Consider the following 43,526-nt stretch of genomic DNA (forward strand, 5'->3'; position numbering starts at 1 on the left):
GCCTACTGATGATTTGTCAAGTGCTTGAAGAGTAGCGATCGCGGTAGCGTTGCGTAGCAATATCGCTCCGGGCAATTATTTTTCTTCCTCCTCTATTATACACAAACGATGCTACCGGACATGATATGATACTATGTGCGGATGATTGATAGTCCTGCATGGTAATGGTAGGATACATATTTTTTAATTTATCCCACACTCCTCATCTCCCCATCTCCCACACTCCCCATCCCCCCATCCCCCCAAACTCCCGGTGCTTCCTTTACCATTACTATGCACCACCACCGATGATTAAGTACAATAAAAATATTTGACTGAAGCGATATTGAATGAATATCCCAAATTTTTGCTCCGTTTCCACTGTTCCTTATTGAATTTACACCTACGACCTACCATCTAAGAACTTTATTATGACTAATTAAGCGTACATTATATTACAGGTACTTGTGGATAGAGATATTTAAGTTTCATTGAATACTTTACTTTTTTTGTAAAGATTTTATAGATGTAGAAAAAAAATTTATAGTATGTTAGGAAATCCCTAAATTAACTAAACTTGTGATGGCAATTAGAGTATAATATCTAGGCTTAAATAAGTGAACAATTTTAATTGCCTGATTTCAGGCTGAGGTTTTATGGTAAAGTTTATTATTAATAATAGTATATATTTATTGAATTTGCTATGTTTGCTCCTAAACTAACTTTGAATATGGTGGAAGGGTCTATATCTTTTGATTTTAGTCCTGAAGCTGCAAAGAATTTACAAAGTGTGATCGTTCAATTAATGCAACAATTAAAAACTGCTGCTGGTAGTCCAGGAAAATTAACTCCACAGAAACCTATGGAATATCAGTATACAGGAGATGTCTTTTTAGAAATATTTTGCAATCCTAATATTTGGCCTAGTCCTTTTGCCGCTAAAGTTTTGATTACTTTACGAGATGAGCGAATTCGGATTACTACTGAAGCTGAACTTACTAGGCTTAATGAGGATATTAGTCAATATTTAGAGCAAGTAGGCTGAAAATGTTCAACTTTAGAAAATATACCAAATATCTAGCAAATAAATAATATTATGTTCCCTTGAGTAGTTATGATTGAGATAGTAGAAGAGTAGGTACAATAGTAGAGATGTAGCCTTGAAGTTAGAAGATACGTTTTTTCATCAGGCGCTGATCCGGACATGATATAAGTATTTTGTCAAACTTTTGTAGAGACTTTCCATGGAAAGTCCCTGCACTATCTTTTGAAGATATATAGCAGGAAACAGGGAATAGGCAACAGCGGTGCGACCCCGCGGGGTGCTACAGACAGCAAGAGGTAGAGGGATGGCGTTTGCGTTAGCGTTTGCGCAGCATGACCATAGCAAAGCTCCTCTGAAAGAGGCAGCGACTCTATCAAGAGCGGGTCTCCTTGCCATATCCATGAGACCAAGATAGGGAATGCGCACTCCTGCGAGGCAAAAGTGGGAAAAGCATTTCCCTATCTAAGGTTCATCATCAGTATATATTCTAACTAACTCATTCCTTGCTATACATAATAGACTTGTCGCGAAATAAGAAAAATCTAACTTCATCTTTTGTTCAAATTACAGTTTTCTTCTAGTCTTAATATTAAGATTAATTATCACATTAATCCAGATAGGTCAAAAATGGAGTTAATCACAAATAGCAATGTGCATTGTCAGTATCAACTTTCAAAATTTGATAGCAAAATGGGAATTTGGCCATATTATGGTGTAATAAATTGGTATAAGCATCAAGTAGATTCTCATAGATTAAAAATAGCAATTCAACAAATAGTAGATAGTGTGCCAATTTTAGGAGGGAGATTGGTAAAAAAATTGTTTTCTCCATTAAAAGTTGTATGTAACCCACAAAAATCTGGCATAGGTTTTATCTATATTGATATAGACGAACAGGAAATAAATATTGATAATTTATTAGATGCAAAAACTTATGTAAAAAATGAATTCAATATTCCCAAAAATTCTTCAGATGCTATTAATAAAGATACTCCATTAGTGTATGTGATTTTGAATAATAATCAAGATTATTGTGGCATAACTCTGCTTATAAATCATCTCATAGCAGATGGTGGAACATATTTTAAATTATTAGAATATCTTTCTCAAGCTTATGAAGACCCAGAATATGTTCCTAAATCTGAACCATTATTTACAATAGACTTTAATCAAATAGATGATTTTATTGCTGCAAGTTTTAAAAAGTTATCATGGAAAGAAAAACTTTTAAGTTCAACATCTTTTATTGTTTTTATCTTGAACAGTTTTCTTCAAAATAAGAATAATTGGAGTTATCTTGAATGTATCTTAACAAAAGAAAAGTTAGACCTAATTAAGAGGAGAAATCAAAATCTGTCAAACGAAGAAAGTGCTTATAGTACAAACGATGCTTTATTTGAATTTTTATCAGTTGTTCCTATTAAACGATTTATTTTTCCTTGCAACCTAAGATATAGAAATGTTGGTATACCTGAAAATTATTTAGGAAATGCTGAAGCTTTCGTCTCAGATTTAACTAAACTAGAAAACAATTATATGTTAAAACATACTGATGTGAGAAAATCAGTCAATCAACTTCCAGGAATATACAGTTTTTTACCCACTTTTAATGGCAAGTACATGGGTCATAATTCATGGGTTAAATTACAAAACTATTTACCTGGTTTTGGTGGTAAGTTAATTATGCAAAAGCTGTTTGAATTTGATGACCTACCAAAAGATATATTATCATTTGCTTGTAAAGGTTCAGCAATATACAGATTGACAAAAAATGAATATTTATTGATATATATCAATTTAAAAAATGTTGTTTCCCAAGTTGAAAAGAAGTTAATAAATTTGGGTGTAGAAGAGATTATTATTAAAACATCATAATTAAGTAGATAATAATCACAAATTGAAGCTATATCAATTAGGTTTTAAATCCAAATTACAAGTGATCAGAATAAAAATATCTAGACTCGCCCATCTAGAAAATATCATCAAACAACTTTCCACTTGCTTCTAGCTTAGTTATATTACCAATATACCAATATAAGTTTGTTTCTCATCTGCAGCGATCGAGAAATGTCCATTTCATGCTCAATTAACTTACCATTATGAATCCGGATAATCTGACTCAACTACTACAAAAAGGATTTCGTGTCACCTTGGGGGCTACATCCTTTTTTATAGAAACTGTGCAAGACTCTAGTAAGCGAGATGAAAATTTGAATAAATTAAGTACTGATTTCAATCAACTTACTGAGGAATGGGCTGATAGAGGAGAGATGACTGAACAAGAAGCCAGGAACTTTGTTGATACAATTTTGAATCAACAAAATAGTCAGGTCAATACTGATAGTACAACGGCTTCTTCAAGTCCTACTTCTACTTCTGGTTTTGTGTCATCAGACGTACAAGAAGATTTGCTGGAGCTAACTCAAGAAATCGCCGGTCTACGAGCTGATTTACAGAAACTTCAGGAGTCAAACTCTCAAAACTGATAATACATCACATACCTCTATTTGGATGAATCTTATCCATTTATCTAGGGATTAAAAAGTCTTTATAAATTAGGATAAATTACAAAACCTAACCCAGCTAATAGTCCAATTTAGCTGAGTTAGTTTTTTTTAGTCGTTTTCCCATTTTTCGTTGCCTATTAGGTCAGCAATTCGGTCTCTAAGTAGAAAGTTACATTTTTCCAATTCACCTTCTACACAAGCCCATTCTCTGACAGGAATGTATTGGCAGAGAGTATAAATAGGTTGCTGACGTCCAAGAACTCCTTTTTGTACAAGTTCTTTTGCTTCATCCCTGATGATGTCTAAAGAATATTGAACTGTGGTGTAAGTCATAGTCACCCTTTTTTTTAGCGTAGTTTGAGTAATTTTTGGCGCTATTAATAATATAGAACAAAAATCCGGATTATGAATGTTAATTTTTTCAGTATACAGAGTTACAATTTGTTATGTTCTTTTGATAAGAATTCTAAAAGTCATAGAACCAAAACATTTCTTTTACTGTTGGTCTAAATTGCAACTATGTACTATGAAATACGATCTACAAAGTCACTAATTGAGGATTTCTCTACCCTCCTGACCTCAAACAATCGTCTCCGAATATCATTTTAATGTTTTTTTGTCAATAGTCAGGCGAGTTTTATTAGATTTTAGAGAAATACTTGTAAATTTGTAAATCTTTGAAATAAAAGCTTTAAAGCGATCGCTTGGGCTTGTGGCATTTGTCCATAGCAAAATACATAAGGTATATCTGATGACAGTTCAGGTAAAAACTGTTTCAATGTATACTGACTACCGTATATGATCAGACCCTGTAATTCACCATTTATTAATAATTTCTTAATTAAATCTTGGGATGCTTGTGTTAGACTAGCTATTTTACTAAACGCACTACCACGAATAAATAGTTGTAGTAAAGTCAAATGATTGGGGGTAAGAGCTTCTGGGATTTCTGAATTAATGTCAATAATTTGTAGTTGGTAACCAAATTGTCTGGGGAGAGCTACTGCTGGAGTATAATTCCCTAAAAAAGCACTGTTGAGTATATCATCTACAAAAACTAAATTGCGTAAATGCTTGACATTTGGTTTTGGTGGGAGATAACTTCCTCCTACTTGCAGAGAATCATGCAAAATCTTAGTTACAGTTTCTTGTGCCAGTGATTGAGATAATTTCTCAACTAAATAGTATGTAGAGGCTGAGAAATCTTCTGACCTTTCCTCATTTCCTGGTTGCCAGGTTGGATAAACTTTAGTTTTAACTTGCCAAATTCTTTGCAAAGATTCATCAATTCGTGATTCAGAAATACGACCTTGGCTAACTGCATTACAAACAGCATTAATAGTAACCTCTGGATCTAAAGGCATTAGTAAAATATCTGCACCAGCTTCTACAGCTAAAACCGAAGCCTCTGCCAAACCATAACGATTAGCGATCGCCCCCATAACCAAAGCATCGGTCACCACTAATCCATTAAAACCCAATTTTTGGCGCAACTGACCTGTGACAATTTTATGGGACAGAGTTGCAGGTAGTTCCGAGTCCCAAGCAGGAATCAACAAATGGGCACTCATAACAGAATCCACTCCAGCAGCGATCGCCTCTACAAAGGGAAGCAATTCAATTTCTGCCAGTCTACTTTCTGAGTGGGGTAAAACAGGCAATTCAAAATGAGAATCAACCGTAGTATCCCCATGACCAGGAAAATGTTTAGCAGTAGTCAAAACTGGATATTGTTGAGTCCCTCGAATAAAAGCTGTTGCCAGTTGACCCACTAATTCGGTCGTTTCTCCAAAAGCACGAATATTAATCACTGGGTTGCCAGGATTATTATTCACGTCCACCACTGGAGCTAAAATCCAATTTAAACCAATTGCCACAGATTCTTGAGCCGTAATAGTCCCCATAGTTTCAGCATACTCTATAGCTTTTTTGGGGTTTGTTTGAGCAATAGCAGCGATCGCCATTGGTGGAGGAAACCAAGTTGCTCCGGCGAACCTTTGACCTACTCCTTCCTCAATATCAGCAGCCAAAAGTAGGGGAATTTTTGCCCAAGACTGAAGCTGTTGGATGCGAGTTGCCAAGTCTATAGCACTCCCATCCACAAAAATTACTCCTCCAACACCCAAGTCTTGCAGCCAATATTTGAGCTTATTGGTGGGAGGTTCCCAGTCTGGATAACGAATTTGATTGTCAAATAGGTTGCCGGAAGCTCTAACTACAACCATCTGAGCAACTTTTTCTGCTAAATTCATAGTTTAGTGATCGGGATTTTAGGAATGGGTAATTAACAGCCTTCTCCTGACGCAGACGTTGTGCGAAAAGCTGGAAGTCAGTCATCAGGAGGACCGAGTCAGTAGAATGTTTTGGCTTTTCTCCGATAACCTGGCTCCTGATACCGAAGCTTTATGGGGTATAAATTCCCATCCAATTGATTCTGTCTCCTGTCTTCTGTCTCCTGACTCCTTCTTCAATCTATTCCGTCTGAAGTAAGTTTTTCTATATTCTGAGAATCTGATTCTGTAGGATTTTCCGTTGCCTGTTGTTGACGTTCTTCAGAAAGCTGGTTTAAAAGTGATATAATTTGAGTCCCACGTTCTAGAGAGCGGTCTTCGACAAAGATAACTTCTGGAGTCCGACGCAGACGTATCCTATGACCCAATTCGCTGCGAACATAGCCAGTAGCAGATTTTAGACCTTCCATAGTTTGGAATCTTACTTCCTCAGAACCATAGATACTAACAAATATTTTAGCGTGTTGTAAATCTCCAGAAATATCTACATCTGTGATGCTGACCATACCAATACCTACACGGTCATCTTTGATACCATGGAGCAACATCTGGCTGACTTCCCGCTTGATTAATGAAGCAACCCGGGAAATGCGGCGATCTGTAGCCATGATAATTACCCCCTACAATTTGATACTTAACTATACTATTCTAATACTTCCGATAAATTTATGTAAACTTATGGCAGCTTTGTAGAATGAAGTTGGTTAATACCCAGGCTGTAATTTTTTGATTTTGAACTTTTTTTTCATAACTAAGTGTTAGAGTAGTCATTAGTGAGGACATTGCATCCAATATTTCTACAAGGCAAAGGAAGTAGGATTATTTGTCAAATTTGATCTTAATTCTCAATATGTTAGAAATTAGGCAAAACGTTACATATACTTAAGTTTTAACTATAGTGGCACACTATGTATAAGGTTAATGTGTAATATCATGTCCGGATAATAGCGTGATAAAAAACCTTTTCCCTTCTAACCTTTTCTTTCCTTCTGCCTCCTGCCTCCTGCCTTCTGCCTTACCTCCTCCAAAGTGTTAAGTATTCAACCGGACATGATATAACTACACCGATAGAATAGAACTGTTTTATGGGTTTTTAATTACTACTAATTTAGAACCTCTTTGTATCTTGATGGTGTAAATTTTTATCATACACTTATCTGCAAACCACTATATTTATTTGGGGGTATTTAGAAATGGAGAAAGAATTTTCTATTGGTCAGAAAGTAAGGTTAGCTATTCAACCACCATACATCAAAACTGCTGAATCAATGCCGATATTACGTCCCCCTGATATTGTACGTTTGGGTGAAGTAGGAACTGTTTTGAGTCACAAACCAGGAAATTATTGGGCTGTTCGTTTTGAGAAAGGAGCATTTCTCATAGATAGTCAATATATAGAAGCTGCGACAGTTGATGCTGAAACTGCCCAGCCACATCATAATCATCATATTGAAGAAGATACTGCTAAAATAAGTCCACCTTCAGAATCGTAGACTTATCTGAGAAGTTCTTCAAGATTACCAATAGTTCCCTTTACTTTGTCTACGATTTCATTGATTTTACCTACGTCTATGTGCATTTCTTCGGTAGGATATTTTTCTAGAACTTCCAGGACTGATATTCGATTGTCATCTGCTGCTGCTAAGATTATGGAAGAACGTAAGGCTTTGTCGCTTTCGTAATTGTGTCTGGTCTGAACTACTTCCGCAATACCTTTGGTTACATTTTGGCCAAGGTTACTATAAAGCACTTTGGCTAAGTTACTAACATTAGCTCCCACTTCTAATGTCATTAAGCCACGAACTGTATTAGGATTAATTTTCGATATTCCGAGAGCTTGGGAAATTGTTTTGGTAGTTTTGCCTGTTTCTGCAAATACTCGCAGATCCTTGACTTTGATTGATGCTGTTATTGGGCCAACCAGCTTGATTACTATTTTTTGTGTGGCGATCGCGCTTTGACTGGAGAATATAACTCCAGCGATCGCTCCTAAGATAATTAATGGACTACGAGATAGCATATTTGGTAATTGCATATTTAGTTTTCAATTATATTTGAATCTAAGCAATTGAATACACATTTATGAATAATTTGTCAATCTATAGTATGATTTTTAATTCTCATATCCGCTCTTTGTTTTAATTAAGATATTTTTATAGGTTTCATATTAATAATCATTGATTCTATCGGGGGATAGTTGTCTTTTTCTGGGATGAATTTTGACGATTTTTTACTTGGCAAAAGTCTTGACTTGATTTTGAATAAAATTCAATTTATTATAGCTGTATTTAATTATTGCTCTGCTGATTAAATCTAAAAGTCTTTATAGATAAAGGTAAGTGCCTTTTTAAGTATCAAAAAGTTCGAGGTTTTAAGTGGTAATTGTTCAATTAGGAGCGAATTTTGGTCAAGATTTGGGCAGAAAAATTAAGGGACAAAACTTAGCTCCTACCTCCTCGCTCATTCCCATTTCTCCCCTCCTGGGAGGGGTTAGGGGTGGGTTGTCTCCTGTCTCCTACCTCTACTAAAATACTTTCCATACGCAAACCCTAATTATTGCTCTGCTGATTAAATATCAAAGCATTGACTGATATTGGTTTGCTGCCTTTTTTTGCCTTTAAAAAGTGCAAGCTTTTCGGTCTAAAGAGCTGCATAAAGCTAGTATTTTGGGATGATTATGGCAGAAAAATCACTCTGACAATTTTTACGACTACCTCCTCTATAATTTCCATTTCTCCTATCTCCTGTCTCCTGTCTCCTGTCTCCTGTCTCCTAGCTTTACTAAAAGACTTTCCATACGCAAACCCTAATTAAGCGATCGCTTCTACTTAACTTTTAATGAGAATATTTTTTGATAATCACTACATATAATTTTCATTAAAACCCAAATAAAGGCCTAGCAGAAAAATTTGGCAATTTTTTATTCTGATAATGTGTGTTTGTTACCGCTATAGTGTAGAATACCGAATCAGTTCCTCACAGTCATTTTGGCTTAATAAATTGAACTTAAGCTATGACTATATTACTAAGTTATTTGTGACTGGGCTGAACTTAATCAATATATATACCTATTTTTGATTTAAGTAATTAATTAAATTACTAACAACCATTCATGTGTTGAAAAAATCAGAAGCGGTCTCTGGCACTAACCAATATGGGAGAGAGTCACCACACTTTCAAATTTATGGAAATAGATTGGGTGGTAGTAGTGGAATTTAAGTATTTTTTTTGAGAAAGTTTTAATAATTATGAATAATAAATCAATATTCAAGTTGAGTAGTCAAATTTTGGGAGCTTCACTATTTTGTCTGGCCACATTTGTACCTAGTGCTTACTCTCAAACCAGTGTAGAAAACTCAGCTTATTATACAAAACCCAGTGAAGTAGATTCACAACAATTTCCATCATTAGTATCTAATATTGCCCAACAAGTCACTGTGAGAATTTTTACAGACAACAGTGCTGGTTCTGGAGTAATTATTAAACGACAAGGTAATACCTACACCGTTGTTACTAATCATCATGTAATTGAGAATAACTCTCATAAACTTTACCCAATTATGAGTGGAGATGGGATGACTCATCAAGCCACCCTAATTTCATCTCCTCAAATGGGTAATTTGGACGTAGCATTATTGCAATTTACTAGTGATCGCCCTTATCAAGTTGTAGAAATTGCCAACAGTAATGTACTTTCAGTAGGAGAAACTGTTATTGCAGCAGGTTTTCCCAATTGGCATCAACCAGACTCCTTAGAAATGAGTAGTACCCGTGCTTGGGGTAGTCGTGCTTTTCAGTTAACTTTAGGAGCTGTAGAAATGTTACCCAGTCGCACCCTCAGCCAAGGATATCAATTAGGTTATACCAATGATATTAAAAGTGGCATGAGTGGTGGACCGATTTTAAACAATAAAGGTCAGTTAATTGGTATTAACGGGCGCTCAAAATATCCCATCGCTGGAATTGGAGCATTTAATTTTGTAGATGGCTCTCAACCATCTGTCGAGCAGTTCAAAAAAATGGAATCTCTAAGTTGGGGTATTCCAGTTTATAGAATTATCAATTAATTAGGGCCGGATGGCAGAAATAACTAACCAGTTACAAAATCCTAAAAGCCTTACTAATCAATACTTTTAACTTTTGACTTTTGACTTCCGCATAGTGGCACTAAAAGCTCAAACTCCTAAAAGTCTACAGACAAAGAATCCCACTTTTCATCAAACCATTGTTTCTCACTTTTCCATTTCGGGTCTCTACTTTTATGCATTTGGAGGTTAATGCTATTCGTGACATCATCTAGTGTACTTCTAGATAATCCATGTCTACCTCTAGTAGTAGATTCTTGAGTTAAACTCGTACTTCTATCCTTGGGCAAACTATTAGCACTGGTACTCAACAATTGTTCTGAGGAACCTGTAACATTTATGACTGACTTTTCTTGAGCTTTTGTGGGAGTAGCACTTAAGCTAACAGCACAAAACATTGTTAATGTTGCAGTAAATAAAGTCTTAGTAGTTGTAACTTTCATTTTTTTTCCTCTTGACAATTGATTGAGATACTTTAGGTAAACAAATTAACGCTAATGCGCTCTTTTATTATCCCATAATTAACTACTTTTTTAGAGGCTACTTAATTTTAGAAAGTATAATTTTGAGAATGAAATTAGAAATTAGTTAATAAAGTAGTTAAAACAGACACAAACTTAGAGAAAACTAAGCCATTAGTGCCTGAGAATATCGTCTACAGATTTTGATTGGATATTTCCTATTTATTATAGTTTTAATTTAGAAGAGAAACTTATTTTCAACTAGCCTTTTCTCAACATTATCCAATCTAAATAGTTCAGCAACTAGATAGTTCAGAAATAAGGAATGAAGAGGGAAAATTTATTTGCTTACTTATCCCCTCAACATCTCTACTAAAACCATTTACTTATTCGTAGATAGGTTCGTCACTAGCAGTACCTTGTCCGAAATCCTTAAATTGAGTGATAATCTCTTCTGATTTCTCACGATTTCCTGGCTTTAATGTGAATACTACATTATCGAAGCTAGGCTCTTCTTCTGGAGAAACATAAACTACTTGCTCATAGTTTACAACTCCAATGTTGCTGATATCTGCAAAAGTTTCCATTCCCAGGGCATAAGCAAGGTTAGTTAGACGAGTGCTAACAGATTGACAACGACGGTCAGGAGTATAAGCACCTTTGGGATGGTCGGAAGAGAGAGTTGCAGTCCACACAATCATTGGTTTAGAGGAGACTTGAATAACTTCTCGTTTGACTAGGGGATATCCGCCTAAAAGTCCAGGCTCACTTGTATCCCGTGTTTCACGAACTATTTGAGGAACAGTAGCATATTGATTTTCTGCAGCGTTAACTGAAACACAAGTAAATACTACTTTGTCAGTAGTTTCTAATTGTTCTGCTTTGGCTTCTGATTGAGGTATGAAACCCCAGAGACCAACGGTTGCTAAGATACCTACTAGGGAAACTTTTAATTGGTTGTTCACAATCTTGACCTCTGAAACTTAATATCTACATTTGGTAGAGAAGTTATTTGTTTTTTCTCCATACTTTTACATTAGAGGAACTGCTTATTCTTGTCAGTAAGAATAAAGTAATCTTTCAAAACATACTTTTTAGGTAAGAAGTGATAAAAAAGTAATATTATTAGCTTTTTGTCTATTATTTTACTGATTTTATGTATCGGTTTTGCTAGATAGAATTGATTGGTTTATGAGTTCCATATTAACTCAAATTTCAGTTTTTGCAACCCTTAATATCTAAATTTAGATCGTAATTTAAACTAGGTAAAGATTTGAAGTAGAAAATTATATAGATTAAATGTACTTTAAGTTAAGGGAACAGGGAATAGGGAATAGGGAACAGGGAAAGATGATAAATATCTTTTCTCAAAAGGAATTGGTATAATAAGATTTTCATCTTGGTGGGTTACATCTGTGGCGGGTAAGATGCCCGCACTACAAAGACTTTATCATTAATATATGTACCTCATATACCTGCAATCTGCTGTAAATGCTGAAAAACTGTTCTTCCTTTTTCCTTCTTCCTTCTTTTTTCTTCCTTCTTCCTTGTTTCTAATCACTATTTACAAACTGCAAGTAAGAATTACTCAGTTCCTTTAGTGCCAACTCATAAAACTGCTTACCATGTTCAGGTGTAGCTAATGCAGGGTTTGAACCCATCCGACCATCTGGATATCGGTAACGAAAATTAGCAGCACCATATATTGGATAACCACTAGCTACATCCTCTGAAAGTGGTGCTACTTTAATAGCTTCTGGATAAACATATTGAGTTAAAGCTACTTCACTAGGTGTAGCGTGAGAACCTTCTCCATCGCCGTATAATTCTTTAGCTAATTTATAAACTGAGCTACACATAAACCAATTTCCTACCTTGCACTTGACCAACCCCCCATTAGCAATATTTAGATCGGCCAAATGAGCATAAGTTTCTGAGAAAGCAGCTTTCAGAGTCGCAATATTGCCTCCATGGCCATTGATAAAGAAAAATTTGGTAAACCCAGACCTAGTTAAACAAACTATATAGTCACGAATTACTTGAATCATCGTACTAGGTCGCAGACTGATTGTACCTGGGAAACCTGTATGATGTAATGCCATACCTACATTAATCGTCGGTCCGACTAATGCTCCAACTGATTCTCCCACACCTTTAGATATAACTTCTGCACAAATAGCATCTGTGCCAATCAACCCTGTTGGTCCATGTTGCTCCGTAGAACCTATTGGCAGAATAATACCTTGAGATTGACTCAAATAAGTTTCGACTTCAGACCAAGTACTTAATTGTAGTAGCATTTTTTAATTATTTATACTTTTGATATTAAATATAAGTAACAAAATTAATCTGACTTTAAATATAAATTAACCTGTTAAATATACCCTAAATTCCTCAACCTTTGACATTTCAATGGTTAAAAACTGTTCCGAAACACAAAGGGGATGTTTTATTCATACATTCCTCAACCTTTGACATTTCAATGGTTAAAAACTGTTCCGGAACACAAAGGGGATGTTTTATTCATACATTCCTCAACCTTTGACATTTCAATGGTTAAAAACTGTTCCGGAACATAAAGGGGATGTTTTATCCATAAATTTCTCAATCTTGACATTTCAATGGTTAAAAACTGTTCCGGAACATAAAGGGGATGTTTTATCCATAAATTTCTCAATCTTGACTTGACATTTCAATGGTTAAAAACTGTTCCGGAACACAAAGGGGATGTTTTATCCATAAATTTCTCAATCTTGACATTTCAATGGTTAAAAACTGTTCCGGAACACAAAAGGGATGTTTTACCCAAGTTTTTCGGTCCGGACTGCTCCGCAAACAGGTGCCTAATTAGGGCTTGCCAAATAACTCTCAAAGTATTTACTGATATTGGCTTTAGCATTTTTGGGTTGAAAAAAGTACCAGCTTTTCAGTGGCAAGAGCTGCAAAAAGCTAGTATTTTGGGATGGTTATGGCAGAAAAATTGAGGGACAATTTTTCCGACTACCTCCTCTATAATTCCCATTTCTCCTGTCTCCTACCCTCACTCATAAGACTTTTTCAGCAAACCCTAAATTATACGTACAAATTTTTCGGCTGATAGCTGATAGCTAATAGCTAATAGCTCGTTAATCTCATTAAAAAATAATTTAACCTTTTGATAACCTTAAGTTAACTTTTGTTTAACTTACTAGACATAACATAAGGACATCAAAGTTTTGTATCCAGCACAACAATGCAATATGGAAGTGGGCAATGCTTACTAACTTGATACCTATCCCAAGAAACGAACAATGGCCTGACTACAGAGCAGGCTCCGCTATTCCTACTATTAGTATAGCAATAGCAATATTTCAAAGTCAGAATGCGTTGTATAAATGGATAAAAAAACCAGTGCTTTTAGCTGTTGGATGGTTGAACATTAATTTAAGCTAATTAGCTACAAAATTAGCGATCGCCTAAATTTTCACCTCAGGCAATATTAATGATTTACTGTCAAATACACAAAAGCGATATTTATGTTTTCCCCCGATATAAGCGAAAGTCTTTTAAAGTCTGGCGTGAGAATAACTAGCAAAGTTTTGCTATTAGAATCTGAAGAGCTATTTCGGGATATGTTAGCCTTAGCTCTAGAAGAACAAAGTTGTGAAGTAGTTATTGCTCCAGACGGACGTAGTGTAATTCCTACGGTTCAGAATTATTCATCAATTCAAAGTGAACCTTCTTTCAATCTTCTAATTCTTGATTCAATTAATGGTCTAGACTTATGTCGGATGTTAAGACATCAAGGCAATTCAATACCAATTATGATTTTAGGAGCAAGAGGCAGTGCAAATAATTGTGCTTTCTATTTAGAAGCTGGAGCAGATGATTATTTAACTAAACCTTTTGGGATGCGGGAATTTATGGCTCGTTGTCGGTCTCTGATGCGTCGCCAACGTCTAGGTCAACTGCCTCAACCAATTATGCTTCAGTATAAGGATATAGTTCTTTATCCAGAAGAGTGTCGAGTAACTGTTAGAGGTCAAGAAGTGAAAATTTCTCCCAAACAATTTCGCTTACTTGAGCTATTTATGAGTTATCCACGCAGAGTTTGGTCTCGCGAGCAATTATTAGAACAAGTTTGGGGACCTGATTTTATTGGGGATAGTAAAACTGTTGATGTTCATATTCGTTGGTTACGGGAAAAATTAGAGTTAAATCCTAGTAAACCAGAGTATGTTGTTACAGTTAGAGGTTTTGGATATCGATTTGGGTGACATACTCCCGACTTTGAGACAAGCTACAAAGCGGGCTTCTCAGCGACTCTACTATGTAGACATAAACTGAGCTAACAAGGAATGCCCGGCCTCTCCAATTGATTTAGAATAGGCTCAATTGAGTACCTTTATATGATTCAAATTTGATTGGTGGTAGCAAGTCTTTAATCAATACTTTGGCCTTATTTTTAATATTAATTGCAGCATTTAAGTCTCTACCAATTGATAAATTACAGTTAGGACATTGATGCTGTCTTTGAGCCAAAGTTTTCTTGACTTTATGCCCACAATTACTACATTCATTTGACGTTCCATGAGGTTTAACTTCTACAATTAACTGACCAGCTTTTTCTGCTTTGTTAGTTAATATAGTCTTGAAGTTTCCCCAACCTGCATCATGTACAGACTTAGCTAATCTAGATTTAACCATGGCTTTGATGTTTAGCTTTTCTACTGCAATAATGTCATATTTAGATAATAAATTATTAGCAGTTTTAAAGTGAAAATCTTTTCTAGTATCAGCTACTTTTCTATGTTTCTTGGCTAATTGTTTAATTGCTTTTTGTCTACGTTTAGAACCTTTCTTTCTTCTGGACACTTTCCTTTGTGCTGACTTGAGTTTTCCTTCAGACTTTCTCAGGTATTTAGGAGCTGCAATTGATTCATTATCAGAAGTAACAAAGAAATCTATAAGACCTACATCTATACCTACCATTTCACCTCGTTTAATATCTGGTTTAATTTCAGGTACAGACTTGTCTTCTAAGCTGAAAGTGACAAAAAAACCATTAGATTTCCTAGTGACTGATACTGTTTTGATAGTAAATCCGTCTGGGATAGGTCTATGCACAATCACTTTAACATCACCAATTTTAGATAATTTGACTTTGTTATTAACAAAATGATGTTGTTTAAATTGAGGATAAGTAAATGTTTTATACTGACCTTTTCCTTTGAATCTTGGTTTACCTAATCGTTTACCATTAACATCGCCTTTTAACCATCTATCAAAAGCTAATTCAACTCTTTTTGACACTTCTTGTAAAACTTGGGAATGAATCTCTTTGTACCAAGGTCTATCTACCTTTAATTGAGTTAATGACTCAAACATTAGGTTTAAGACAATTAGAGCGGTCAAGAAATTTTCTGGATGCTCTAGAGGAAGATATTGCGTCTGCTTCTCCAGTAATGAGTACTCGAGAAATTGAAGAAATAGTTGATCAGATGCAACTCGAAATGAGAAGACAGATCTGTCAACTAGAAGTTAAAGCAGTAGATGTTGTCAGAATAGAAGAATCTCTCAGTGAAGTTTTTGAGACCGCACGACAAGGTAATTTTGAGCGTCTAGTACCGTATTGTCGAGAAAAAATTAGTCAACTTTATGAAGTTCGTTCCCGAGAAGATCGGGGATTAGTTGAAAACATTCCTTGGTGGAAAGCTGTAGCAATTGCTGCTGTAGTTGGTTTTGCTATTTTTTGGGTTATTTTACGATGTGTAAGAAGACCTAATAATTGCTGGAACACTTTTGCTACTACTGCTCAGGGGGCTGTCAAAATTGGTCAACTTATAATCGCATTCTGTTGAACACTTTAAGTTAACTCTCACAAAACAATCAATCAGTATTTACACAGATAACTCAATTAACATTTTCCGTAATGTGAAAATCTCCTTACCTATAAAGCTGCTGTGTAAGTTCTATCAGTATTTGATATAATATTTGTTTGAATACTTACACTTCAGAGGAAGGAAGGCAGAAGGCAGAGGGGAAGAAAAGGTTCAAAAGGGTAAGGTTTTTTTATCACTGATTATCCGGACATGAAATAAGTCCTACTACTCCCTGCTCCCTAAATAGACTTAACTGACTCTCTGAATTTTCTGCCGACAAATCTACTCCATCTGATAATAATTTAGCAGCAGCTTCTAACATTTCTTCCTGAATATCTTGAATATCTTCCCGACTCTCTAAATAAGTTTTTAATGCTTTTAACGGATCGATACTATTGCCTTTTGCCAATTCTGGTAAACGGGGTCTTGCTAACTGACTGACTAATTCTGGTTGAATAGTATAAGTATGTGCCTCACTTAAAGCTTGATGTAATACTCCATTTTCAATCAAATCTAACTGCTCGGAACGTAACTGATAAATCAACCGCACTACAGCATCTTTTATCTGAGTTTTACTAATAGCTTTTAACAATTCAGCTTGTGGAATTTTTGCTTCGGAAACATTAACTTTAATCGTCTGAAAATTTCGCACAGGCAAAGCACAAAATTCCCATTTAACTACACCTTTTTCTAATTCAAGCAAAACAAAACCTTTCTCTTCTTTCTCCTCACTAAAATCTACTCTTTCAATACTACCCGGATAAATAATTGGTGGATTATTAGACTTATTCAAATTTTGATGTTTATGAACATGACCCAAAGCTACATAATCAAAACAATCACGATTTAACAAAGAAACAGGAATATTAAAACCTTTACCCACAGCTAAAAAACGTTCTGCACCTAAACTCGCCCTATCTGCCATTAAATGAGCTAAAAGTACCGTTGGAATTTCTGGGTTTAATTGGCGAATTTCTGATTCTAATACTAACTTCAATTTTTCAATTAATAACTCATTAACTTTACCCATCGATAAACTTTCAGTCTCAGATTTTGTCATTAAACTAGAAGCGGTTAACCAAGGCAAAGTAATAATCTGAATAGCACCATTCTTAGTTTGAATATTGTGAGTTTCTAAGCGATCGCCTACCACAACTCCAGGCACTCCTAATGTACTATAAATACCTAAACTTGCCCCTCCTTGACCCTGGGAATGTTGGTCGTGATTTCCTACTAATAATACTGTGGGAATTTCAGCATCTACTAAACGGCGTAATTCACGAGAAAAAGCTTGTTTTATGTATGGCGCGGGAGTAGCATCTGGAAAAGCATCTCCACCAAAAATAACTAAATCAACTGGTTCAGAAATTGCTCTATCTATACAAAGTTTTAGACTAGAAATAAAGTCTTCGAGGCGAGTGTTTAAACCTGTTTCTGGGTTGATACGACCGTGGGAAAAACCACTACCAATATGAATGTCGGAAAGATGGATAATTTTAATCATTTTGTTTTATTTAGGGAGTAGGAAGTAGGGAGTAGGGAGTAGTAATTCGGGAAATAGGAAAGGCAAAACACGGATTTTTGACACGGATTCACGGATGATTAGATGGAACATTATTTATAGAACTTCTAAAGGTGTTGTTTTTCTTGATATTCTTTTCTACAATATTTTTGATTGCACTTAAAACTATACTATTGGGACTTAAACATTTTTTGGTAGGAAAAATTCGTCAAAGTCAGTCTAGACAAGGGAATTACGTCAAAGCCTTAAAAATGGCTAGAACCCTTGATAATTCAGGATTTTTGCCTTTTTGACGTGAAAGCCCCTGCCTATCTATATTTGAGCCTATTTTCTGCCTTTATTTTGTGTAAGTCCCACTATTTGTATCGTTGAATAAAAAATCATATTTATGGACGAACGACTGCATTTAAGCTTTAGAATATCACAATTTTTGTAAAAATGGTAGTGAAAATCTTTTGACCCGCTGATTTTTTAGGAGCTTTTGAGAATGAAGATAATGAAGATGCTGATGGTTTTCTAGCAAGTATCAATGGAGGTAAAGCTTTTTACCTTTAGAAGCTTCACAAGATTAAAAGATTTTTGGTATTGTTCCTGAAACAACTTTGTGTGTGAATGTATAAACAAACTTAGTTGAATAAAAAGTCATGCGTGTAGGCGAACAACTCCATCTAAGCTTTAGAATATCACAATTTTTGTAAAAATGGTAGTGAAAATCTTTTGACCCGCTGATTTTTTAGGAGCTTTTGAGAATGAAGATATTCATAATTCTGTATTGCCTAAGTTTTTAGAGATACCTTCAGAGGTTCTATATAGCCTTTCTCACGACTTGGAAGTACACCTATTTCTATTTCTATTCTATTGCCTATTCCCAGTTAAGTGTTTCCTAAAATCTAGAATTTTGTACCTTACGCTTTTTGGGAATTACTATATAAAAATTATAAATATATTTTAGTATTTTGTCTTAAAGGTTTGCTATCCAAAACCAAGAGAAAATGGGATTTGAAAATCAAACCCCTACAGTCTTTTTTTCACGAATCATTTCATCTTGCTATATAGAATTTTTCACTATTCATTGAGATACAGAATTCTAAATTTTAGGCAATACAGATTTACACCATTTGATGGCATATTCTATTAATCTTGGCGTAAGCATTCAGCCGTCAGCTATCAGCTATGAGTTATTAGCTCATTATCAGCTCAAAAGAGGAATTAGTCTCCAAAGTAGAATTAAAACTTATAAAAAAATGTCTTCAGCTAACCTTAGTAATTTCTTGAATATGTTCAAAAGCTGATAGCTGAATGCTGATAGCTGATCTTACATCTTGGCTGTCTTGTTATGAAATCAATACTAATTGGAATTCCTTCTTTGACTTGCTTAACTGTTTGATTAGCAAAAGGTGAAATATCGGTAATTTTTAATATTCCGTTTAAAGTACACTCTTTTTTATTTTGAAAGTCTAGGTCGCTACTGGCACAATCAAATAAGTAATCAACAACAATATGAATAGTTAATGCATTGATTAAATTTTGTTTGGCTTCAGAATTTGGTAGTGATCAAATTAACTTTTTAGCCTTGTTCAATTCTTTTTGATATTCAGGATAGTTGTTGAAGGTCGAAGCATTTTCTGTGTAATATAATAGTTTGGCAGCTAGATTTTCTGATGTCTCTTTTTGAACCAGTATATGAGGTATTATAGATACAGTAAAGGCACTGGGAATAATGGAATTATTTAGTATGAGAATAGTTCAGAAATTAACAATCACCATACACTGAATAACTATGACAAAGAATGACACCAACCAACTCAATTAGTCTTTTAGAATTCGGACAAATTACCGTGGGTCTCTGTGGAGGACTCGCATTCTTCTTATTTGGACTTGAACAAATGACCGAGTCCTTAAAGCAAGTGGCGGGCAAATCTATGAAGCGAATGCTCGCGAAACTGACCTCGAATCGTTGGAATGGTTTAGTGGTTGGAGCATTTATCACAGCAGTGCTTCAATCCTCCTCAGTGACGACGGTTTTGGTGGTGGGTTTTATTTCTGCCGGATTAATGACCATGCCTCAATCAATTGGGGTAATTATGGGGGCCAATATTGGCTCGACCATTACTGCTCAGATTATTGCCTTTAAAATTACTCGCTCGGCTCTATTGCTTTTTGCCATTGGCTTTGTCTTGCAACTAATTTCCCAGCGAAGATACTCTCGCCAGTATGGTTTGCTGTTGATGGGATTGGGTCTGATGTTTTATGGCATGGAGTTAATGAAGATTGCCACCAGTCCCCTACAAACCTATCCACCTTTTATTAGCTTGATGCAGCAGGTAGAAAATCCTTTACTGGGGATTACCATTGCCACGGTGTTTACTGCTTTAGTACAAAGTTCTGCTGTTACCACAGGCTTGGTGATTGTTTTGGCAAGTCAAGGCTTATTGAATCTCGAAGCTGGAATTGCCCTGGTGTTTGGTGCAAATATTGGTACTTGCATTACGGCAATGTTGGCGACGATCGGCAAACCTTCAGAAGCGGTTCAGGCAGCGATCGCTCATGTTTTATTTAATATCTTGGGTGTTCTGCTTTGGGTTGGGTTGATTAATCAGTTAGCGGATACAGTACGTTGGCTGACACCTGTTTCATCTTCCCTCGAAGGTATGTCCAAGCTAGCAATGGAAACCCCACGCCAAATTGCTAATGCTCATACTTTATTTAATGTGGCCAATGCTTTCATTTTTATTGGGTTTGCTCCCCTGTTGGCCAAGTTGGTGCAACAGTTGGTGCCCGCTAAATATCCGGCAGTTTGGCCAAGGCAACCCAAATTTCTCGATCAGATGTTGCTGACTACTCCCACCTTGGCCTTAGATCGGGTTCGTTTAGAGTTAGGGCAAGTAGGAGACATTGCTCTGAAGATGGTGCGCGGTTGTCTGCCAGTGGTGGAGGGTGGCACCAGTGATGAGGTGGCAGCACTACGAGCAATGGATGATGAGGTCGATCGACTTTATGGGGCAATTGTAACTTACCTTGGTCAGTTGAGTCTGGAAACCTTAGTGACCCAACAATCTGAACTTTTGTCTATGTACCTGAAGATTGCCAACTATATTGAAAATATCGGGGATACTATTGAGACTAATATGATTGAAATTGGCAATCATCGGCTACACCATGAGCTTCAGTTTAGTGATGCTACCCAAACGGTTTTAAAGTCTCTGCATGAGGAAGTTTGTTTTGCTGTAGACCAGGCGCTCAAATCAGTAGTTTCCTCTGATCCGCAGTTAGCTGCCCAGGTGGTGGCAATGAAACCCCAAATTAACGAGTTGGCTAGCCAAGCACATACTCATCTAGCTATGCGTTTAACTGCTGACCAACCGAATCGGTTGGTTGCGTTTGGCCTTGAATCAGATTTTATTGAGTATTTGAAACGAGTATATTATTTTGCCAAACGGATTGCCAAACTTATGAGAGAAATTGATCTGGAAATGCAGGGAGATACAATCAAAAATGTGATTGATAATTCTACCAAAGAGGGGTTAAATTTTTAATATTTCACTTCCTGAAAATTACTCTATCCTCACCAAACAAAATCATACTTTCCCCGACCCTGACCTCAGAATCTAAACCACTACCCGAAATCTCAACCTCCGGAGCAATACCATTTTGCACAATCATCACTTAATTTTTGTCTAGAAAATTCTGCAATTCCTACAGTTAGTAAACATATAGTTGATAGAATAATAATTTTTTTTCGTTTCATTGTTAATTATTGGCAATATTTGAGTAAATCTATAACCCGTTTAAATCATTTGTAAAATAACTTTCCTTGCATCAAAGGCGTTGCAGCTCTATTGATTTTGAAGAAGCTATATTATCTTAATTTAGCAATCTTGCTGTTGTAATAACCGTTAACGAAGTCAGAAGTCAGAAGTCAGAAGTTAACCCACCCCTAACCCCTCCCAGGAGGGGAGGGGAAGTAGGGGATTTGAGCAACTCTCCAAAAATATTTCGCCTTAAAAGGCGGGGTTGCACGACCCATATTATTTTGATAAAAAAAAGATTTTTACAGTCTATTATAGGGAGTTAGACCGTACAGCTATAGGTTTGGTAAAATCACATAAACTAACTCTATTAGTTTGACCTCAGACTCACCATCGAGTGCTTCAGGGAATGAAATGACTATTGCGGTATTCACAACAGAGAGCAGAAATTAGTTTGACCTCAGATTTACCATGAGTGCTTCAGGGGATGAATCAACTATTGTGATATTCAATTCCTTATTTCTGATTACTTTTTCCCTCCTTCATTGAATTATTTCAACAAAATTGAAAATAGGTAGCTATCTATCAAAAATCAAGTTGAAAATTCCCTTTGAAATTTAAGCTTTTCTGACTTCTGACTTGTGGCTTCTAACTTCTGACTGAAAATTGAAAATAGATAGCTATCTATCAAAAATCAAGTTGAAAATTCCCTTTGAAATTTAAGCTCTTCTGACTTCTGACTTCCTCCTTCTACTCACAAAGACTCAGGTTCCTGACCAGAAACAACTGGCGCAGTAGTATTCAAATTTAACTCTGGATGCTCAGATTCTACCTGTTGACAATTCCACTCATTTTTGAACAACAAAACAGGTCGTCCCCAGCTATCTTTTACCGCCACAGTGTTAAATAACCTACCAACTTTTTTGAGTACATCCCAACCAGAATTAACCCAACGTGCCACAGTAAAAGGCAACATTTCCAAATTAGTTTCAACTCCATATTCATTTTGCATTCGGAACTGAACAACCTCTAATTGAAGTTGCCCAACAGCAGCCAAAATAGGGTCTCTTTTTGCCTCATCTGCAGAGTACATAATTTGTACAGCACCTTCCTCTCGTAACTCATTAACTCCTTTCCGAAATTGCTTAAACTTAGAAGGATTAGGATTTCTTAAATAAGCAAATATTTCTGGTGAAAAACAAGGGATACCTTCATACTCTAATTTTTTGCCATTATAAATAGTATCTCCAATAGCAAATACCCCTGGATTATTTAAACCAATTATATCTCCTGGATAAGCAATTTCAATAGAGTCTCTATCTTGAGCAAATAACTTTTGCGGGCGAGACAATCGAACTGTTTTACCTGTTCTAGCATGACTAACAGTCATATCTTTTTCAAATCTTCCCGTGCAAACCCGAATAAAAGCCACCCTATCTCGGTGTTTATGGTCCATATTAGCCTGCAATTTAAACACAAATCCAGTGAAATTTGGATAAGTAGGAGAAACTTCACCTACCGTACTTTTATGAATACCCGGTTTTAGAGCATATTCCAAAAAAGCATCTAAGAATAATTGCACCCCAAAATTAGTCATAGCACTGCCAAAAAATACAGGAGTCATTTCACCTTTATGTATCTCTTCTAAATCTAAATCTGAACCTAATTCTTCCAGCAATTCTATATCTTCTTTAAGTTGATAATAAAGGTCTTGCTCCAGTAATTCTTCGATGCGAGGATCGCCCAAATTTACTACCGTATTTCTTGCAGCTTTACTACCATGAACGCTACGCTCAAACAAATGAATTTGTTCCTTTCTCCTATCAAAAACTCCCTTGAAGCGATCGCCCATACCTATAGGCCAATTTACAGGATATGTTTTTAAACCTAATTCCTTTTCTATTTCATCCAAGAGTTCTAAAGGTTCTCGCCCTGGTCTATCCATCTTATTAAAAAATGTAAAAATGGGAAGCTTTCGCATTTTACATACTTCAAATAATTTACGAGTTTGAGGTTCTAAACCTTTAGCAGAATCTTCTAACATTACAGCGTTGTCTGCTGCAGCTAAAGTTCTATATGTATCTTCGCTGAAATCTTGGTGACCGGGAGTATCTAACAGATTAATTTGACAGTTTTGATATTCAAATTGTAAAACTGTTGAGGTAATAGAAATACCCCGTTGTTGTTCCATTTCCATCCAGTCAGAGGTAGCATGACGCTGCGCTCTTTTAGCCTTTACTGCACCAGCTTCGTGAATAGCACCTCCATACAACAAAAGTTTTTCTGTAAGAGTAGTTTTACCCGCATCAGGATGGGAAATAATCGCAAAGTTACGCCGTTTATCCACGGCTGTTTGCAATTCTGTTTCAATTTCAATGGACATTATTTAGTTTAACTCCTAAAATAGGCAACAATTAATCATATTATATATTTATCTATACTATAGCAATCAGAAATCATTTGTAAAAAATATACAGGATATATCAAAACTCTGAAACTTTTACTTCTATTCCTTGTTGCCTGTGCCCTAAATTAAAAGATCTTTTTCACAACTGAAATAGGATTGCTATATAATATTTTATCTATTTATAATTATCATATAATCCGCACTAAAACTACTATATATATCACTTTAAAATCAAAAACAAATAAATAGAATAAAGCTAATATTAAACAAGTTAAAACTCAATAATTAAATAATTTATGAAGAGAGGCAAGTTATATGGAATTCTTATCAAATATTTGGAGTACATGAAACTATATTCCTCACGGACATTATTATCTTTGGCAATCAGGATTAGTATGACTATCAGATTTATTCATTATCTTAGCTTACTTTTCAATCCCTATTTCTTTAATTTATTTCATTCAGAAGTGACAGAATGTGCCTTATCCAAAAATATTTGTTTTGTTTAGTGCATTTATTGTTCCCTATGGAATGACCTACTGAATGGCAATTTGGACTCTCTGACATCTCACCTATTGGCTATCGGGTATATTTAAAGCAATAACTGCGGGAATATCAGTATTCACAGCAGGAACTTTAATACCATTAATATCCAAGTTATTAGAACTTTCTAGCCCTAAAAAACTAAAGGCAATTAACAATAAGTTCAGGACTTATGCAAAGACACTACATATAGCGCATGGTAAACAGAACGATTGCTGACGCAAAGCTCCGCTAACGCTTAAAAATCAAGCGCGATCGCCTCAAGACAATTAACATAGTTAAAACAAAGGTAAAAAACACCTATCAAATAAAAATAGCCCTGAATTTTATTGTAGGCTGCTTCAGCTCTTCGAGCAAATAATCAGCAGAGCAATTCATGTTTGATTTTATAAATAGTTTTTCCTATTTTTACTGCTAATCTTTTAAAAAAATTCCAGACTAACATCCTACAAGCAATATGATTTATTTGAAGAAAGTCTCAGACGACATTGACAGGAGGATAGATATAGTCGTTTAACTTAAGGATGAGAAAAAAATCGGGTAAAATACTCAAATAGAATTGAGGATAGTTTAAAGAATGAGTGATAGTTTAGACTTAAGACAAAAAGTGATAGATTACGTAGAAAGCGGTGGTAAAATCACCAAAGCAGCGAAACTCTTTGGAATCGGAAGAGCATCCATATTATAGATGATTAGATCGGGAAGAGCTTGAAGCCGCAAAAGTAAGGAATCGTCACAGAAAACTAGATAGAAAAGAATTAGAAAAAGATATAAAAGAAAATCCACAAGCAAAACTTAAACTCATAGCAGAAAAATTTGGAGTCAGTACAACAGCAATTTGGGGTGCCCTGAAAAAAATTAAAATAACTAGAAAAAAAAAGAACTGCGTGATAGACAAAGCAATAGAAAAGAAAGAATAAAATATGATAGCTCCTGGAGAGAATTAATCAAAATATATGGAAGTCAAAGTAAGGGTATATATTGATGAATCAGGATTTGAGGAGGAAAGCAGTTGTATTGATGCTTGGTCAAAAACAGGTAAGAAAATTGATGGAGACAGACAAGGAAAGGGAGGAAAAAGAGAACACCTAGTAGGGGGGAGAAGAAAAAGAAATGCATGACTTAATAGCCCCAATGATATTCACAGGAAGTAAAAATGCAGAAGGCTTTGAAGGCTGGGTATCAAAATATTTATGAGCCTCATGAGAAATTCCTTGAGTATTAATTATGGATCATCCTCCAATCCATGGCCAAAATCTAATTAGAGAAATAGTAGAAGAAACAGAACATCAAGTAATATTCCTCCCCAAATATTCTGCTGATTTAAATAACATTGAACATGATTTTAGTGCATTAAAGAGAGCCAGAATGTATGGCGATTCACATAAATCTTTAGATGAAATTAAATTTACCGTAAGTATTCAGCTATTAGCAGTCAACTCTCAGCAATAAGACACTCCTTTTCAGGACGGAGTTTAAATGAATATAGACTTTAAGGTCTTTTGTAGTAAGATTTAATTCTGGCTCAATTAATACAGCTTTGAACGCTTACTAAAAACAATAGCTGATAGCTAATAGCTGACGGCTGAATGCTTACAATTTACCAGCTATTAAAATTAGTGCAAAAGCTATATATTCTCAATAAGTAGCAATTATTATTTCGGATAATGGTATAGGTATGACAGAAATAGTTTTTCAGAAAATATTTGACCCATTTTTTACTACGAAACCTATAGGCAGTGGTACTGGTCTAGGATTATCCGTATGTCAACAAGTTATTATTGAAAAACATCAAGACAAACTAAATTGTACTTCTACACCAAAACAAGGAACAGAATTTTTAATTGAAATTCCTATCCGCCAGAAAACAAAACAAACAACAGAGCTATAATTAGACTTAAGTCAATTTAATAACCACTAAATTACTGGTCTCTGCCTATTATTTTTTGGTTTGAAAAAACAAATATAGGAATATACAGGTAGGTTAGGACATAGACTGATAATGATCCTAATAAGGGGAAATATTTTTCCCACTGTTCCCTGTTCTCTGTTCCCTGCTATATCTAATTTGAATCAGGAGAAATATTTAATGGATGCTGACAAAAGAAAAATTCTATCAGCTTTATGTCATGGAGCAATTTTCTTGAGTACAACTATTGTATCTGTAGGGATACCAATAGCTATTTTACTCTTAACTAATGATTCGGTTGTAAAAAGTAATGCTAAAGAATCTTTGAATTTTCATATTAACATTTATATTTACGCTATTATATTCGGTATATTGATCTGGTTGCTTATTGGTATTCCTTTATTAGTTTTGTTAGCAATTATTAGTTTTGTCATGCCAATTATTGCCATTCTTAATGTGATAAATAATCCTAATAAACCTTATTGTTATCCATTTATTTTTCGTCTATTCTAGTCATAATTTTCGACATTCCCAGCCTAGCTTGTGTAATAGAAAAAATAGTATGATAAAAAGGAGGATAATTAAGTATTTATATTAGGTATATCCTAAAAATTGGGAATAAATGATTACGGCGTTGCTGAATCAAGGTATGATATCATGTCTGGTAGCATTGGAGCGTATATAGAACCCCTGAGTGGTATATATGTGATCGTCAACCTCTTAAGCATCAGTCGAATAAAGCACAAATTAATCTTAGCTGTAGCGTTGTTAAGAGTCCTTTTCCTGCGGAATGCTGCGCAAACAAAGTTTTTGGTCAAGCTTTTACATCTTTCCATCCATGAGTTGGTTCTTTCTATGACCCCGGAATGCTTTAACTGGCACAAATCCTTTTTTTCCAAGATTCTCTTTCTCTAACTTTGATGGCTTTGGTGATAGCTTAAGCCGAATCTTGGTCATACATAATTGCCGGATAAATTTTCTTTAACTCCTCTATTATCTTTTCGGGGTGGTATCCATTATCAAGTAATATAGTAGTTTTAGGAATGTTGACTGGTTTGGATTTAAACTAGTCGATGTTGTCTGATCACATTTCTATTCATCCCACATCATCAGAAACTGACGATGCATGTACAATGGGTAAAAAAGGGAAAGTCCAGACTATCAACCGCTAAATGGCTCTTATTTCCGTTAGTGCCCTTGTCAAAACAGAATCCTTTGAACTCTACACTAGCATTGCAAGTATTTTTCACCGCTTGTGAATCAATGATGATTAAAGTTGTCCATTTGGCTTTTTTTTTACTTGTTGACGTACTTGAGGCTGTAAAACATCTCTAATCTTCTCAATTACTCCTTGAGAGCGCCACTGAATGTAGCTGCCAAAAAACTGTGGAATAAAGAGGTAAATCTTTGAGTAAATCAGACCAATTACAACCATTTTTAAGTTGATAGAATACACCATCCAATATTTGTCTTTTGCTCCCCGATCATGGGACAAGTTTTCTTTTTTTTTTTGGCAACAATGGTTCAATCAGAACCCATTCTTGATCTGTGAAACTACTTGAAGGCTGGCATTTACTCAGCTGTTGGTTATGATAATTGGCCATCGCTACTCATGATCACCAATTCCTAAAAAGATACCACTCAGGGGTTCTACAGAATTAAGTTTCAATTGAAAGAAACCCTTAAGCATAGCTGCCCTCTGCCTTCCTTTAACCAAAGTATAAGTTATTCAAGCGGACATGATATTTTTGATTTAAAGGCAAATAAAATCAAATAAAAGCAAATAAAGATAAGTACTCAAAAAAAATTTTTACCTACTCCGATTCTATGTAATTCTTATAGAACCCCTGAGCGTATCTTTGGACGCGGTATGCGCTTTTGGCTTCCGTCCTCAGCCTGAGGAAGTTGTGGAAATTCAGGAACGAGAATGGGGAAAAAGCGGATGAGACCCCGCGTCGTCCAATAGCAAACCTGGTAGCTTCCCTTGCAGGTAGAAAAATACTCTCATCTCCCCATCTCCCCATCTCCTTCTCTATTTTTAATATAGATCTCAAATGGGTTCTATCACCATAAATTAAGTTTTGCAAAATTTGTAATTAATTTTGCGTACTTTTTACCCTAAATCTCTGTTACCAGCTCCGATTTTTACTAAAACATAATCTTTGTATACTTTGAAATAAAGTGCCGAATGTTGGTTTCTAATTAACGGGACTTTAGTGAAAAAAAGGTAAAAAAAAGGTGATAATATATACCTGACAAGTATTTGACGTTAATTACTCCCTGGGGAAAGTCCGATGAAAGAAACAACTTCAGTGGCCATGCCCCCTTGTTTGCATCGATGGTGCGTTCGCGGTAGCGTTGCGTAAGCAAATCGCTTTAACAATGTATTTAAGACAAAAGCTCAAAAAATCGGGTAACCGAGAGTATATAGGAGGATGATTAGGAGAAAGCCACAGAAAAAACTTGTCTCAAATTGCCAACATGGTCTGTAGGTCACACCTACCACAAATTACGGCATTTTTTAGTTCGAGCAAATTGGTCCGTAGATGCTGTGAATCAGCTTTGTCTTCAAGTGATGTGGGAATGTCGTCAAACAAAACCTTCTGGTTTATTTGCTTTAATTATAGACGATTCAGGCCACAGAAAAAGCGCACCGCCTGCACCGAGGTTTCCTCGGCGTAAAGACGGAGCAAGAAGTGGTAATTTAACTGCAGGAGTAGGGTGACAATATATTAGGAGAAATAGGAAAAACAGATAATGGTGTAGTCGTAGTTACAACTAATCTTGATGATCGAGTTAAAAGTCTGCCTTGAGATATAGCTTTGTATCAGAAAGCTGATTCTTTTCCCAAAGGAAAAAAAGACCCAGAATTTGTCAAGAAACCAGACTTAACAATGTCTCTAATAGATCAATGTTTGTCTAGAGGAGACCAACCAGAAATTGTGTGAATTGATGGAGACTATGTTCAACAATTAATAATTAATTATTAATTATTACCTCTCCTTGAAAACAAGAGGATTGACTAATCATGAAAATTTTTATTTATTATCCCCTGAAAAGGGGAAGCGCATACCCACAATTTCTCAGTAAGTAGCTCTACTCTGTGTGTTGAACTTCAAAAATTCAACTTGACGCGAAAAAAAACTTTTCGCACAGCTCAAGCAGGAACCACAAAAAATCTGGAAAAAAGGCTTGATTATTGGGAAAACGTTCTAGATATCCAGGCAAAAAACCTAGTTTTTTTAGATGAAACTGCTATAAATTTAGCCATGACTAGAACCTATGGCCGTTCTGCCAAAGGAAATAAAGTTGATGATACTCGTCCCGATGAAAGAGGAACAAACTTAACATTAATTGGTGCAATTTCTTTGTCTGGTTTTTCTGGGATTATGACCATTGATAGTGGTACAATTCAAGAATTAATAATTAATAATTACCTCTCCTTGAAAACAAGAGGATTGACTAATCATGAAAAATTTTTTCTTTTTTCCCCTGAAAAGGGGAGGCGCATACCCACAATTTCTCGGTGAAAATGTTTTTCAAGTTTTTATTGAACAAGTTTTATTACCTAATTTATGGCCAGGTGCATATTTGGTAATGGACAATTTACCAGCTCATCAAGTTGAGGAAATCAGAAATATAATTGAAGAAGCTCCGAATAAAAGTGCTATATCTTTCTCCATATTCTCCTGAATTTAACCCAATTGAAAATTGTTGGTCAAAAATTAAAGAATATTTGCGAGGGGTTGCGGCTCGTACTAGAGATGATGCTCGAAATAGCATTAATGGAAGCAATTTAGCAAGTAACTTTAACTGATATGAGAAATTGGTTCACTCATTCCTGTTACCGTACCTCACCATCCTCAAAAGTGCTGTAAGTATAAGCGATGTTGGTTTTATTTAGACAAAACCAATTTACTGAATATTTTGGTGAACTAACGAAACTCGGCTACTTTAGTAGTAGCTATACTATTTTCTCTGGCATTAATTTTTTGATTTAGTTCACGAATACGACGAGACAACAGACGAATAATATTAATAGCAATATCTGGTGTTTCATCAATTGCATCATAAAGTTGCATTTGAGTTAACATCAAACATTCACAAATTTCTAAAGTAGTTACAGAAGCAGAACGAGGTTCAGCATCAAACAAAGACATTTCACCAAAACAAGCTCCTTGTTCTAACCTTGCTAACTCCCTGTCTGCCAAATGAACTCTAACTTTACCAGATACCACAATATAAAGAGACCTTCCCTCTTGCCCTTCAGTAAAAATGCTATAACTACTAGGGAAAGATAGCTCATCCATAACAGAAGCTAAACGTACTAAGAAATCATCTCTTAATTCTCTAAAAATTGGGACAGCTCTAATAAATAAAAGACGCTCTACACTTGTCAGCATAACATTTACACCCTTCCCTTTGGTGAATAAACAAATTTAATAATCACGTTTTATTGAGCAAATTTTAATGGTTAATAATGTTCAGATAACATTTGATAGATGACCTTGCATTTCTTTAGTTTACACTATCCCATAATTAAAATTAATCATATCAATAGACTTTTTGTACAAGTCACCTAAAAGGTAAACAGAAGTATTTGAAAAAAAAGGGAAAAGAGATTTAATTTTTATACTTGCTGCAAGTTATCAGAAGTATCTGGTATATATACAAAATTGGTGTTGCATATTATGGAATGATATTGCCAAAAAATAGTTTAGACTTTGACTAAAAAAAACCTAACATTAATCATTACAGGAATTGATTAATCCAAAATCCTGTTCATCAAAAATCTCAAATCATACCAAATCTACCCTAGTAAGAGGGTATAAAAAAAATGGTAGTTTTATACGATACATAGGATTGAGAGATAAGACAAGCCTTTTTTTATACCCGGATTTGGTATTATTCGTCACTGTACAACGCCACAAAATTAATTTACAGCGCTTTTCATTTAAGTAGACTACAAAATTATTTTTGCTTAGGGGATAGAGAAAATGGAGTAGCGGCGCGACCCCACGGGGTGCGACAGACGCAAGCGGTTGGAATCCGGCGAGGTCTCCTCGCCATGAGAATGTCAACCAAGAGAGGGAATGCGCACCAACAGAGGCAGTAGAAAAATGCTTTGGCCACTGTAGTCTATCTATGTGAAAACCCTTATAATACCAAATTGATAAATATTTGCTACAAATAAATAGGTTATTTCTTAGGAGTCAACCCACCCCTCGCCCCTCCCCCTCCCAGGAGGGGAAGTCAGGAGTCAGGTAGGGGAGCTGTCAGATTGGCGACTTACAGAATAAATAGCTTTGATACCATTTATTAGGTCAGAATTGATATTTTTACTTCAAGGGACATCTCCTATAAAGTCATTTAATTGCCCTGATTATTCGTAACATTCTTTTTCCAAATTGGTATAATTCATAACCGAAGTAGGCAAAATCGGCACAGAAAATGTATCTCTAGTTATTAGTAGATTATAGGCTAATTACCTCAATAACCAAATCTACTTTAGGGAGAGACTTTGATTTTTTTGAAAATTATTTTAGTCAAGTAGATTGAGTATTCTTATAGTAGATATACAAACAAATTTGCCTATCTACTTATCCAAATTACGATAACTACCCTGCTATTGTTAACCAATACCAAATTCAACAATCATTTGTTCTACTTGAGCAGCTACCAGAGGATCTGGGTCACTTCTCAAATTAGGTAATAATTCAACCAAAGCACGTTGAGATGCCATCCGTAAATAAGCTAAAGCCGCCTCCCGCACAAAACCTGTAGGATGACGCAAACAAACTAAAGTTTGCTCTGCAGTTAAACCCCAACGAGCTGCACGAGCCATCTGCAAACAACAAGCCAAAGCCCAATCAGAAAGAAAATGACGTAAATTTAACAGATGCCGTAAACGTTCGCTAGGAGCCATTAGTTTATAAACCACCATCTCAGACAAACTACTTAACTTTTCCTCATAACTGTTTTGATCCAAAATATCAATCAGCGATCGCTTACAGGAAATATCTACAGTATTATCTAAAATCTCTAAACCACGGGCTAAATTTGAACGTGAGTCAGACTTAATATTAAAAGCTGCTGCCTGAATAGCTCCCAATGGATAGAGAAACTTCATTAATAAGAAACACCGTTCTATAGCATCTAACTCCAGCAATTTTAATGCCCGAAGTAACATTTGCGTATAATCAGTACTCAGTTTTCCATTAACCTCCTCTACGATAGGAGATAAAGTAGTAGTAGAAGTCATATCCACCCTAGACAAATCTACTATACCTGCATAAACTTGCCCCATAAACATCAACTCTTGCTCAATTAAAATTTCTACACCGCTACGACCTACCCGTTCAAGTACCCCCTCAATTCCAACTTCCCCTGGCATTGTCAACAATCTTCGCAGAATATTACGGCGTGTTATACCCCAGGTAGTCATCATTCTGTTTACCAGAGCATCCAGCGCTTCAATTGTACCAATTTCACCAATAGCATTCCAAGCCTGTAATCTGACCAAATCTGACTTATGAGAATCATCTGCCAACTTTACCAACATCGGAATCCCATCATTACCTAACCTCACCAATGCTTGTAATGCAGCTTCCCGAGTAGATTTGTAAGACAAACCTCGCAATAAAGAGGGGTAGTAGCTTTCCAAACGAGTAGAAGCAATTACATCCATGCAATACTTTCGCACTCGTAACGATTCATCCTGTAATAAACTAGGAACATACAATCGTAACCCTTGCAAATAATCTGCTTCCCCCAAAGCACGAACACCCATCACTCTTTCTTTTTCTAGTTTGGAAGTAATCATCCTGCGTAAAACATTAGTAGCTTCAGCTTTTTGTCCTCGATCACCTCGACGCATAATTAAAGCTGCGGCAGTACCTCTTACCACAGGATCTACTGAAGGTTGTAAATAAGGTCGTATTTGATTAATTTCTGGCCCTGATTCTGTCAACCAAATATACCGTAAAGCCAAAGCCAATACTTCTGGTGGTACAGATGTCTGAGCTAGGGAACGTACTTGTTCGAGATAAGTTGGGTTAGGATGATTCAACATTACTTCTAGACTTTGACGTTGTAATTCAGATGACATAATCGGCAAAAGTGGAGCCAGTATTTCCCCTACATTTTTTTTATCTATTTGACTGAGTAACTCTATGCAGGAACGTTTATCTTCTTCTGCTCTACCCTTTTCCAAAGTTTCTACTACCGAGCGCTTCAATGCCCGCATATCTACATCCAAAACACCAAGTCTTCCTTTACCAGCGCTTCTTACTAGCAAACCTATATATTGACTTCTAATGAACCATATTACTCCCAACCATACGAAACCAGATATCAGAATTGCTATTACAAATATCAGACCCTGCTGGTCTTGAAACCCACTGTGACTAGGATTTAATATTAATCTACATAACCAGAGAATTGCTAGTATTATTAATCCACTCAAGCCTGTAGAAAATGGTTCTGCCACCCCATTTACCATTGTTTGAACATCACTGCGAATATTTTCAGGCAGAGGTTGGAATAAAACAGGTCCAGTAGTTTCAATCAATGTATAGTGTAGTAACTCATCTAAAAATCTCAGAATTACTAATCCGATAAATACTGAAAATAATCCTGTTATTGCGCCTGTAAAAGAAAATAAGCCTAAAGCTATTGCTCCTATTGGTAGTATCATCGCTGTACCAAAAACTCCGATTCTTTCTACTAGACGACTAGAGGCAAACCATTGAGTTGCTACTTGGCAGGTACTCAAAACTCCCTCAAATAAACCTAAGAAAGTTGCTATTTGACTTGCTCCATCAGTTGTTGGGTTTTGCAGTTCTAGTTGATAAAAGAATTGAAAGTCTATTAATACATAGAGAACTTCTGCTATTACAAAAAATATGATTAATGGGAGTATATAACCTTGTAGAGGTCCTTGAATGTTCCTTGTAGAAAATTCTTGTTCGTCTTCTTCCGGTATCCAACGGCTAGAGTCAGGAAAAGATTGTTGATATTTTTCTGACAAAAATAACAGTATTCCTGACCCACATACTATCATTAATCCAGATATTATTGTAACATTACTCAGTCCAACAAAGTATAGTATTAAAGGTAGAGAAAATCCACTAATTACTCCTGCTACTAAAAAACCACTACTAATTATTGGATATGTTCGCTTAATTTCTCTGATGTTAAATAACTGATTAGCTGTGATTGAGGTATTCAGATCGTTGAGCAAATAACAAGCTTCTACCCACAACCACATCATAAAGGTAGTCAGAAAAGCTAAACTCAGACCAGTTATCTGTACATTTTCGATACCAATACCAAACCGAAATAAAAACAAAGGTGCTGCCATTAGTAATAGAATAACTATTATTACTCGACGCAGAGGCATGATTTTTTGTAGCCAAGAATAGACAAAACCCAGACCTGAACCTATAACAGCACTGGCAATATATATCCATGGTAGTTTGTCAGCACCATACTGGTCTAAAAATAAACTAACTGTACTTAGTTCTAACCAAATTAATCCGACAGAAGTAAGAGTATATACCGCAAACATTAGCAAGGTTCGCTCTACTTCCTCAGAACGGAGATTGAGGGATATTAGCAGTTTATCTCCTAATCCTGTGTAATTTTTCAAACTTCTCTGTTCCATGAATTTGCTGAATTTGAACTTAAATCTATACTTAAGAAAGTATACTTCTTGCCCAATAGTTTAAATCCTCTCCTGAAAATTATCAGAAGAGGAATGTACTTAATAAATCAAGTAGAACGGAGAGCTAGCTTCACCCACTCAAACTTAATTAGTATTATCCTAAACTGTGAAGTTCTCTCTCGTTAAATATAGCAATGAGCGCTGGTATGTTTACATACTACATAAAACTGCAAAAGCAATACAAGTGCTGCTAAATGACCGATATTTTTTATTTGCGATCGCAGAATGGATGCGATCGCCGACACTACCCCTCTCGCGATTGCGCCTTGGAACTTGATTTAACAGATAATTAAAAAATCACATTCTTGTCTCAAAGCGATCGTCTCAAAGAGCAACTACATCAATTATTCGTATAGCATATCTTTCACCACTACGTTGTAATTTTGGTAGTAAACAATTTTCCCACCAGCTCTCATGCCATACACGATTACAACTTCCTATAAATGTTAAAGGAGCAAACTTTTTTTCTTGATTTATAGCTGCAATCCAACTTACTCTCTCAGTTCTTTTTCCTGATTTCATACCTGGTACTCTTTTTCCTTTAACTCCATAACCATAAGGATAATCTTCCCTATTATCTATTCCAGCTTCATCTACATCAACAATATCTTTCTTGTCCATTTGATTTAGTTTAAAGATAAATTCTTCTGTTTCTAGTTCGTCTGTTTCTTGATCACCATATGTTTTTTTTTACGAGTAAAACCAAGTTTTTTTTAACCTCTACTAATAGTAAAACGACTACAGTTTCCCCATGTTGCAGCCATTTGTTTTTGAGTTTGTTCGTGAAATGCCTGAACAAATTTTTCAAATTCTTCCCAGTCTTTAATTTTAGATATCTGAGGAGGAGGTACACTGACTTTAGCTGCTGTTGAACCTGTGCTTAAATATCGATCTCGCCATTGATGAAGAGTAGGCCGACTTATATTTAATAAACGACTCACATGACTAATAGACATACCATTAATCATGAGATTAAGAGCCCGTTGACGCAAATCTTGACTGTAAGGATGTACCATAACACTCAAACTTTATTTGAAGATAGAAGTTTCTTAAATTATAAACTGTAAATTTTCAATACCTAAACACACATCCTGAAAATTTTAATGTTTGGCGATCGCCTAATTTATGTATGAAAAATGCAGGTCATGCAGCAACTACAATACTACATAAATTCTTTATGTAGTATGTAAAGATGCCAGCACTCATTGCTATAGATGAAGAAAAATTGGTGGATTTTGTACCTGATGAAGTGAAAATTCATGTATAGCAATGAGCGCTCAGGTATTTACAACTTAGTAGCTCAAAGTGCAGTAAGGGAAAAGGTTTACAAAAAATAATGTGTAAATATGCCAGAGCACATTGCTATAGATTTGGGTTTCCAGGGGTTACAGAAGGAATTTGTCAACATCAAGTCGACCCACGAAAAAACCTCGATCTAAGGAATTAACTGACCAACAAAAACATCTCAATCAAGAAAAAAGTAGCGATAGCGTCAAATGTGAACATACAATATCTGGGGTAAACAGATATAATGCAGCTAGAGGATGATATCGAAATCACATCAAAGATGCGCGACGCTCACTTCATGTTCACTGCAGCTGGACTCTGGAATTTCTACTTAATGGCAGCATAATTTAATGATTGAAAGGTAGAAATTTTCCATTTAACTTTAAGGTTTTATTTCGCGACAAGTCTACTGATGAGCGGATGATTAACTCTACTAAAACAGAATGACTTTAATTTCCCTGATTTTTTGAATCTTGGTCGCCCTCCACGTTTACCAGTTTGATCAGGTATTAACCAACGTTTCTAAGCTTGATCTAGTCTTTGTAAGTTAATTTGTTGAACTTCCTATGGAGATTTCCTTGTAGTCGGGAAATAAGTTTTTTGTCTGTAAGAGTGATGATTCCTCAAAAGAATAATCTGGCAACTCTTGAATCTCACCCATAGGACATGACACTATCGAACAACGGTTATTTGACACCTGGTTTGGTTCAACCAGTCCAAGGGTTGACCAAGAGCATAATTCCAATGCCTTTGTAATAGTTATAGCCAATAATCAATGTTGACTGACTGTTCACAAGTGGGCTTAATTTTGTAGCAATCAGTAATTATTATAATTTTCCTACTACTCTTTAGTGCTATATTTGAACAGCAATTGACACCTGTTTAATTTACCAGAGGCTATTAACCTCCCGTTATAATCTAATCTGCGATTTAACGGGAGACCCCTTGGCAAATCAAGTTGGAGTTATCAATGTCATGACTATCCCACTTTACTTTTTAGGAGATAACAACATCATCATACTGCGTCCCTCTCTCTTGGGAGCTTGTTGAACCTCTGCTAAATCTTTTAGATCTTCTTTCATCCGCATCAATAATGCTTCTGCAAGATTACTGTGCTGTATTTCCCGGCCTCGGAACATAATAGTGGCCTTAACCTTATCACCTGATTCGAGAAAACGCTTTGCATGAGATAAGCGAACATTATAGTCATGCTCCTCAATTTTATAGCGCATTTTCACTTCCTTAACTTCTGCGTTATGTTGCTTCTTTTTTGCCTCTTGTGCTTTCTTTTTCTGCTCAAACACATACTTCCCATGGTCCATGATCCTACAAACCGGTGGGTCAGCTTTATCACTGACCATAACCAGGTCTAGTTCCTTTTCTCTGGCCATTTGCAACGCTTCTTCTGTATCCATAATTCCCAACTGAGAGCCATCTGCGTCAATGGCTCTGATTTTAGGAACTCGAATATTGTTGTTAACTTGAGGGAGATTACGATTATTTCTTTTTTCGATTGGCATTAATTGGAATATTTAAAACGATTGTTTAGAGGGACATTTATACTAAATCAGGCTACACTTTTTAGATAGATCCTTTTTTTGATGCTATCCCTAGTTGAAGCGCCGGAGATTTTTATGATCAAGGGTTTTTACGCTTCCCAGCTATTTTCGGTAAAGCATCAAGACTTAGTATTCTACATTTTGCCTGTTTCTAACCTCATATAGATTTGAGGATTTGATGTTACATACTAGTTTATAGAGAACAGAATATTTGCTAATTTAGCAATATCTATCTAAATTGAATTTTAATTTTGGAATGTTGTTTTTAACATAAATAGTCTAGCTTATAAACAATAATAATATCACGAATGAAGGCTTTTATGCAAGTTTATTAGTTTGACAATGATACTGGGCACTCAACTCTCTAACGATCGTAGATAGATAATTAATAATGCTGGTGCTAAAGTAATGTGTCTGGCACTTTGCAAATCTTAATATTTAGGAATTCTTGAAGTATATGGTGGGCAATACTACTAGGAACTGGCAAAAAAAAATAGGTAGTCAAAGAGACTGGGTATGGCGAGGGTGGCAAATTCGTTATACCTATGTTAGATGCCAAAATAACCACGAAACTTTAGAAGGCCATAACTTAGAAAACCCCCCTATTTTACTGCTACATGGTTTTGGAGCATCAATAGGCCATTGGCAACATAATATAAATGTACTCAGCCAAAAACATACAGTTTATGCACTAGATTTAGTAGGTTTTGGTGCTTCTGAAAAAGCGATCGCCAACTACGATGTTAGTTTTTGGGTAGAGCAGGTGTATGAATTTTGGCAGACTTTCATTCAAGTACCTGTAATATTAGTTGGTAATTCTATTGGTTCATTAGTTTCTCTAGTAGCGACTGCGACCTATCCAGATATAGTTGCATTGCTGATAATGATTAGTTTACCCGATCCGGCAGCTCAGGCCGAAGCAATTCCAGCTTGGTTATTACCTACTGTTGAGTTTATTCAAAATATTGTTGCGTCTCCGGTGTTATTGAGAGCTGTGTTCCCTATAGTTAGTAGACCTTCAGTTATTCGTCGTTGGGTCAAAATTGCCTATAGTAATCCCGACCGGATCACAGAAGAACTTGTAGACATATTAGCAGGACCGCCAAGCGATCGCGGAGCCTCTCGTGCTTTTTGTATTCTATTTAAGATTATGGGTAGTACAAAGTTAGGTCCTAGTGTGAAAGCTTTACTTCCTACTCTAGAAACTCCCATGTTATTGATTTGGGGTAAGCAAGATTTATTAATTCCTGCTAAATTTGCTAATCCCAGTCAGTTTGTTCAGCTTAATCCTTGTTTAAAATTAACAGAAATTGATAATGCTGGCCATTGTCCCCACGATGAATGTCCCGAAATAGTTAATGATTTAATTCTTGATTGGATTGCTCAACAAAAACAACAATATACATAAGCTAGAAAATAATAAATAATACAAATTTATTTTGCAATTATAGCGATCGCCGAATGAGCGATCGGACATTAAAAAAAATTACAGCACTTTTGAGGAAGCGTGAGGTAAAGTTATAAGATTATTTATTCCTATATTTCCAACAATATTTAATACCATTATTTATCAAAAATAAGTTCTACTGAAATGATCGGCGAACTTTCATGTTATACTATTGCGTATATCAAAATAGTTAAAAAATCATGTTTGTTGGTACTACTGAAGCAGCTTCTCTTTTAAGTATTTCTGCTCAAAGAGTCCGAGTTTTGCTCCAAGAAGGTAGGATTCAAGGAGCTAGAAAGATTAATGGTCGCACTTGGGTGATTCCTTTATATAAAGGAATGCCTAGAATTGCAGGTAGGAGTCGTGGTCCCAAACCTCGTTGGCGTTCTTGTAGACACTGTGGCAAGAATACTATTCATTTCAATCGACCGAATATAGGTATCAATAAAAATAATCGTAATACCGAACTTCATGTAGTTTCTGCTAAACGATGTTCTAAAAATTTAGCTAAAGGTCATGAAATCGATATTCACGGTCCTTGTCGGATTGTTTATCGACCAGAAAAACCTCATTCTTGTGGAGCAACTGTCTGGATTGAGACTTTGGCAACGGCGACAGTTTATAATTTTGACGGGAACGTGAAACGGGTGGATAGCAGATGGATTTGGGAATGGGAAGAAGAAGAAGAAATCTGGGAAATTAATAAGACAAATATTGATGAGTCGATCAAAGCATCCTAGTCAAAAAGTTAATTTGAATGACAGCGATCGGGTTTTTCTCCTCTATAGTCTTATGCTCAAAAACTTTTCTATGTTTTCTTGAGCGCAGGAGTAGGGGAGTGATGGTTAGTAATGGCTTTTAACAGCTAGTAACGGAATAGACATAAGAATAATATACATAGGATTTACCGAATAATTAAGGTATAAAGCCTCTCCTTTAAAGGAGAAACAAGCGGTCAAGGAATGGTGAGGTCTCCTCGCTGTTTGACCATCGACCAAGAGAGAAAAAAATTTTCATGATTAGTCAATCCTATCTGCTTTCAAGGAGAGGTAATAATTAATAATTAATTATTAATTGTTGTAGCACCTCCAACATATTTTCGTCTGAAACAACCAATAGAGTTTGCGGAGCAGTCTGGAACGGAAAGCACTCAGAATTATTAGCTTTTAGGCAAATCAAAACTCAATTATATTTGCTATTAACTTCCAACAAGGAGGTTCTCCTTCCCAATTTTGAGAAGGAACATAAGGCATACTAAGACTTATTGTCACCAAAAGATTATTTGAAGTTGGAGAGTATCCATTTTCTAAGTTTTTTATAAATTCTGGATCGGTAATTTTTGCATTATTTAAGAGCAAATAACCATGATTATTTTTGATACTACCTCGAAATTTAGCTCCTTCATTTTGAGTCACAGAAAAATTTTGCTTTTGAACTTTAACAATTTCAATTGTTCGACGTCGATGAAAGGGAACTGTTTTTAGATAGGAAGAATTAACATATTTACGAGAGTTATGTAGGATATAGTCGGAATTATTACAGTATTGAAGTATCTCTTCAACTTTAGCTTGACCTAAACATTTCCATTCACCTTTTAATACTGAAAGGTTTTCACTTTCAAAACCAAAATCATTTCCTTTATTATCAAGAGGAATTTCAAGAATATCAAGAGGTTTTGGTTCTCTACCTTCAACAAATCTAATTCTTTTAGGCACTCTTCCATCTTCAGGATATTGGCGATCGCATACTGGACGAACCCATTTTCCCGTATCTAAATCAATCCCTGCAATACAACGCTCATTTAGTTTGTAGGAATTAGCTAAACAAATTATTTTTTTTAGAGATGACATACTTTAATATTTCCCCATTGTTTGTTGAGATATTCAGCTACTAAACGACGATGACAATGATGTGGTTTAGCTTCACTACAAAGCAAACAACCTCTATCTAAAAGTTGAGGTGAAACTTTTTTTTCGATTTCTCTTTCACTAATAAGATGATTAAATTTTTGTTCATAAGTATCCCAAGTAATTCTCTTTTTTTTATAATCATCTAAAAGTTCTTTAGTAGGTGCTAAATCTAGAATATGAATATATTCAATATTGCAAATAACTTTAAGAAAATATTCTAAATCTTTTTTTTTCGCAAATCCAGCCAGTTGAGAAACATTATTTACTCTTGTATCAATAACGCATTTTACTTTTGATGCTGTTAAATTCTCAAAAAATTCTTGAGCGGTTTTTTGTGTAAATCCAATTGTAAAAATTTCAATAGTTTTTTTCATTTGATAAATGAAGGAAGAACGAAGAACGAAGAACGAAGAAGAAAGAAGGGTTCATTAATGGATAATGGATAATTACCTCTGGTTAAAACCGTTACGGAATTGAATATAAGGAAATATTATTTCTTCTTTTTTCTTTGTAGAGCGACAGCTCGCGGCGCTGCCAAGGGGAGGCTAACAAACCTGAATTATTTAATTAATCATTATTAATTATTCGGTAAACATTGAAAACAAGAAAAATAGAATTTCTATAGCTAAATGCTTACTTATTTTTTGCTTATGTATGCAATTTTATCTCCTTGAATTTTGTAAGCTTTTTCAAGTATTGTATCTTGAGAACTTTTAGTGGATTGACTAGCATTTTGGCTGAAGTTTTCAGTATCAAAAAGACTTAATTGTAAAAATGGCTGGGGTTTTTCAACAAGATTGTTAATTTGTAGTAGTCTTTGTTCAAGAGCAGAGTGATTCTCTAAGTCACCATTTTTAAGAATATGGTAAATATCTAAACCTTTATTTATTAAATGTCGGCTCACTAAAATAGCACGATGACAAGTAATTGGATCTTGTTCAGAACACATCAAAGCAATGTTATAATTTTCCAAACTTTGATAAACTTTTTCTAAACCTTTTTGAAATTCTTCTGTTTTAGCAATTAGCTCGTATAAAGCTTTTCCATTAACGTAACAACTTAAATTATTAGTTCTTGCACCTAATTCTTTGCCTAAAAAAATGTATGAAATATTGGTTTTATGTAGATATTGCTGAATGTTTTTTTGATTAAAATGAGGTAAATAATTACTATAAGGATAGGATCGAACATCTGCTATAGCTGTTATCTGATGTTTTTGTAAGAGACTTAAAAAAGATTCGATGGAATGATTAGAATGACCAATAGTAAATAATTTCATCATTGCTGATTTGATTTTTTTTTAATTGTTTAAATATATATATGATACCAGGGTTTTGAGCCATCAGAATGTTCTGTTTACTATTGAATTTTAACTTTGCTCTGATGGATTACAATATAAAGGTATGTTTGATGACTGATTATACCTTTATTCCTTGATTCAGTCAATCCTCTCTCTATAGAAGCCATTTGGTATCTTTGCATATAGAGCTAGACTACGCCAACTTCACTACTGGTTTGCACCAATAATGTTTGTTCCTGTACTACTTAGGGTTTGCACTCAAAAGTCTTTTAGTAGGGGGTAGGAGACAGGAGACAGGAGACAGGAGATAGGAGAAATAGAAATGTAGGAATATGAATTGTCCCTTGATTTTTCTGCCCAACTATGCGCCTAAAAAACTAACTTTTTGAGCGTTTTAGACTGAAACAAGCGCACTTTTTTCGACCCTAAAAAAGTGCTAGCTTTTTGAGCTTTTTAATGCAAAAAGTCTAGTATTTTGGGCTAACTATGGCAGAAAAATCAAGGGAAAATTCTTCCTCCTAGCTCCTCTATAATTCCCATTTATTTTGACTCCTGACTCCTGACTCCTGACTCCTACGTTCACTCATAAGACTTTTGAGCGCAAACCCTACTGTCGTGTCAAACTGAAAATGGTGTATTAAATTTTTGAGTATAATTACTTGCTCTGACTAAGGTTTGGAGAATTTTCCTAAAACACTATTTTAAGCTTGACGTGCTAGTAGGGAGGTTCCATGAAACTTCCCTAAAAATTGATTATTTCTAAATTTATCTGTTATAAATTCTAGAATTTATAAGAGTTGAAAACTTCAGTTTGACCATCTTTTTTAAAGGCAAAGACATTAAAAGATTCTTGGCGATCGCCCATTTCCATACCAGGGGTGCCAATAGGCATTCCGGGAACACTAATTCCAGCAATATTTGGTTTATTTGCTATTAAAT

General features: G+C 35.4%; 37 protein-coding genes and 2 pseudogenes. 17 read left to right on the forward strand and 22 right to left on the reverse strand.

The window, feature by feature from the left end; all coding sequences use genetic code 11:
• Window positions 1-16: 16 nt before the first annotated feature.
• Window positions 17-178: a hypothetical protein gene (locus tag F6K06_RS25855; protein WP_287278827.1), complete on the reverse strand. Its 162-nt coding sequence runs from the start codon at window positions 176-178 to the stop codon at window positions 17-19.
• Between the two features lie 504 nt (window positions 179-682).
• On the opposite strand from F6K06_RS25855, the gene F6K06_RS25860 reads away from it, so the two are divergent.
• The 3 genes from F6K06_RS25860 (at window position 683) to F6K06_RS25870 (ending at window position 3,510) form a co-directional block, all read left to right on the forward strand.
• Window positions 683-1,024, forward strand: coding sequence for a hypothetical protein (locus F6K06_RS25860; RefSeq protein ID WP_287243523.1), 342 nt, complete (start codon window positions 683-685; stop codon window positions 1,022-1,024).
• Between the two features lie 627 nt (window positions 1,025-1,651).
• On the forward strand, window positions 1,652-2,899 hold the full coding sequence (locus tag F6K06_RS25865; protein WP_287243525.1) for a hypothetical protein: 1,248 nt from the start codon (window positions 1,652-1,654) through the stop codon (window positions 2,897-2,899).
• 224 nt (window positions 2,900-3,123) lie between these two features.
• The gene (locus tag F6K06_RS25870; RefSeq protein WP_287243526.1) at window positions 3,124-3,510 is read left to right on the forward strand and encodes a hypothetical protein; all 387 of its coding nucleotides are present in this window, start codon (window positions 3,124-3,126) and stop codon (window positions 3,508-3,510) included.
• A 129-nt stretch (window positions 3,511-3,639) separates the two neighbouring features.
• Here F6K06_RS25870 and F6K06_RS25875 read toward each other — a convergent pair whose 3' ends face one another.
• The 3 genes from F6K06_RS25875 to rbfA all read right to left on the reverse strand — a co-directional run bounded on the left by F6K06_RS25875 (window position 3,640) and on the right by rbfA (window position 6,430).
• Window positions 3,640-3,864 carry a DUF4327 family protein gene (locus F6K06_RS25875; RefSeq protein ID WP_124147504.1) on the reverse strand — a complete coding sequence of 75 codons (225 nt, stop codon included), beginning with the start codon at window positions 3,862-3,864 and terminating at the stop codon, window positions 3,640-3,642.
• Between the two features lie 314 nt (window positions 3,865-4,178).
• A complete protein-coding gene (locus F6K06_RS25880) occupies window positions 4,179-5,783 on the reverse strand; it encodes a glycoside hydrolase family 3 N-terminal domain-containing protein (RefSeq protein WP_287243529.1) in 1,605 nt (534 codons plus the stop codon).
• A 215-nt stretch (window positions 5,784-5,998) separates the two neighbouring features.
• Window positions 5,999-6,430 carry a 30S ribosome-binding factor RbfA gene (rbfA, locus tag F6K06_RS25885; protein WP_124147502.1) on the reverse strand — a complete coding sequence of 144 codons (432 nt, stop codon included), beginning with the start codon at window positions 6,428-6,430 and terminating at the stop codon, window positions 5,999-6,001.
• A 585-nt stretch (window positions 6,431-7,015) separates the two neighbouring features.
• Here rbfA and sipA point away from each other — a divergent pair.
• Entirely contained in the window at window positions 7,016-7,315 is a 300-nt protein-coding gene (gene sipA, locus F6K06_RS25890; protein ID WP_287243531.1) for a regulatory protein SipA, read from the forward strand.
• 2 nt (window positions 7,316-7,317) lie between these two features.
• On the opposite strand, the gene F6K06_RS25895 is transcribed toward sipA, so the two are convergent.
• Window positions 7,318-7,857 (reverse strand): alpha/beta hydrolase, encoded by a 540-nt coding sequence (locus F6K06_RS25895; RefSeq protein WP_124147500.1) that lies wholly within the window; start codon window positions 7,855-7,857, stop codon window positions 7,318-7,320.
• A gap of 1,213 nt (window positions 7,858-9,070) precedes the next feature.
• Between F6K06_RS25895 and F6K06_RS25900 the strand changes: the two genes are divergently transcribed.
• A complete protein-coding gene (locus F6K06_RS25900; RefSeq protein WP_240039188.1) occupies window positions 9,071-9,889 on the forward strand; it encodes a S1C family serine protease in 819 nt (272 codons plus the stop codon).
• Between the two features lie 116 nt (window positions 9,890-10,005).
• Here F6K06_RS25900 and F6K06_RS25905 read toward each other — a convergent pair whose 3' ends face one another.
• The 3 genes from F6K06_RS25905 to F6K06_RS25915 form a co-directional block, all read right to left on the reverse strand.
• Window positions 10,006-10,350, reverse strand: coding sequence for a hypothetical protein (locus tag F6K06_RS25905; protein WP_124147498.1), 345 nt, complete (start codon window positions 10,348-10,350; stop codon window positions 10,006-10,008).
• A 404-nt stretch (window positions 10,351-10,754) separates the two neighbouring features.
• Window positions 10,755-11,333: a COP23 domain-containing protein gene (locus tag F6K06_RS25910; RefSeq protein ID WP_124147497.1), complete on the reverse strand. Its 579-nt coding sequence runs from the start codon at window positions 11,331-11,333 to the stop codon at window positions 10,755-10,757.
• A gap of 588 nt (window positions 11,334-11,921) precedes the next feature.
• Entirely contained in the window at window positions 11,922-12,668 is a 747-nt protein-coding gene (locus F6K06_RS25915) for a creatininase family protein (RefSeq protein WP_124147496.1), read from the reverse strand.
• A 952-nt stretch (window positions 12,669-13,620) separates the two neighbouring features.
• Between F6K06_RS25915 and F6K06_RS25920 the strand changes: the two genes are divergently transcribed.
• Entirely contained in the window at window positions 13,621-13,800 is a 180-nt protein-coding gene (locus tag F6K06_RS25920; protein ID WP_205127684.1) for a hypothetical protein, read from the forward strand.
• 83 nt (window positions 13,801-13,883) lie between these two features.
• Entirely contained in the window at window positions 13,884-14,624 is a 741-nt protein-coding gene (locus F6K06_RS25925; protein WP_287243534.1) for a winged helix-turn-helix domain-containing protein, read from the forward strand.
• Between the two features lie 103 nt (window positions 14,625-14,727).
• On the opposite strand, the gene F6K06_RS25930 is transcribed toward F6K06_RS25925, so the two are convergent.
• Complete coding sequence (locus tag F6K06_RS25930) at window positions 14,728-15,735, reverse strand: transposase (protein WP_287243536.1); 1,008 nt, start codon at window positions 15,733-15,735, stop codon at window positions 14,728-14,730.
• Between F6K06_RS25930 and F6K06_RS25935 the strand changes: the two genes are divergently transcribed.
• Entirely contained in the window at window positions 15,723-16,208 is a 486-nt protein-coding gene (locus F6K06_RS25935; RefSeq protein WP_287243538.1) for a hypothetical protein, read from the forward strand. The two genes, F6K06_RS25930 and F6K06_RS25935, sit on opposite strands and share 13 nt — an antisense overlap.
• A 214-nt stretch (window positions 16,209-16,422) precedes the next feature.
• Here the strand turns inward: F6K06_RS25935 and F6K06_RS25940 are convergent, their stop codons facing one another.
• Window positions 16,423-17,733, reverse strand: a complete 1,311-nt coding sequence (locus F6K06_RS25940; protein WP_287243540.1) for an exonuclease SbcCD subunit D — start codon at window positions 17,731-17,733, stop codon at window positions 16,423-16,425.
• Between the two features lie 1,808 nt (window positions 17,734-19,541).
• On the opposite strand from F6K06_RS25940, the gene F6K06_RS25945 reads away from it, so the two are divergent.
• On the forward strand, window positions 19,542-21,287 hold the full coding sequence (locus F6K06_RS25945) for a Na/Pi cotransporter family protein (protein WP_287243542.1): 1,746 nt from the start codon (window positions 19,542-19,544) through the stop codon (window positions 21,285-21,287).
• Window positions 21,288-22,254: 967 nt separating this feature from the next.
• Here F6K06_RS25945 and F6K06_RS25950 read toward each other — a convergent pair.
• Together F6K06_RS25950 and F6K06_RS25955 are read right to left on the reverse strand one after the other, a co-directional pair.
• Window positions 22,255-23,883 carry a peptide chain release factor 3 gene (locus F6K06_RS25950; protein WP_124146374.1) on the reverse strand — a complete coding sequence of 543 codons (1,629 nt, stop codon included), beginning with the start codon at window positions 23,881-23,883 and terminating at the stop codon, window positions 22,255-22,257.
• A 596-nt stretch (window positions 23,884-24,479) separates the two neighbouring features.
• Window positions 24,480-24,608: a hypothetical protein gene (locus F6K06_RS25955; RefSeq protein WP_275670419.1), complete on the reverse strand. Its 129-nt coding sequence runs from the start codon at window positions 24,606-24,608 to the stop codon at window positions 24,480-24,482.
• A gap of 419 nt (window positions 24,609-25,027) precedes the next feature.
• On the opposite strand from F6K06_RS25955, the pseudogene F6K06_RS25960 reads away from it, so the two are divergent.
• The 3 genes and pseudogenes from F6K06_RS25960 to F6K06_RS25970 all read left to right on the forward strand — a co-directional run bounded on the left by F6K06_RS25960 (window position 25,028) and on the right by F6K06_RS25970 (window position 26,872).
• Window positions 25,028-25,902 (forward strand): annotated as a pseudogene (locus F6K06_RS25960) (IS630 family transposase).
• Between the two features lie 205 nt (window positions 25,903-26,107).
• On the forward strand, window positions 26,108-26,341 hold the full coding sequence (locus F6K06_RS25965; protein WP_275670420.1) for a sensor histidine kinase: 234 nt from the start codon (window positions 26,108-26,110) through the stop codon (window positions 26,339-26,341).
• Window positions 26,342-26,539: 198 nt separating this feature from the next.
• Window positions 26,540-26,872 (forward strand): DUF4870 domain-containing protein, encoded by a 333-nt coding sequence (locus F6K06_RS25970; protein ID WP_124146372.1) that lies wholly within the window; start codon window positions 26,540-26,542, stop codon window positions 26,870-26,872.
• Window positions 26,873-27,699: 827 nt separating this feature from the next.
• On the opposite strand, the gene F6K06_RS34280 is transcribed toward F6K06_RS25970, so the two are convergent.
• A complete protein-coding gene (locus F6K06_RS34280) occupies window positions 27,700-27,822 on the reverse strand; it encodes a hypothetical protein (RefSeq protein WP_205127469.1) in 123 nt (40 codons plus the stop codon).
• Window positions 27,823-28,653: 831 nt separating this feature from the next.
• Here F6K06_RS34280 and F6K06_RS25985 point away from each other — a divergent pair.
• From F6K06_RS25985 to F6K06_RS25995, 3 genes and pseudogenes are all read left to right on the forward strand, one after another.
• Window positions 28,654-29,304: pseudogene (locus F6K06_RS25985) on the forward strand (transposase); the annotation flags it as partial.
• 183 nt (window positions 29,305-29,487) lie between these two features.
• The gene (locus F6K06_RS25990; protein ID WP_124146370.1) at window positions 29,488-29,889 is read left to right on the forward strand and encodes a transposase; all 402 of its coding nucleotides are present in this window, start codon (window positions 29,488-29,490) and stop codon (window positions 29,887-29,889) included.
• A 134-nt stretch (window positions 29,890-30,023) separates the two neighbouring features.
• A complete protein-coding gene (locus F6K06_RS25995; protein WP_161564645.1) occupies window positions 30,024-30,176 on the forward strand; it encodes a transposase in 153 nt (50 codons plus the stop codon).
• 118 nt (window positions 30,177-30,294) lie between these two features.
• On the opposite strand, the gene F6K06_RS26000 is transcribed toward F6K06_RS25995, so the two are convergent.
• The 5 genes from F6K06_RS26000 to infC form a co-directional block, all read right to left on the reverse strand.
• Window positions 30,295-30,762 carry a Crp/Fnr family transcriptional regulator gene (locus F6K06_RS26000; protein ID WP_124146367.1) on the reverse strand — a complete coding sequence of 156 codons (468 nt, stop codon included), beginning with the start codon at window positions 30,760-30,762 and terminating at the stop codon, window positions 30,295-30,297.
• Window positions 30,763-31,991: 1,229 nt separating this feature from the next.
• Window positions 31,992-35,024: a HEAT repeat domain-containing protein gene (locus F6K06_RS26005; RefSeq protein WP_287243549.1), complete on the reverse strand. Its 3,033-nt coding sequence runs from the start codon at window positions 35,022-35,024 to the stop codon at window positions 31,992-31,994.
• A gap of 384 nt (window positions 35,025-35,408) precedes the next feature.
• Window positions 35,409-35,705 carry a transposase gene (locus tag F6K06_RS26010; protein WP_124146365.1) on the reverse strand — a complete coding sequence of 99 codons (297 nt, stop codon included), beginning with the start codon at window positions 35,703-35,705 and terminating at the stop codon, window positions 35,409-35,411.
• Between the two features lie 92 nt (window positions 35,706-35,797).
• Entirely contained in the window at window positions 35,798-36,100 is a 303-nt protein-coding gene (locus F6K06_RS26015; protein WP_124146364.1) for a helix-turn-helix domain-containing protein, read from the reverse strand.
• 1,260 nt (window positions 36,101-37,360) lie between these two features.
• Window positions 37,361-37,891 carry a translation initiation factor IF-3 gene (gene infC, locus F6K06_RS26020; protein WP_124146363.1) on the reverse strand — a complete coding sequence of 177 codons (531 nt, stop codon included), beginning with the start codon at window positions 37,889-37,891 and terminating at the stop codon, window positions 37,361-37,363.
• 496 nt (window positions 37,892-38,387) lie between these two features.
• On the opposite strand from infC, the gene F6K06_RS26025 reads away from it, so the two are divergent.
• Both F6K06_RS26025 and F6K06_RS26030 read left to right on the forward strand, forming a co-directional pair.
• Window positions 38,388-39,338: an alpha/beta fold hydrolase gene (locus F6K06_RS26025; protein WP_124146362.1), complete on the forward strand. Its 951-nt coding sequence runs from the start codon at window positions 38,388-38,390 to the stop codon at window positions 39,336-39,338.
• A 239-nt stretch (window positions 39,339-39,577) separates the two neighbouring features.
• Window positions 39,578-40,117: a helix-turn-helix domain-containing protein gene (locus F6K06_RS26030; RefSeq protein ID WP_192901171.1), complete on the forward strand. Its 540-nt coding sequence runs from the start codon at window positions 39,578-39,580 to the stop codon at window positions 40,115-40,117.
• Window positions 40,118-40,552: 435 nt separating this feature from the next.
• Here the strand turns inward: F6K06_RS26030 and F6K06_RS26035 are convergent, their stop codons facing one another.
• The 4 genes from F6K06_RS26035 to F6K06_RS34285 form a co-directional block, all read right to left on the reverse strand.
• Window positions 40,553-41,227, reverse strand: a complete 675-nt coding sequence (locus F6K06_RS26035) for a hypothetical protein (RefSeq protein WP_124146361.1) — start codon at window positions 41,225-41,227, stop codon at window positions 40,553-40,555.
• Window positions 41,215-41,661 carry a DUF488 family protein gene (locus F6K06_RS26040; RefSeq protein WP_124146360.1) on the reverse strand — a complete coding sequence of 149 codons (447 nt, stop codon included), beginning with the start codon at window positions 41,659-41,661 and terminating at the stop codon, window positions 41,215-41,217. The genes F6K06_RS26035 and F6K06_RS26040 overlap by 13 nt, the downstream gene beginning before the upstream one ends.
• A 263-nt stretch (window positions 41,662-41,924) precedes the next feature.
• Window positions 41,925-42,569 (reverse strand): DUF488 domain-containing protein, encoded by a 645-nt coding sequence (locus F6K06_RS26045; protein ID WP_338043225.1) that lies wholly within the window; start codon window positions 42,567-42,569, stop codon window positions 41,925-41,927.
• 799 nt (window positions 42,570-43,368) lie between these two features.
• Complete coding sequence (locus F6K06_RS34285; RefSeq protein ID WP_287326546.1) at window positions 43,369-43,521, reverse strand: DUF411 domain-containing protein; 153 nt, start codon at window positions 43,519-43,521, stop codon at window positions 43,369-43,371.
• Window positions 43,522-43,526 lie beyond the last annotated feature (5 nt).

The sequence above is a fragment of the Okeania sp. SIO1H4 genome (genome assembly GCF_010672695.1).
Lineage (GTDB): Bacteria > Cyanobacteriota > Cyanobacteriia > Cyanobacteriales > Microcoleaceae > Okeania > Okeania hirsuta.

What these genes read in the sequence shown, in the direction of transcription:
- F6K06_RS25855 (WP_287278827.1), bottom strand. Translation starts at nt 178, where the DNA reads ATGTATCCTACCATTACCATGCAGGACTATCAATCATCCGCACATAGT.
- F6K06_RS25860 (WP_287243523.1), top strand. Translation starts at nt 683, where the DNA reads ATGTTTGCTCCTAAACTAACTTTGAATATGGTGGAAGGGTCTATATCT.
- F6K06_RS25865 (WP_287243525.1), top strand. Translation starts at nt 1,652, where the DNA reads ATGGAGTTAATCACAAATAGCAATGTGCATTGTCAGTATCAACTTTCA.
- F6K06_RS25870 (WP_287243526.1), top strand. Translation starts at nt 3,124, where the DNA reads ATGAATCCGGATAATCTGACTCAACTACTACAAAAAGGATTTCGTGTC.
- F6K06_RS25875 (WP_124147504.1), bottom strand. Translation starts at nt 3,864, where the DNA reads ATGACTTACACCACAGTTCAATATTCTTTAGACATCATCAGGGATGAA.
- F6K06_RS25880 (WP_287243529.1), bottom strand. Translation starts at nt 5,783, where the DNA reads ATGAATTTAGCAGAAAAAGTTGCTCAGATGGTTGTAGTTAGAGCTTCC.
- rbfA (WP_124147502.1), bottom strand. Translation starts at nt 6,430, where the DNA reads ATGGCTACAGATCGCCGCATTTCCCGGGTTGCTTCATTAATCAAGCGG.
- sipA (WP_287243531.1), top strand. Translation starts at nt 7,016, where the DNA reads ATGGAGAAAGAATTTTCTATTGGTCAGAAAGTAAGGTTAGCTATTCAA.
- F6K06_RS25895 (WP_124147500.1), bottom strand. Translation starts at nt 7,857, where the DNA reads ATGCAATTACCAAATATGCTATCTCGTAGTCCATTAATTATCTTAGGA.
- F6K06_RS25900 (WP_240039188.1), top strand. Translation starts at nt 9,071, where the DNA reads ATGAATAATAAATCAATATTCAAGTTGAGTAGTCAAATTTTGGGAGCT.
- F6K06_RS25905 (WP_124147498.1), bottom strand. Translation starts at nt 10,350, where the DNA reads ATGAAAGTTACAACTACTAAGACTTTATTTACTGCAACATTAACAATG.
- F6K06_RS25915 (WP_124147496.1), bottom strand. Translation starts at nt 12,668, where the DNA reads ATGCTACTACAATTAAGTACTTGGTCTGAAGTCGAAACTTATTTGAGT.
- F6K06_RS25920 (WP_205127684.1), top strand. Translation starts at nt 13,621, where the DNA reads ATGCTTACTAACTTGATACCTATCCCAAGAAACGAACAATGGCCTGAC.
- F6K06_RS25925 (WP_287243534.1), top strand. Translation starts at nt 13,884, where the DNA reads ATGTTTTCCCCCGATATAAGCGAAAGTCTTTTAAAGTCTGGCGTGAGA.
- F6K06_RS25935 (WP_287243538.1), top strand. Translation starts at nt 15,723, where the DNA reads ATGACTCAAACATTAGGTTTAAGACAATTAGAGCGGTCAAGAAATTTT.
- F6K06_RS25930 (WP_287243536.1), bottom strand. Translation starts at nt 15,735, where the DNA reads ATGTTTGAGTCATTAACTCAATTAAAGGTAGATAGACCTTGGTACAAA.
- F6K06_RS25940 (WP_287243540.1), bottom strand. Translation starts at nt 17,733, where the DNA reads ATGATTAAAATTATCCATCTTTCCGACATTCATATTGGTAGTGGTTTT.
- F6K06_RS25945 (WP_287243542.1), top strand. Translation starts at nt 19,542, where the DNA reads ATGACACCAACCAACTCAATTAGTCTTTTAGAATTCGGACAAATTACC.
- F6K06_RS25950 (WP_124146374.1), bottom strand. Translation starts at nt 23,883, where the DNA reads ATGTCCATTGAAATTGAAACAGAATTGCAAACAGCCGTGGATAAACGG.
- F6K06_RS25970 (WP_124146372.1), top strand. Translation starts at nt 26,540, where the DNA reads ATGGATGCTGACAAAAGAAAAATTCTATCAGCTTTATGTCATGGAGCA.
- F6K06_RS26000 (WP_124146367.1), bottom strand. Translation starts at nt 30,762, where the DNA reads ATGCTGACAAGTGTAGAGCGTCTTTTATTTATTAGAGCTGTCCCAATT.
- F6K06_RS26005 (WP_287243549.1), bottom strand. Translation starts at nt 35,024, where the DNA reads ATGGAACAGAGAAGTTTGAAAAATTACACAGGATTAGGAGATAAACTG.
- F6K06_RS26010 (WP_124146365.1), bottom strand. Translation starts at nt 35,705, where the DNA reads ATGGACAAGAAAGATATTGTTGATGTAGATGAAGCTGGAATAGATAAT.
- F6K06_RS26015 (WP_124146364.1), bottom strand. Translation starts at nt 36,100, where the DNA reads ATGGTACATCCTTACAGTCAAGATTTGCGTCAACGGGCTCTTAATCTC.
- infC (WP_124146363.1), bottom strand. Translation starts at nt 37,891, where the DNA reads ATGCCAATCGAAAAAAGAAATAATCGTAATCTCCCTCAAGTTAACAAC.
- F6K06_RS26025 (WP_124146362.1), top strand. Translation starts at nt 38,388, where the DNA reads ATGGTGGGCAATACTACTAGGAACTGGCAAAAAAAAATAGGTAGTCAA.
- F6K06_RS26030 (WP_192901171.1), top strand. Translation starts at nt 39,578, where the DNA reads ATGTTTGTTGGTACTACTGAAGCAGCTTCTCTTTTAAGTATTTCTGCT.
- F6K06_RS26035 (WP_124146361.1), bottom strand. Translation starts at nt 41,227, where the DNA reads ATGTCATCTCTAAAAAAAATAATTTGTTTAGCTAATTCCTACAAACTA.
- F6K06_RS26040 (WP_124146360.1), bottom strand. Translation starts at nt 41,661, where the DNA reads ATGAAAAAAACTATTGAAATTTTTACAATTGGATTTACACAAAAAACC.
- F6K06_RS26045 (WP_338043225.1), bottom strand. Translation starts at nt 42,569, where the DNA reads ATGATGAAATTATTTACTATTGGTCATTCTAATCATTCCATCGAATCT.